General features: G+C 67.2%; 44 protein-coding genes, 1 other RNA gene and 2 pseudogenes (1 of these 47 only partly in view). 34 read left to right on the top strand and 13 right to left on the bottom strand.

The genetic code is table 11. The annotated features are described in order from the left end of the window. From ssrA to prfB, 9 genes are all read right to left on the bottom strand, one after another. Positions 1-80: a transfer-messenger RNA gene (gene ssrA, locus A5758_RS05345) on the bottom strand (it extends 288 nt beyond the left edge of the window). A gap of 90 nt (positions 81-170) precedes the next feature. Then, complete coding sequence (locus tag A5758_RS05350; RefSeq protein WP_067737440.1) at positions 171-1016, bottom strand: maleylpyruvate isomerase family mycothiol-dependent enzyme; 846 nt, start codon at positions 1014-1016, stop codon at positions 171-173. A 46-nt stretch (positions 1017-1062) separates the two neighbouring features. After that, positions 1063-1812 (bottom strand): EamA family transporter, encoded by a 750-nt coding sequence (locus A5758_RS05355; protein ID WP_197503767.1) that lies wholly within the window; start codon positions 1810-1812, stop codon positions 1063-1065. A 92-nt stretch (positions 1813-1904) separates the two neighbouring features. After that, the gene (smpB, locus tag A5758_RS05360; RefSeq protein WP_067737442.1) at positions 1905-2414 is read right to left on the bottom strand and encodes an SsrA-binding protein SmpB; all 510 of its coding nucleotides are present in this window, start codon (positions 2412-2414) and stop codon (positions 1905-1907) included. 2 nt (positions 2415-2416) lie between these two features. Next, positions 2417-3310: a permease-like cell division protein FtsX gene (gene ftsX / locus A5758_RS05365; protein ID WP_067208163.1), complete on the bottom strand. Its 894-nt coding sequence runs from the start codon at positions 3308-3310 to the stop codon at positions 2417-2419. Further along, positions 3311-4000 carry a cell division ATP-binding protein FtsE gene (gene ftsE, locus A5758_RS05370; protein ID WP_067208167.1) on the bottom strand — a complete coding sequence of 230 codons (690 nt, stop codon included), beginning with the start codon at positions 3998-4000 and terminating at the stop codon, positions 3311-3313. 43 nt (positions 4001-4043) lie between these two features. After that, entirely contained in the window at positions 4044-4529 is a 486-nt protein-coding gene (locus A5758_RS05375; protein ID WP_067208170.1) for a hypothetical protein, read from the bottom strand. Further along, positions 4526-5521, bottom strand: a complete 996-nt coding sequence (locus A5758_RS05380; RefSeq protein ID WP_067208173.1) for a mechanosensitive ion channel family protein — start codon at positions 5519-5521, stop codon at positions 4526-4528. Before A5758_RS05380 ends, A5758_RS05375 begins: the two co-directional genes overlap by 4 nt. Continuing rightward, the gene (gene prfB / locus A5758_RS05385; protein WP_067737445.1) at positions 5511-6617 is read right to left on the bottom strand and encodes a peptide chain release factor 2; all 1107 of its coding nucleotides are present in this window, start codon (positions 6615-6617) and stop codon (positions 5511-5513) included. The genes A5758_RS05380 and prfB overlap by 11 nt, the downstream gene beginning before the upstream one ends. A 163-nt stretch (positions 6618-6780) precedes the next feature. Between prfB and A5758_RS05390 the strand changes: the two genes are divergently transcribed. After that, positions 6781-8148 (top strand): FAD-dependent oxidoreductase, encoded by a 1368-nt coding sequence (locus A5758_RS05390; protein WP_067737448.1) that lies wholly within the window; start codon positions 6781-6783, stop codon positions 8146-8148. Here A5758_RS05390 and A5758_RS05395 read toward each other — a convergent pair whose 3' ends face one another. Continuing rightward, positions 8149-8565 carry a group III truncated hemoglobin gene (locus A5758_RS05395; RefSeq protein WP_067737451.1) on the bottom strand — a complete coding sequence of 139 codons (417 nt, stop codon included), beginning with the start codon at positions 8563-8565 and terminating at the stop codon, positions 8149-8151. 18 nt (positions 8566-8583) lie between these two features. After that, a complete protein-coding gene (locus A5758_RS05400) occupies positions 8584-9381 on the bottom strand; it encodes a universal stress protein (RefSeq protein ID WP_067737454.1) in 798 nt (265 codons plus the stop codon). Between the two features lie 195 nt (positions 9382-9576). Here A5758_RS05400 and A5758_RS05405 point away from each other — a divergent pair, with 195 nt between their 5' ends. The 4 genes from A5758_RS05405 (at position 9577) to A5758_RS25630 (ending at position 13602) form a co-directional block, all read left to right on the top strand. After that, positions 9577-11901, top strand: coding sequence for a nitric-oxide reductase large subunit (locus A5758_RS05405; protein WP_067737457.1), 2325 nt, complete (start codon positions 9577-9579; stop codon positions 11899-11901). A gap of 3 nt (positions 11902-11904) precedes the next feature. Next, a complete protein-coding gene (locus tag A5758_RS05410; RefSeq protein WP_067208194.1) occupies positions 11905-12531 on the top strand; it encodes a hypothetical protein in 627 nt (208 codons plus the stop codon). Beyond that, on the top strand, positions 12528-13322 hold the full coding sequence (locus A5758_RS05415) for a slipin family protein (protein WP_067208197.1): 795 nt from the start codon (positions 12528-12530) through the stop codon (positions 13320-13322). The genes A5758_RS05410 and A5758_RS05415 overlap by 4 nt, the downstream gene beginning before the upstream one ends. A gap of 127 nt (positions 13323-13449) precedes the next feature. After that, a complete protein-coding gene (locus tag A5758_RS25630; protein ID WP_197503779.1) occupies positions 13450-13602 on the top strand; it encodes a hypothetical protein in 153 nt (50 codons plus the stop codon). A gap of 5 nt (positions 13603-13607) precedes the next feature. Here A5758_RS25630 and A5758_RS05420 read toward each other — a convergent pair whose 3' ends face one another. Beyond that, positions 13608-13937 carry a hypothetical protein gene (locus A5758_RS05420; protein WP_067737460.1) on the bottom strand — a complete coding sequence of 110 codons (330 nt, stop codon included), beginning with the start codon at positions 13935-13937 and terminating at the stop codon, positions 13608-13610. Positions 13938-13970: 33 nt separating this feature from the next. On the opposite strand from A5758_RS05420, the gene hisN reads away from it, so the two are divergent. From hisN to A5758_RS05435, 3 genes are all read left to right on the top strand, one after another. Beyond that, positions 13971-14759 (top strand): histidinol-phosphatase, encoded by a 789-nt coding sequence (gene hisN, locus A5758_RS05425; RefSeq protein WP_067737463.1) that lies wholly within the window; start codon positions 13971-13973, stop codon positions 14757-14759. 84 nt (positions 14760-14843) lie between these two features. Further along, complete coding sequence (locus A5758_RS05430) at positions 14844-16253, top strand: acyl-CoA dehydrogenase family protein (protein WP_067208207.1); 1410 nt, start codon at positions 14844-14846, stop codon at positions 16251-16253. 33 nt (positions 16254-16286) lie between these two features. After that, the gene (locus tag A5758_RS05435) at positions 16287-17492 is read left to right on the top strand and encodes an acyl-CoA dehydrogenase family protein (RefSeq protein ID WP_067737467.1); all 1206 of its coding nucleotides are present in this window, start codon (positions 16287-16289) and stop codon (positions 17490-17492) included. On the opposite strand, the gene A5758_RS05440 is transcribed toward A5758_RS05435, so the two are convergent. After that, positions 17485-18342 carry an oxidoreductase gene (locus A5758_RS05440; protein ID WP_067737469.1) on the bottom strand — a complete coding sequence of 286 codons (858 nt, stop codon included), beginning with the start codon at positions 18340-18342 and terminating at the stop codon, positions 17485-17487. The genes A5758_RS05435 and A5758_RS05440 overlap by 8 nt on opposite strands. A gap of 22 nt (positions 18343-18364) precedes the next feature. Here A5758_RS05440 and A5758_RS05445 point away from each other — a divergent pair, with 22 nt between their 5' ends. The 26 genes and pseudogenes from A5758_RS05445 to A5758_RS05570 all read left to right on the top strand — a co-directional run. Then, positions 18365-19363, top strand: coding sequence for an acryloyl-CoA reductase (locus tag A5758_RS05445; protein ID WP_067737472.1), 999 nt, complete (start codon positions 18365-18367; stop codon positions 19361-19363). Positions 19364-19385: 22 nt separating this feature from the next. Continuing rightward, complete coding sequence (locus A5758_RS05450) at positions 19386-20357, top strand: NADPH:quinone oxidoreductase family protein (protein WP_067737475.1); 972 nt, start codon at positions 19386-19388, stop codon at positions 20355-20357. Between the two features lie 163 nt (positions 20358-20520). After that, positions 20521-21624 (top strand): homogentisate 1,2-dioxygenase, encoded by a 1104-nt coding sequence (locus tag A5758_RS05455; protein ID WP_067737477.1) that lies wholly within the window; start codon positions 20521-20523, stop codon positions 21622-21624. Between the two features lie 2 nt (positions 21625-21626). Continuing rightward, on the top strand, positions 21627-22808 hold the full coding sequence (locus A5758_RS05460; protein ID WP_067737479.1) for a S9 family peptidase: 1182 nt from the start codon (positions 21627-21629) through the stop codon (positions 22806-22808). Next, positions 22805-24016, top strand: a complete 1212-nt coding sequence (locus A5758_RS05465; RefSeq protein ID WP_067737482.1) for a CaiB/BaiF CoA-transferase family protein — start codon at positions 22805-22807, stop codon at positions 24014-24016. The genes A5758_RS05460 and A5758_RS05465 overlap by 4 nt, the downstream gene beginning before the upstream one ends. Positions 24017-24087: 71 nt before the next feature. Next, positions 24088-24984, top strand: a complete 897-nt coding sequence (locus tag A5758_RS05470) for a hydroxymethylglutaryl-CoA lyase (RefSeq protein ID WP_067737485.1) — start codon at positions 24088-24090, stop codon at positions 24982-24984. Next, positions 24984-25598, top strand: coding sequence for a TetR/AcrR family transcriptional regulator (locus A5758_RS05475; RefSeq protein ID WP_082939383.1), 615 nt, complete (start codon positions 24984-24986; stop codon positions 25596-25598). The genes A5758_RS05470 and A5758_RS05475 overlap by 1 nt, the downstream gene beginning before the upstream one ends. Before the next feature lie 21 nt (positions 25599-25619). Beyond that, positions 25620-26855, top strand: coding sequence for an acyl-CoA dehydrogenase family protein (locus A5758_RS05480; protein WP_067737488.1), 1236 nt, complete (start codon positions 25620-25622; stop codon positions 26853-26855). Then, positions 26852-27841: a phosphotransferase family protein gene (locus tag A5758_RS05485; protein WP_067737492.1), complete on the top strand. Its 990-nt coding sequence runs from the start codon at positions 26852-26854 to the stop codon at positions 27839-27841. Before A5758_RS05480 ends, A5758_RS05485 begins: the two co-directional genes overlap by 4 nt. Then, positions 27838-28176: a DUF6285 domain-containing protein gene (locus A5758_RS05490; protein WP_067737495.1), complete on the top strand. Its 339-nt coding sequence runs from the start codon at positions 27838-27840 to the stop codon at positions 28174-28176. The genes A5758_RS05485 and A5758_RS05490 overlap by 4 nt, the downstream gene beginning before the upstream one ends. Positions 28177-28186: 10 nt before the next feature. Next, positions 28187-28576, top strand: a complete 390-nt coding sequence (locus A5758_RS05495) for a nuclear transport factor 2 family protein (RefSeq protein ID WP_067208244.1) — start codon at positions 28187-28189, stop codon at positions 28574-28576. Positions 28577-28609: 33 nt separating this feature from the next. After that, complete coding sequence (locus tag A5758_RS05500) at positions 28610-29146, top strand: YceI family protein (RefSeq protein WP_067208390.1); 537 nt, start codon at positions 28610-28612, stop codon at positions 29144-29146. A 30-nt stretch (positions 29147-29176) separates the two neighbouring features. Beyond that, positions 29177-29590, top strand: a complete 414-nt coding sequence (locus tag A5758_RS05505; RefSeq protein ID WP_046185372.1) for a response regulator transcription factor — start codon at positions 29177-29179, stop codon at positions 29588-29590. A gap of 271 nt (positions 29591-29861) precedes the next feature. Further along, a complete protein-coding gene (locus tag A5758_RS05510) occupies positions 29862-30239 on the top strand; it encodes an NADH-quinone oxidoreductase subunit A (protein WP_067208247.1) in 378 nt (125 codons plus the stop codon). Positions 30240-30246: 7 nt separating this feature from the next. Next, positions 30247-30801, top strand: a complete 555-nt coding sequence (locus tag A5758_RS05515) for an NADH-quinone oxidoreductase subunit B family protein (protein ID WP_066946610.1) — start codon at positions 30247-30249, stop codon at positions 30799-30801. Next, positions 30798-31505, top strand: a complete 708-nt coding sequence (locus A5758_RS05520; RefSeq protein ID WP_067737498.1) for an NADH-quinone oxidoreductase subunit C — start codon at positions 30798-30800, stop codon at positions 31503-31505. Before A5758_RS05515 ends, A5758_RS05520 begins: the two co-directional genes overlap by 4 nt. After that, positions 31505-32842, top strand: coding sequence for an NADH dehydrogenase (quinone) subunit D (gene nuoD / locus A5758_RS05525; protein ID WP_067737501.1), 1338 nt, complete (start codon positions 31505-31507; stop codon positions 32840-32842). Before A5758_RS05520 ends, nuoD begins: the two co-directional genes overlap by 1 nt. Then, a complete protein-coding gene (gene nuoE / locus A5758_RS05530; protein WP_067208257.1) occupies positions 32839-33597 on the top strand; it encodes an NADH-quinone oxidoreductase subunit NuoE in 759 nt (252 codons plus the stop codon). The genes nuoD and nuoE overlap by 4 nt, the downstream gene beginning before the upstream one ends. Continuing rightward, the gene (nuoF, locus tag A5758_RS05535; RefSeq protein WP_067737504.1) at positions 33594-34916 is read left to right on the top strand and encodes an NADH-quinone oxidoreductase subunit NuoF; all 1323 of its coding nucleotides are present in this window, start codon (positions 33594-33596) and stop codon (positions 34914-34916) included. Before nuoE ends, nuoF begins: the two co-directional genes overlap by 4 nt. A 7-nt stretch (positions 34917-34923) precedes the next feature. After that, the gene (locus A5758_RS05540) at positions 34924-37338 is read left to right on the top strand and encodes an NADH-quinone oxidoreductase subunit G (protein WP_067737507.1); all 2415 of its coding nucleotides are present in this window, start codon (positions 34924-34926) and stop codon (positions 37336-37338) included. An 11-nt stretch (positions 37339-37349) separates the two neighbouring features. After that, positions 37350-38612 (top strand): NADH-quinone oxidoreductase subunit NuoH, encoded by a 1263-nt coding sequence (nuoH, locus tag A5758_RS05545; protein WP_067737556.1) that lies wholly within the window; start codon positions 37350-37352, stop codon positions 38610-38612. Then, positions 38584-39150, top strand: a pseudogene (gene nuoI, locus A5758_RS05550) (NADH-quinone oxidoreductase subunit NuoI); the annotation flags it as partial. The gene nuoH and the pseudogene nuoI, both read left to right, overlap by 29 nt. Before the next feature lie 20 nt (positions 39151-39170). Further along, a complete protein-coding gene (locus A5758_RS05555) occupies positions 39171-39947 on the top strand; it encodes an NADH-quinone oxidoreductase subunit J (RefSeq protein WP_067208393.1) in 777 nt (258 codons plus the stop codon). Continuing rightward, the gene (gene nuoK / locus A5758_RS05560; protein ID WP_007168303.1) at positions 39944-40243 is read left to right on the top strand and encodes an NADH-quinone oxidoreductase subunit NuoK; all 300 of its coding nucleotides are present in this window, start codon (positions 39944-39946) and stop codon (positions 40241-40243) included. Before A5758_RS05555 ends, nuoK begins: the two co-directional genes overlap by 4 nt. A 10-nt stretch (positions 40244-40253) precedes the next feature. Continuing rightward, on the top strand, positions 40254-42140 hold the full coding sequence (gene nuoL, locus A5758_RS05565) for an NADH-quinone oxidoreductase subunit L (RefSeq protein ID WP_067737510.1): 1887 nt from the start codon (positions 40254-40256) through the stop codon (positions 42138-42140). Next, positions 42134-42540, top strand: a pseudogene (locus tag A5758_RS05570) (NADH-quinone oxidoreductase subunit M); the annotation flags it as partial. The gene nuoL and the pseudogene A5758_RS05570, both read left to right, overlap by 7 nt.

Below are 42540 nucleotides of genomic sequence, written 5' to 3' on the forward strand. Positions count from 1 at the left end.
AACGACGCTTACGGTGGTCTCTTGCCTGCACCGGCACGCTTCCCTTGATTCGATGCGCGAAGTCGAAACCGTTCAGCCCCTCGCATCCCCGCCGATTTTCGGCAGGACAATCTATGGTACGCCGCTATCAACGCGCGGCAACTGAGTTGTGTTCCGGTCCGCCGCTGCGATCAGATCACGAAGTTCAGCCGCTCGACGACCTGGGCGGCCACATCCTTGTCACCGCCGAGGTCGATGTCCTGCGACCGGGACGGGCACATCGGCCGCCCGCCGGCGAGCCGGGTGAACTGCAGCCCGTCCAGCCGGATCGTCACCGTCGGCTCCTGTCCGCCGAAGTCGTCGACCAGCTGGGCGCGGCCATCGACGCTGACACGGATGCTGCGGGAAAGCGGGCCGGTCAGCTCGAACAGGACCCGCGAACCCTCTGGCGCTTTGGCCCGCTTGCCCACCACGTAGCCCATCGTGCCGGCGATCTCGTCGAGGGAGAGCTGCGACGCGGCCCCGACAAGCTGGTCGTCCGACGGCGGCCGCCGCAGCGCCTCGCGGATGTCCTGCTCGTGCATCCAGCAGTCGAACACCCGGACCCGCATGAACCGCCCGTAGCTCTCCGGACCCACCGGCGTCAGCGTCACGGCGTCCCACTCCTCGCCGGACATGCCCGTCAGCGCCTTGCGCCGGTCGTCGGTGATGTCCTTGAGCCGTTTGAGCACGTCCGCACCGGATTCGGCGGCCAGGTGACGCACCCAGCACTCGTTCATCACGCCGATGTCGTTGCGGACATGCTCGAGCGCCGAGACGTCGATGTCGGGGTGGGGCGCGGGCACGCCGGCGAGGAACGACTCGGTACCGATCATGTGCGCCACCAGCGCCTTGACGTCCCAACCCGGCAGCGGGCTGGCCGCCTGCCATTCCGCTTCCGGCAACGCGTCGAGCAGTGCGGTGATGTCATCCCACACCGCGAACAGACCGGCGAGCACTTCGGACTTGTCGAGCTTGGTGACGGGGCGATCGGCCATGGTCGGATAGTAAGCCGATGGGTTACCTCATCGACAGGCGCGGCCGTCAGCTGGCGGCGATCATGGCCACGGATCCCATGGCCATCACCATGCCGAACCCCTGCCAGCGGGTCAGTCGCTCGCGCAACACGACCATCGCCAGCACGACCGTGGCCGCCGGGTAGAGCGAGATCATGATGCTGGCCAGCGACAGCAACCACGTGTGCAGGGCCAGCAGCATGGTCACGTTGGCACAGATGTCGAGCACCGCGACGGCCCAGGCCAGCTTCAGCGGCTTCCCCCGCGGTGCCCGCAGGTTCTTGCTGGCCGCGGCCATCACGAAGATCACGACGGTGGCCGAGAGCCGGGCGAATACCAGCGGCCAAAGTTTGCAGGCGTGCGGCGCCTGATGGAGAAAGACCAGGTTCAGCCCCATCGCCGAGCCGGCCAGCAGCGTGAGCCACGCCACCTTCGGGGTGAACCGATACGGCGTGACACCTTGGGCGGTGGCCTCTCGGCTCACCAGCATGACCGCGATGAGAGCCAGCACGACGCCCACCGAGGCCCCCGGGCCCGGCCGCTCCCCCAGCGCCACACCGACCGCCACCGGCACGGCGGCGTTGAGGACCGCCGCCAACGGTGAGACGACCGAGATGGGGCCGGCGCCCAGCGCGGCGAAGAACGCCCACATGCCGACGGCCATCCCGACGCCGTAGAGGCAGCCCCAGAAGACGGCGCCGCCCGAAATCGGCCCGCCCACGGCGAGCGCCAGCGCGCCCAGCAAGAATGTCTCGATCGGATAGACCACCAGCATCACGCGCAGCGCGGCTACCCGTCGAGCGGCTACACCGCCCACAAAGTCGCTGACGCCGTACGTAACGGCCGACAGCTGGGCGTAAGCGGCCCCGATCAGTTCATGCCCTTGGCTCGGCGACCCAATTCACGGACCACTTCGCGCTGGGCATCGCGGCGGGCCATGTCCTGACGTTTGTCGTGAGCCCGCTTGCCGCGCGCTAACGCGAGCTCGACCTTGACCTTTCCTTCGGAGAAATACAGAGACATCGGCACGAGGGCGAGGTTACCATCTCGTATCTTTCCGACCAGGCGGTCAATTTGTGCCCTATGTAACAACAACTTTCGATTGCGACGGGGCTCATGGTTGGTCCAGCTACCGTGCTGATACTCCGGAATGTACAAGTTGCGCAGCCACACTTCGCCGTCGTCGACGGTTGCGAAGGCGTCGGCCAGCGAAGCATGGCCCTCGCGCAGGCTTTTCACCTCTGTACCCTGCAAAGCCACTCCGGCCTCGAATTCCTCGAGGATCGAATAGTTATGCCGCGCTTTGCGATTGGTGGCAATGATCTGTTTGCTGCCGCGCTTGCCGCCCGTCGCCTTGGCCCGGCCGGGATCTTTGGCCACAGCTACCGCCGGATGTAAAGGCGCAGCGTCGCGTAGGAGGTCAGGCCGGCCATCGACACGCCGAGCAGGAACAACCACGGCGAGATGTAGAGGATGTCGGCATAGTCGACCTTCGCGATCAAATGAGCTTGGTAGAACTGGCTTAGCGCGTTGTCCAGGAACCACGCCCGCACCAGGACCAGGCCGACGACCGCGATGGCCACACCGAGCGCCGCGGCCAGCATCGCCTCCACCAAGAAGGGCAGCTGGGTGTACCAGCGGCTGGCGCCGACCAGCCGCATGATCCCGATTTCGGTGCGTCGCGTGTACGCGGCGACTTGGACCATGTTGGCAATCAGCAGGATTGCCCCGACGGCCTGCACCAGGGCGACGGCGAACGCGGCGTTCCGCAAACCGTTTAGAACGGCGAACAGCCGATCGATCAAATCCTTTTCGTTGAGGATGCTGCGCACGCCGGGCTGACCCTGCATCGCGGCATCGAACTCCGAATGTTGTTCGGGGTTGTTCAGCTTGACGATGAACGACGCGGGAAACGATTCCTTGCCGGCCACGTCCTTGAACTCCGGGAACTTCTTGATCGCGTCGTTGTAGGCGTCCGGCCGGTTGACAAAGCGCACCGATTTGACGTCTTGCCGAGCATCGATCTTGTCCCGCAGCGCTTTACACGGGCCGGACGCGCACGTCGCATCGTTGGCGGAGATGTCGTCGGTGAGAAACACCTGTGTCTCAACCCGGTCGAGATAGATCTCCCGCGAGTTGTCGGCCAACCGGACCACCAGCAGACCGCCGCCGAACAGGCCGATGGAGATGGCCGTCGTGAGGATCATGGCGGCCGTCATCGTGACGTTGCGACGCAGCCCTGTCAGGACCTCGTTGAATAGAAACCCAAAGCGCACTTAGCGGTCCATCCCGTAGATGCCGCGCTGCTCGTCACGGACCAGGCGTCCCAGAGACAGCTCCACGACGCGCTGACGCATCGAGTCGACGATGTGGTGGTCGTGGGTCGCCATCAGCACCGTCGTCCCCGTGCGGTTGATCCGCTCCAACAAATCCATGATGTCCTTACTGGTATCCGGGTCGAGATTGCCGGTCGGCTCGTCGGCCAGCAGCACAAGGGGCCGGTTGACGTAGGCGCGCGCGATCGCCACGCGTTGCTGCTCGCCACCGGACAACTCGTGTGGCAATCGGTTGGCTTTGCCGGACAGGCCGACGGTTTCGAGCACCTCGGGCACCACGCGGTTGATCGCGTCGGTCCGTCTGCCGATCACTTCCAGCGCGAAGGCGACGTTCTCGTAGACGGTCTTCTGCTGCAACAGGCGAAAGTCCTGGAAGACGGTTCCGATCACCTGACGCAGCTTCGGCACGTGACGACCGCGCAGCTTGTTGACGTGGAACTTCGACACCCGGATGTCGCCGGTGGTCGGGTTCTCCTCGCCGAGCAGCAGCCGCATGAACGTCGACTTGCCGGAGCCCGACGGGCCGATCAGGAAGACGAATTCACCCTTGTCGATTTTGACGTTGACGTCCTCCAACGCCGGACGCGCCGACGCTTTGTACTTCTTACTGACATGGTCCAGGGTGATCATCACGGCACGCCAGTGTAGCCGTGAATTTCGCTGGCGAGCCAAGTCAACTGGCTGGCGGCGGTGAACTAGGCGCCGGCCCGGGCCCCGGCTGCGGTAGCTGAGGCGGCGGTGCGGTGGCGCTCGTGCTGGGTGGGCAGAAGGGCGGTGGCAGCAGGCAAGGCAGCTGCGGCAGCTGCACCGGCGGCGTCGAGGTGGTCGTCGTCACCGGCGGCGGGGGCGGTGGTGGCGGCGGTGTGCTCGTCGGGGTCGACGGGTACGTCGCGGTGGGCGGCGGCTGCTGCACGCGGCTGCGCGGCACCCAGGTGTAGTTGGGGTCGGGCACGAAACCCGGCGGCACCACTTGCTGCGCCGGCGGCTTGGGCGCCGGTTCCGGACGGTAGGTGTCATAGACCCACCACACGACGAAAAAAGCGACGATCAACACCAAGGTCGACGTGCGAACTCGCCCGCCGAACATGTATTGCGGCCAGCGACGGTCCGCATCGGAGTCCTCGCTGCGCTTCTCGAAGATGCTCAGGGTGAACTTCAACGCTTCTGCACCGCACCTTGCACGTCATTGTCGATTCGCTCTTCGGCGGCCTGGGCGGCCGGGACCGACGGGTCTTCCACCAGGCCCACCGTCGCGTCCGCCGCGGTCACGATGCCGACGCGGGCCAGCGCCCGAATGACCAGGACACGCAGTTGCCGGCCCGCCTCGAACTGCTTGCCGGGCAGGGTCCGGGCCACCAGTCGCAGGGTGACGGTGTCGACTTCGATGCTCTCCACGCCCATCACGGTGGGAGCGTCCAACAGCAGGTCCCCCAACAGCGGGTTGTCCATGGCGCGATCGCATTCCTGGTGCAACACCTCGTTGACCCGATTCAGGTCGGCGTTCGTGGACACCGGGATGTCCACCACCGCACGCGCCCAGTCCTTGGACAGGTTGACCACCTTGACGATCTGCCCGTTCGGGATGGTCAACACCTCGCCGTCCGGCGAGCGCAGCCGGGTCACCCGCAGCGTCACGTTCTCGACGGTGCCGCTGGCTTCCGTCGCGGAAACGACGGTAAGGGTGACCAGGTCTCCGAAGCCGTACTGCCTCTCGGCCAGGATGAAGAAACCCGACAGCAGGTCTCTCACCAGCTGCTGCGCGCCGAAACCCAGCGCGGCGCCGACCACGGTGGCCGGCGCGACCAGTCCCCCCACCGAGAACTGCAGCACGTCGGCGATCTGCATCATGACCCAGATGCCGATGAGCACCACCGACACCCAGGAGATCACCGACGCCATTGCCTGGCGGTGCTTCGAGGCTTCGGAGCGAACCAGCGCGTCGCTCTCGGCGAAGCCCAGGTTGAGCTGACGGGTCACCTGCTGCGCGACCCAGTTGACGAACCGGGCGGCCAACACCGCCACGATCAGCACCATCACGATCCGCAGACCGCGGGTGATGATCCATTGCCCGATGTCACCGCGCCAGAAGTCGTGCCAGCCCAGCGCCTTTATCGACGCGGTCGAGGCGAGAAGAGTTGTGTTAGTCGTCATCTTTTCGGTTGCGCCACCGGATTCCCGCTTCCAGGAACCCGTCGATGTCTCCGTCCAGGACGGCTGCCGGATTGCCGACCTCGTACTCGGTCCGCAGATCCTTGACCATCTGATACGGGTGCAGGACGTAGGAGCGCATCTGATTGCCCCACGAACTGCCGCCTTCGCCTTTCAATGCGTCCAGCTCCGCGCGTTCTTCGGAACGCTTGCGCTCCAACAACTTTGCTTGCAGCACGCGCATCGCCGAGATCTTGTTCTGCAGTTGCGATTTTTCGTTCTGGCAAGTCACGACGATACCCGTTGGGATGTGGGTTAAACGAACCGCCGAGTCGGTGGTGTTCACGGATTGGCCGCCGGGACCGCTGGAGCGGTAAACATCCACGCGCACATCGCCTTCCGGAATGTCGATGTGGTCGGTGGTATCCACCACCGGAAGAACCTCGACTTCGGCGAACGACGTCTGACGTCGACTTTGGTTGTCAAACGGGCTGATCCGCACCAACCGGTGGGTGCCCTGCTCGACGGACAACGTCCCGTAGGCAAACGGAGCGTGCACCGCGAAGGTCGCGCTCTTGATGCCCGCCTCCTCGGCATAAGAGGTGTCGAACACTTCGACGGGGTACTTGTGCTGCTCTGCCCAGCGGATATACATCCGCATCAGCATCTCGGCCCAGTCGGCGGCGTCCACCCCGCCGGCGCCCGACCGGATGGTGACCAAGGCCTCGCGCTCGTCGTACTCCCCCGAGAGCAGGGTGCGCACCTCGGTGGCCTCTATATCGGCGCGCAGCGCCTTCCGCTCGGCGTCCGCCTCGGCGAGCGCGTCCGCCGCACCCTCCTCGGTCGCCAGCTCGTAGAGCACCGGCAGGTCGTCGAGGCGTCCCCGTAACTCCTCGATCCGCCGCAGCTCCCCTTGGGCGTGTGACAACTCACTGGTCACCCGCTGCGCACGGGCCTGGTCATCCCACAATTGCGGATCGGACGCCTCGTGTTCGAGCTTCTCGATGCGGCTGCGCAGACCGTCCACATCGAGCACCCGCTCCACCGTGGTCAGGGTGGAGTCAAGGGCGGCGATATCGGCTTGACGGTCGGGTTCCACAGCGGACAACGTTACCGGGACCCGCCAAGCGCATCGTCTCCCGGCGAGTGCTCAGGCCACGACCAGCGGTCATGCGTTTAGCATCGAGTCACGATCATGTGCACCCCGCGCTGCGCGCCGACAGTCCCCCGCGCGCTAACCGGGCACGAATAGAAGGTCGAGTATGCGCCCATACCACGTTGCAATCGTCGGCTCCGGACCGTCGGGATTCTTCGCCGCATCGTCCTTGCTGAAGGCGGCCGATGCGTCCGAGGACATCGATGTAGCCGTCGACATGCTGGAAATGCTGCCCACCCCGTGGGGGCTGGTGCGCTCCGGCGTGGCTCCCGACCACCCGAAGATCAAGTCGATCAGCAAGCAGTTCGAGAAGACCGCCGAAGATCCCCGCTTCCGGTTCTTCGGCAACGTGGTGGTCGGTGACCACGTGCAGTCCACTGAGCTGGCCGAACGCTACGACGCCGTCGTCTATGCCGTCGGGGCGCAGTCCGACCGCGCGCTCAACATCCCCGGTGAGGACCTGCCGGGCAGTGTCGCCGCCGTCGACTTCGTCGGTTGGTACAACGCGCATCCCAACTTCGAGGAGGCGACGCCCGACCTCTCGGGCGCCCGCGCCGTGGTCGTCGGCAACGGCAATGTGGCGCTCGACGTGGCGCGCATCCTGGTCACCGATCCCGACGTGCTGGGCGTCACCGACATCGCCGATCATGCGCTTGAGTCGCTGCGGCCGTGCGGCGTCGAGGAAGTGGTGGTCCTCGGCCGGCGCGGCCCCCTGCAGACCGCCTTCACCACGCTCGAGCTGCGTGAGCTGGGAGACCTCGAAGGGGTTGACGTGATCGTCGACCCCGCCCAGCTGGAGGGCATCACCGACGAGGACGCCGCCGCGGTCGGCAAAACGGCCAAGCAGAACATCAACGTGCTCCGTGGCTATGCACAGCGCGACCCGCGCCCCGGGCACCGCCGGATCGTGCTGCGATTCATGACCTCGCCGATCGAGATCAGGGGCGAGGACAGGGTGGAACGCATCGTGCTGGGCCGCAACGAATTGGTGACCGACGAGAACGGGCGGGTGTCTGCCAAGGACACCGGCGAGCGCGAGGAGCTGCCGGTTCAGCTGGTGGTGCGGTCGGTCGGCTACCGCGGTGTGCCGACCCCGGGGCTGCCGTTCGACGAGAAGAGCGCGACGATCCCCAATACCGCGGGCCGGGTGGAGGGCAGCCGCAACGAATATGTCGTCGGTTGGATCAAGCGCGGGCCGACCGGTGTCATCGGCACGAATAAAAAGGATTCCCAGGACACCGTCGACACCCTGCTCGCCGATCTGGACCGCGCGAAAGAAGGAGGTCTGGCCGAGTTCCCCGAGGACCACGCCGGCAAGCTGGCCGAGTGGCTCGCCTCACGCCAGCCCAAGCTGGTGACCTCGGCGCACTGGGAGATCATCGACCGCCATGAGCGTTCGGCCGGCGAGCCGCATGGGCGCCCCCGCGTCAAGCTGCCCAACCTGGCCGAGATGCTGCGGATCAGCCACGGTTGATCAGGAGGCGACGGTGGCGAGCAGCTCCGGCACATCGAGTCCGGTCAGCCGGCGGTGCATGGCCCAGGCAATCCTGGCGGCCTGAACCTTCGCCCGGTCCGCGGCCGGTCCGCCGTACATGTCGTCGACTGTGTCGTGCCAGATGGTGAGCCACCGCAGGAAGTGGCGGTTGGACAGCGGGGTCCGCCGGTGAATGTCCCGGTGCGCCTGCAGCGCACTACCGCGGTAGCGTCCCGCGCGAAAGAGCACCGTCTCCCAGAACTCACACATTGTCGGAATGTGTGAGTCCAACCCGACGGCGCGCAATTCGGCTAACGGCTCCGCCAAAACCTCGTCGTTCAGCGCCCTTCCATAAAAGCGGCGCAGCAACGCCTCCACGTCGGCGCGGTCGATCAGATCCGCCCTCATTTCAGCCATCGCCACACCCTGGGTTCGTCACAGGTTGCTGCACCGGATCGCCAGCACGGAATGCGCCGCGTTGCAGGCCTGCTCAGCGGTATGACAGTCGGTGACCAGCAACTGGCCCGCTTCGGGGTGGGCGCGGATGTACTGCTCCACACAGCCGCGCACGATCGCGGACTCCACCCGGACGTCGGGATACAGCCGCGTCCATCGCGCGAGCCGTCGACTCAATTGCGCTTGCGCCGAACGCGTTCCGTCGCCGGAATCGTGCGCTTCCTCACCCTGGCATACCCAGAGCGCGCGCAGTGTGGCCCCGCGCAGCCTCGCCTCTTCGAACGCGTGCGGCAGCACCATGCCGTTGCCGGCATCGACAACGACGCTGCCGACCTTCGGGGTTGCCGAAGGCCTCGCCGGCTGATGGATCACGGCCACCGGGCACTGGGCCGAGCGGGCCAAGGAGGTTGCGACGGAGGTTTCGCCATGACAGGCATGGTTGAGTCCAATCGAGCCGATACACATCATGGCCGCCGACCTCGACTCCTCGGCCAGCTTGGTCAGCGGCCTCCCGCAAACAATCTCGGTTTCGACTTTGACGGGAACGCCGGTGGCGTCGACGGACCGATGGGCGTCGGCCAAAGCCGTCCGCGCGGCGGCGAGGCGCTTCTCGCAGGCCTGTGCGGTGGTGGCCTCCTGCGGATCGACGACAAAGACCAACCGCATCGGGATGTCCCGACTGGCCGCCTCATCGACCGCCCACAGAGCCGCCTGCCTCGCCGCCCTCGACCCGTCCACCCCTACGACGATTGCCGGACCCGGATAGCTATTGCTCATCGCGGTCTCCTCTGCTGAGCTGTACGCGGGGAACCTTCACGTTGCTCAGCCATGACGGTATGACCGGGAATGCCTCTGTCCCAGGGGCATTGGTCCCGAAATCGAGGCCATTGGCCCCTAGGGACCGGCGAAGGCGATGTTGGCTTTCCCACAGCACGACAACCGAATACAAGCTTGACGACGGGAGACTCGCAGATGGCCGCTCAACAGACCGCTCGACAAGCATCCTCGCAGCCCCTGGTAGGCAAAGGCTGGATTCAGGGCGTCGCCCTGGTGATGATCTTCGGCTTCCTGGTCATGGGCATCCTGGCCTACCGCACGTACTCGGCGTCGATGCCAATGCCGGACAAGGTCGTCAACGAGTCGGGCCAGCTGCTGTTCACCGGCGACGACATCACTCGCGGGCAGGAGCTCTACCAGACGCGCGGCCTCATGGAATACGGCTCGGTGCTGGGGCATGGCGCGTACCTGGGACCCGACTACACCGCGGAATACCTGCGGATGGCGACGCAGGACGTCGGCGATCAGCTGCGGGCGCAGGGGGTGGCCGATCCGCGTGACCGGGTGGTCACCGAATTCCGCACCAACCGCTACAACGGCACCACCAAGACGTTGGTGTTCACCGACCGGCAGGCCGCGGCGTTCGACCACATTCAGCGTCACTACGCCGCCTTCTTCGGCGAGAACTCGACCAGATACGGGCTGCTGCCCCAGATGATCACCGACAAGGCGCAGATCCACGACCTGACCGCGTTCTTCGCGTGGACGGCCTGGGCGGGCGCGGCCGAGCGCCCCGGCCACAAGTACAGCTACACCAACAACTGGCCGGCCGAATCACGCGTCGACAACGGGCCCACCGCGCCGGTGATCGTGTGGTCGGCGCTGTCGCTGATTGCGTTGCTGGGCGGCATCGGCGTCATGTTCGCGGTCTACGGGCGCTGGAGCCAGAAGGTCGGCTGGCACGGTGCGGAGTCGTCCACGCTTTCCTTCCACCAGCCTGGCGAGGTGAGCCTGACGCCCGCGCAGCGGGCCACGATCTGGTTCTTCGCGGTCGTGTCGGTGTTGTTCCTGGCGCAGACGCTGCTGGGCGCGGCGGCCGAGCATTACCGGGCCGACTTGTCGAACTTTTTCGGGCTGGATCTGGCCCGGGTGCTGCCGTACAACCTGGCCCGCACCTGGCATGTGCAACTGTCGCTGTTCTGGACCGCGGCGGCTTTCCTGGCCGGTGGCATCTTCCTGGTGCCGTTCATCGCCCGCCGCGAGCCGCGCCGTCAGGGCTTGCTGGCCTACGTGTTGCTGGGCGCGGTCGCGGTGGTGGTGTTCGGATCGCTAATCTGCGAGGCACTCTCCATCTACGGAGTGATCCCGCATGGGCTGCTGTCCCAGCAGTGGGAGTATCTCGACCTGCCGCGGCTGTTTCAGATCTTGCTGATCATCGGCCTGTTCGTGTGGATTGCGATCATCTTCCGGGGCATGCGTGCCCGGCTCAAAGGCGAATCGAAGATGAACATGCCGTGGTTGTTCTTCTTCTCCGGGCTGGCGATCCCGGCGTTCTACACCGTCGGGCTGTTGGCCAGCAGCGGCACGCATTACACCGTCGCCGAGTTCTGGCGGTTCTGGGTGGTGCACCTGTGGGTCGAGGACTTCCTCGAGCTGTTCACCACGGTGATGGTGGCCTACATGTTCGTGTTGCTCGGCGTGGTGCGCGAGCGGATCGCGCTGGGCGTGATCTTCCTTGACGTCATCCTGTACTCCGCCGGCGGGGTCATCGGCACCATGCACCACCTGTACTTCTCGGGCACCCCGGTGGAACACATGGCGCTGGGCGCGTTCTTCTCGGCGGCCGAGGTCATTCCGTTGACCTTCCTTACCGTCGAGGCGTGGGCATTCCTGCAGCTGGGTTCGCGGCAGCAGTCCGGCGACGCCAAGCCCTTCCCGCATCGCTGGGCGGTCATGTTTCTGGTCGCCGTCGGATTCTGGAACTTCCTGGGGGCCGGCATCTTTGGCTTCCTGATCAACCTGCCGATCGTGTCCTACTACCAGATCGGCACCGCACTGACCGCCAACCATGCCCACGGCGCGATGATGGGGGTCTACGGCATGCTCGCCGTCGGCCTGGCCATGTTCGCGTTCCGCTACGTGATCCCGGCCGACAAGTGGCCGGAGAAGCTGGCGCGAACCTCGTTCTGGTGCATGAACATTGGTCTCGCGTGGATGGTGTTCGTGACTCTGCTGCCGCTGGGCGTCCTGCAGCTCTACCACTCGGTCAACGACGGCTACTTCGAGGCACGCTCCCTCGGCTACATCACCAGGCCCGGCAACGCCGTCCTGGAATGGCTCCGGCTGCCCGGCGACGTCATCCTGATCGTCGGCGGCGTGCTGCCGTTCGTCTGGATCGCATGGACCGCCTTGCGGAATTTCCGGACGGGTTCAACGGTGCAGGAGTTGCCCGAACATCCGCTGTATGTCGAAGTCCCGACCCAGCCGGAGACCGGTGCCGCGGTGTCGGCGAAGGACTGACCGGTGACTCAGCCGGCTGCCTCCGTATGGCTGATCGCCGGGTATTCCCTTGCCCTACTGGCCATCGGGTGGAGTTTCGACTCGATGGCCCGACGGGCGTCGGCGCGCGCGGCCCGTTGGCGCACAGGCCAATTCACCTACCGGCCCGACCATGACGCCTGGGTGTGTCCACAGGACCACTGGCTGTGGCCGACTTCGTTCGATCCGCGGCACCGGGTCATGCGATATCGCGCCCAACCGGTGGTGTGCAACAGCTGTCCCGTCAAATCCAGCTGTACGACGTCCGATCACGGCCGGGAGATCAGCCGCGAGGTGGACCCGTGGCCGCACTCGGATGCTGGGCGGTTCCACCGCGGGATCGCCTGCTGCGTGGCCGCCTTCGGAATCGTGTTGCCGCTGGCCATGTTGGTCGCCAACCACTCGGGTGCCGACGTGTTGGTCTTGACCGGCACCATCGGGGTTGTCGCACTGCTCGGCCTGCCGCTGGTCCGCCACTTGTGGAACACCCCGTCCAATGCGCCGGAGCACCTTCCGCACCGCACCGCGTTCGAGGACCAGGCGGCCGCCGCGATAGACAGGTATTCCACTCGCTGGGGCGGCTGGGAAAGCAAGGAGGGCAAGCCAACATGACCACCGTTGTGATCGTCGTTGTCGCCGGGATTGTCGCGCTTGCCGTGCTCGCGAGGTGGTCGCTGGCCGTGCTGCGCGAGTACGAACGCGGAGTCGTCTTCCGGATGGGGCATGTGCGCCCGCTCTACGGTGCCGGGCTTCGTCTCCTTATCCCCTTTCTGGACAAGATGATCCGCGTCGACCAGCGGTTGGTGACGCTGACCATTCCCCCTCAGGAGGTGATCACCCGCGACAACGTGCCGGCCCGAGTCAACGCCGTCGTCATGTTCCAGGTGATGGAGCCGCTGAAAGCGATTCTGGCGGTGGAGAACTACGCGGTGGCCACCTCCCAGATCGCCCAGACCACGCTGCGGTCGCTGCTCGGCCGCGCCGACTTGGACACCCTGCTGGCACACCGGGAGGACCTCAACAGCGATCTGCGCACGATCATCGAAAAGCAGACCGAGCCCTGGGGTGTGCAGGTCCGCGTCGTGGAGATCAAAGACGTCGAGATTCCCGAGTCGATGCAGCGGGCGATGGCCCGCGAGGCCGAGGCCGAACGGGAACGCCGCGCGAAAGTCATCAACGCCCGCGGGGAACTGCAGGCCTCCGAGGAGTTGCGTGAAGCGGCGGAGACACTCTCGAAGAGCCCCGCCTCGCTGCAATTGCGTTATCTGCAAACGCTGTTGGAATTGGGCGCGGACCAGAATTCGACCGTCGTCTTCCCGCTGCCGGTGGACATCATCACGCCGTTCTTGCGGCATCCGGAGGCACTGCAGGGCATCGTCGACAACTTCAACAATCGGCGGTGAATCCCGCCGCCGCGGCGATTCCCTGAAGCGCGCCCCGGAAATCAGCGCGAACGCTATACCCGGGGCATGCGCATCGCCGGTTTCAGCAGGCACCCCGACCAGCGGCCATCTCACACGCACCGCGCACATGCTCCGCCCGGGCGACGAGTTGACCGGATCGCGAACCGGCGTGCCCGGCATGCCCGGCCTCCCAGCGGGCACCGTGTGGCGGGCCTCGGGAGTCGTCCCGCGCTACGGGGTCCGCATCACGGTGATGGCGCGGCCGCCCGCCGCCGGCTGACGCCGCTACACCGGGGGCGGCTCGGGCGGGGCCAACCTCCAGTTGTCCGGATTCTTCGGCGAGTACACCACCGGAAGCAACTGGCCCATGGTCGGCCATTGGTCGACGTCGACGGCCATGCGCTGATACACCGCGTGCTCGCTGACGGTGGGCCCGTTGATTACACCGGCGATGGTGACGAACTGTTCACCGGTGGCCTGCGGGCGCGGACTCACGCCGGTGACCAGCAACGTACCGTTCAGCACCTCGCCGCGGGGGCCGCGTGGCAGGAAGCGCTGGGCAAGAGCAACCGCCAAGACGGCGACCAACAGGAACAGCACACCGAATTCCCACACGTCGCCATGGTAGGGCCGTGATAGGACTGCGTCATGAGCCGGGACGATCTGACGTTGGCGCTGACGCTGGCCGACCGCGCCGACGCGCTGACGTCGGCGCGGTTCGGGGCACTCGACCTGCGCGTTGACACCAAGCCGGACCTGACCCCGGTCACCGACGCCGATCGCGCGGTGGAGACCGAGCTGCGCGAGGCGCTGGGCCGCGAGCGGCCGCACGACAGCATCGTCGGCGAGGAGTTCGGCGGAACGACCACTTTCACCGGACGCCAGTGGATCATCGACCCCATCGACGGCACCAAGAACTTCGTGCGCGGCGTGCCGGTCTGGGCCAGTCTCATCGCGCTGCTCGAAGACGGTGTGCCCACGGTCGGCGTCGTCAGCGCCCCCGCTCTGCAGCGTCGGTGGTGGGCGGCGGGCGGCGAGGGCGCCTTCGTCGCGGTCGACGGCGCCTCGCCGCGCCGGCTCTCGGTTTCCTCTGTGACACAACTCGATTCGGCCAGCCTGTCGTTTTCCAGCCTGTCCGGCTGGGCGCAGCGCGGCCTACGAGAACGCTTCATCTCGCTGACCGACGCCGTGTGGCGGGTGCGCGCCTTCGGCGACTTTCTCTCCTATTGCCTGGTGGCCGAGGGGGCGATCGACATCGCCACCGAACCCGAGGTGTCCGTTTGGGACCTCGCGGCCCTCGACATCCTGGTGCGCGAGGCGGGCGGGACGTTCACCGGCCTGGACGGCGTCGCGGGACCGCACCGCGGCAGCGCGGTGGCGACCAACGGGCCGCTGCACGCACTCGTGCTTCGCGGCCTCGATGCCGGCGGTCTGTGAATTAGTTAACAACTGTTCTCTGTGATCTTACTCCGGAGTAAGATAGGCTTATTCGCACTGCCCCAACTACTACAGGCTGCCGACATGACCGACACTGGTTCCGGTTCAACACAGAGTTCGAAATCCGCCCGCTCGCGTCGCAAACGAAATGACCAGCAGAGCGGGATCGGGCTGCAACCCCACAAGCGCACCGGCGTCGACATCGCCATCGCGCTGCTTACTCCGCTGATGGGCCAGGAATTCCTGGACAAGTACCGCCTGCGCGATCCGGTCAACCGGGGGCTGCAGTACGGCACCAAGACCGTCTTCTCCACCGCCGCCGCCGCCTCCCGCCAGTTCAAGCGGCTGCAGAATCTGCGCGGCGGACCGACCCGACTGAAGTCGAGCGGCAAGGACTACTTCGACCTGACGCCCGACGACGACCAGAAGATGATCGTCGAGACCCTCAGCGAATTCGCCGAGGAGGTGCTGCGGCCCGCTGCGCACGACGCCGACGAGGCGGCGACCTACCCGCCCGACCTGATCGCCAGAGCCGCCGAGTTGGGCATCACCGCGATCAACATCCCCGAGGACTTCGACGGCATCGCCGCCCACCGCTCGAGCGTGACCAACGTGCTGGTGGCCGAGGCGCTCGCCTACGGCGACATGGGTCTCGCGTTGCCGATCCTGGCCCCCGGGGGCGTGGCCGCCGCGCTGACCCACTGGGGCAGCGCGGACCAGCAGGCCACCTATCTGCACGAGTTCGCCGGCGAGAACGTTCCCCAGGCCTGCGTCGCGATCGCCGAGCCGCAACCGCTGTTCGACCCCACCCGTCTGAAGACCACCGCGGTGCGTACACCGAGCGGCTACCGCCTCGATGGCGTGAAGTCGTTGGTCCCGGCGGCGGCCGACGCCGAGTTGTTCATCGTCGGAGCGCAGCTCGACGGCAGGCCCGCCCTGTTCATCGTCGAGTCGTCGACGAAAGGCCTTACCGTCAAGGCGGATCCGAGCATGGGTATCCGCGCGGCGGCCCTGGGCCACGTCGAGCTGTCCGGCGTCACGGTCCCGCTGAGCGCGCGGCTGGGCGAGGACGAGGCGACCGACGACGACTACTCGGAGGCCATCGCGCTGTCCCGCCTGGGCTGGGCGGCGCTGGCGGTGGGCACCTCGCACGCGGTGCTCGACTACGTCGTGCCCTACGTGAAGGAGCGCGAGGCCTTCGGCGAGCCGATCGCGCATCGTCAGGCCGTCGCGTTCATGTGCGCCAACATCGCGATCGAACTGGACGGACTGCGGTTGATCACCTGGCGCGGCGCGGCCCGTGCCGAACAGGGCCTGCCCTTCATTCGCGAGGCGGCGCTGGCCAAGCGGCTGGGCGCCGACAAGGGTATGCAGATCGGCCTGGACGGCGTGCAGCTGCTCGGCGGCCACGGCTTTACGAAGGAACACCCGGTCGAGCGTTGGTATCGCGACCTGCGGGCCATCGGCGTGGCCGAGGGCGTCGTCGTCATCTAACTCGTCATCCAACTCAAAGCTGAAAGACCAATCATGGCAATCAATCTGGAACTGCCCCGCAAGCTGCAAGCGGTGGCCGTCAAGACCCATCAGGGCGCCGCGGAGCTGATGCGGCCGATCGCGCGCAAGTACGACCTCAAGGAACACGCCTACCCGGTCGAACTCGACACGTTGTACAACCTGTTCGCGGGCGCGTCGGAATCGATCGAATTCGCCGGGGCCGACAACCTGGGCGACGAGAACCAGGACCGGGACCAGAACCACAACGGCGCCAACATGGCGGCGCTGCTACAGACCCTAGAGGCCTGCTGGGGCGACGTCGCGATGATGCTGTCGGTCCCCTATCAGGGCTTGGGCAACGCGGCCATCTCCGCCGTGGCCACCGAAGAACAGCTGGAACGCCTGGGCAAGGTGTGGGCGGCGATGGCCATCACCGAACCGGGCTTCGGCTCGGACTCGGCGGCGGTGTCGACCACCGCGAAGCTGGACGGCGACGAGTACGTGATCAACGGCGAGAAGATTTATGTCACAGCCGGTTCGCGCGCCACCCACATCGTGGTGTGGGCCACGCTGGACAAGTCGCAGGGGCGTGCGGCGATCAAGTCGTTCATCGTCCCGCGCGAGCACCCCGGCGTCACGGTCGAACGGCTCGAACGCAAGCTCGGCATCAAGGGCTCCGACACCGCGGCGATCCGGTTCGACAACGTCCGCATCCCCAAGGAAAACCTGCTGGGGAATCCGGAAATCGAAGTCGGCAAAGGCTTTTCCGGCGTGATGGAGACTTTCGACAACACCCGGCCGATCGTGGCCGCCATGGCCATCGGGGTCGGTCGCGCCGCCCTGGAGGAGATCCGCAAGATCCTCACCGAGGCCGGGGTGGAGATCTCCTATGACAAGCCGTCGCACGCTCAGAGCGCCGCGGCCGCAGAGTTCCTGCGGATGGAGGCCGACTGGGAGGCCGCCTACCTGCTGGCGCTGCGGGCGGCGTGGCAGGCCGACAACAGGATCCCCAACTCCAAAGAGGCGTCGATGAGCAAGGCCAAGGCCGGCCGGATGGCCAGCGACGTCACCCTCAAGACCGTCGAATTGGCGGGCACCGCAGGCTATTCCGAGCAATCGATGCTGGAGAAGTGGGCGCGCGACTCCAAGATCCTCGACATCTTCGAGGGCACCCAGCAGATCCAGCAGTTGGTGGTCGCCCGCCGCCTGCTGGGGCTGTCGTCGGCCGAGCTCAAATAGCGACCGCGTTCAGCTGCTCGCGCACGTCACCGTCGAGGTCGATGGACGCGACGTCCAGGTTCTCCTCGAGGTGCCGCACCGACGACGTTCCCGGGATCAGCAGCACGTTGGGCGCCAGGCTCAGCGTCCACGCCAACGCGACCTGCGCCGGCGTGCGCCCCAGCCGCTCGGCGGCGTCGACCACGAGTTGGTGGGTGAGCACCGGGTTTGGCCGCATGAAGGCGGCCCCCAGGGGGAAGAACGGAACGAACGCGATCCCGCGCGCCGCGCACTCGGCGAGCACCGGCGCCGACTCGCGCTGAACCAGATTGAACGCGTTTTGCACACAGGCGATTTCGGTGCGCTCGCACGCATGCAGTAGGTGTTCGCGGTTGACGTTGCTCAGCCCGATGCCGCCGATCAGCCCCTCGTCCCGGGCCTCGATCATGACCGACAGCTGGTCGTCGAACAGCTGATCCGGCCCGTCGCTTTCGAACACGCGCAGGTTGACCGCGGCCAGCTGGTCGACACCGAGGGCACGCAGGTTGGTCTCGATGTCGCGCCGCAAGTCGGACGGCGCGTCGACCGGCAGCCAGCCGCCGCTGCCGTCGCGACGCCCGCCCACCTTGCTCACCAGCGCCAGGTTCTCCGGATAGGGGTGCAACGCCTCGCGGATGAGCTCGTTCGCCACATCGGGACCGTAGAACTGGGCGGTGTCGATGTGGTCGACGCCGAGTTCGACCGCCCGCCGCAGCACGGCCAGCGCCTCGTCGCGGTCCCGGGGCGGCCCGAACGCGTTCGGACCCGGCAACTGCATGGCGCCGAAGCCCACCCGGGAGACCGAAAAACGACCGAGTGGAAAGGAATCCATACCGTGAGGTTAGCGTCGAGGCATGGACACGTTTCAAGCGCTCGTTGCTCGCGAAGATGGCGACCGGATAACCGCGTCGGTCGAGACTTTGAGCCAGTCGGACCTGCCGCCCGGCGAGGTGACGATCCGGGTGCTCTATTCAAGCGTCAACTACAAGGACGCGCTGGCGCTGACCCCTGGCGGCGGCGTGGTGCGCAGCTACCCCGTGGTGCCGGGTATCGACCTGACCGGCGAGGTCGTCGAGTCGCAGTCACCCGAGTTCGGTGTCGGCGAGAAGGTGCTGGCCCACGGGTACCAGATCGGCACCGGCCACCACGGCGGCTACGCCGAATACGCGAGGCTGCCGGCCGACCAGGTCGTCGCCCTCGGCGCGTTGAGCCCGCACGAGGGCGCCGCGATCGGCACCGCCGGCTTCACCGCCGCGATGAGCGTGCAGGCGCTGATCGACTGGGGCATCGAACCCGGCGCCGGGTCGGTGGTCGTCACCGGCGCCTCCGGCGGTGTCGGCTCGGTCAGCGTGGACCTGTTGGCCGCCAAGGGCTATCGGGTGGTCGCGTCGACCGGCAAGGAGGGGGCGGCCGGGCTGCTGAAAGAGCTTGGCGCCGCAGAGGTTATCGGGCGGCTGCCGGAAGACCCCGACGCCAAACCTCGGCCGTTGGCCAAGGCACGCTGGGCGGCCGCGGTGGACTGCGTCGGCGGTGCGACCCTGGCCGACGTGCTCAGCACCGTCGACTACGGCGGTGCGGTGGCCTGTAGCGGCCTCACCGGTGGCCCGGGATTGAAGACCACGGTGATGCCGTTCATCCTGCGCGGCATCGCGCTGCTCGGGATGGATTCGGTGCAGATGCCGATCGGCCCGCGCCGCAAACTGTGGGCGCTGCTGGGCGATTCGTTGCGGCCGCGCCATCTCGACGCACTCACCAGCGACGTCGACATCAAAGATGTGCTCGATGTGCTGGATCAGGTGCGTGCCGGCAAGTTCACCGGGCGGGCGGTGGTGCGGGTCGCGGGCGGATTCTGAGTCGGCAGTAGGCTGACCGACCATGCGAGCAGCACGGGTGATTCGGCTGGACGGTCCGGACGCGATAGAGGTGGCGGAGGTCGACGAACCCTCGGGTGACGGCGTGGTCGTCGATGTGCACGCCGCCGGTGCCGCATTCCCCGACGCCCTACTGACCCGGGGCCTGTACCAGTACCGCCCCGAACCGCCGTTCGTGCTGGGAGCCGAGATCGCCGGTGTGGTGCGTTCGGCGCCGGATGGCGCACACGTGCAGGCCGGCGACCGGGTCGTCGGACTGACGATGCTGTCCGGCGGGATGGCCGAGGTCGCGATCCTGCAGCCCGACCGGGTGTTCAAGCTCCCCGACAACGTGAGTTTCGAGGCGGGCGCCGGCCTGCTGTTCAACGACCTGACGGTGTACTTCGCCCTGACGGTGCGCGGCCGGCTGGCCCAGGGCGAGACGGTGCTGGTGCACGGCGCCGCCGGCGGGATCGGGACATCGACGCTGCGGCTGGCATCGTTGCTCGGGGCGTCGCGCACCATCGCGGTCGTCAGTACCGAAAAGAAGGCGGACGTCGCGACCGCCGCCGGGGCCACCGATGTGGTGCTGGCCGACGGGTTCAAGGACGCGGTCAAGGAGCTCACCGGCGGCCGCGGCGTCGACGTCGTCCTCGACCCGGTGGGCGGTGACCGGTTCACCGACTCGCTACGCTCGCTCGCGCCGGGCGGGCGGCTGCTGGTCGTCGGCTTCACCGGCGGCGACATTCCCACCGTCAAGGTGAACCGGTTGCTGCTCAACAACATTGACGTGGTCGGCGTGGGCTGGGGCGCCTGGACGGCGACGCATCCGAACGCACTGGCCGAGCAGTGGGCCGGACTGGAGAAGTTGCTCGCCTCGGGTCAGTTGGCTCCGCCCAATCCGGAGGTCTATCCCCTGGACGACGCCGCCGCAGCGGTCGCGTCCCTGGAGAACCGCACCGCCAAAGGCAAGGTCGTGGTGCGCGTCCGCGACTGACGCGATGGGCAGTTGATCGGCGACACATAAAACGTCAGCGAAGACACGCCGCATGGGGTCGCGGTGGATTATGTCTCGCGGACGGGCGTCTACCCTTGTGCGGCCCGGAAACAAAAAGTAATGTCACTTTCAGTTTTATCCGCGTCCGAGCCGGAGGTCAGCCATGGAATCCTTCGTCCACTTGCGAAAAGGGAAGACACCGCGCCGCCTGCACGCCGACCTCGACGGGCTCAAGGACGACGAGCTGGGCCGGGGCGGATTCACCGGCCGAACGGCGAACCTCTACCGCCGCCACGACCCCACCGCCTACCGGTCGGTCGGCCCGCTGCGGCCCGTCGACGTGCTGGCCGGTGAGCTCAAGCCCAGCGACGCCACCGAAGCCGGCGGCGGTCCCCTGCTGATGTTCAGCAACGCCGACTGCCGAATCCTGTTGAGCCGCCGCCACGAGCCGATGCCGTTCTACACCCGCCACGTCGACGGCGACCTGCTGTGCTTCGTCCACCAGGGCGCCGGTCTGGTCGAAACGGAGTTCGGGCCACTGCGCTACTCCGGCGGCGACTGGGTCTACATCCCGAAGGCGTGCACCTGGCGCCAGGTGCCCGACAGCGAAACCACCCTGCTGATGGTCGAGGCGACCGACGAATTCCGGGTGCCGCCGGCCGGGCCGCTGGGCCGCCACTTCCCGTTTGACCCGTCGCAGATGACCATCCCCGACCCGGCACCCATCGACCCGGATCCTTTCCAAGACGGCAGGGACGAGTACGAGGTCCGGCTCATCCATGAAGGCGGCCCCACAACGCTCTTCTACCAACACAATCCGCTCGACGTCGAAGGCTGGCGCGGCGACAACTTCCCGTTCACGTTCAACATCGCCGACTACAACGTGGTCACCTCCGACAGCGTCCACCTGCCGCCGACGGTCCATCTGTTCATGCAGGCCACCGGCGTCTACGTGATGAATTTCCTGCCGAAGCCCGCCGAAGGCGTCGCCGGCACCGAGCGCACACCGTGGTATCACCGCAATGTCGACTATGACGAGATCGCCTTCTTCCATGGCGGCTCGCTCTACGGCATCCCGATGCCGCCCGGCCTGATTTCCCATGCGCCGCAAGGCGTTCACCACGGCGCGCCGGAGAAGGCGCGGGAACGGGCGCGCCGCAAATTCGACGATTACTCCCGCGTCGATTGGCAAGTGATCGCCGTCGATACCCGCCGACGCCTGACCCCCTCGCCCGAGGTGCTGGCCCACGACCTAGGACAACACTGACCATGACGACCCGCCACGAATACGAGCGAATCCCCTATCTCGTTGCCTTCCATAACAATTCCACCGTCCGCGACGTCTACGGCGGCCTCGCCGAGATCACGGTGCTGGAGAGCTACCTGCTCAGGCCGGTGGACAAGCCGTCGGACACCGTGCTGGTGTTCATGCACCCGATCGGCGGCGGGGCCTACCTGCCGATGATCAACGCGCTGGCCCGGGCAGGCCATCACGTCATCTACTGCAACAGCCGGTTCCGCGGCACCGACTCGGCGCTGCTGATGGAGAAGGTGGTAGAGGATCTCGGCGAGTGCATCAAGGACGCTAAAAAACGGCTGGGTTACGAGAAGGTGGTGCTGGCAGGCTGGAGCGGCGGCGGCTCACTGTCGGTGTTCTACCAGCAGCAGGCCCAGCACCCCACCATCACCTCGAGCCCGTCCGGCGACGGCCCCGACCTGACCGGCCTGGACCTGATCCCCGCCGACGGCATCATGCTGCTGGCGGCGCACATCAGTCGGCACGGCACGCTGACCGAATGGCTCGACGCGTCGATCCTCGACGAATCCGATCCCACCAAGCGCGATCCCGAGCTGGATCTGTACAACCCGGACAACCCGAACCAGCCGCCCTACAGCCAGGAATTCCTGGCCCGCTACCGCAACGCACAGATCGAACGCAACCGGCGCATCACCGCGTGGGTCAAGGGCAAGCTCGCCGAACTGAAGGCGGCCGGACGCCCGGACGACGAATTCTGTTTCGTGGTGCACGGCACCATGGCCGACCCGCGTTGGCTGGACCCGACCGTCGATCCCAACGAACGCACCCCGAGAACCTGTTACCTGGGGGATCCTCAGGTGGTGAACATGAGCCCGGTCGGGCTGGCCCGCTTCTCCACGTTGCGCGGCTGGCTGTCGCAATGGAGTTACGACGACGCCCGCGGCGACGGGGTGGCCTGCGGCGCCGACATCGCCGTCCCTGCGCTGGTCATCGGCAACCTGGCCGACGACGCCTGCACGCCCAGCCACACCCGGCGGCTCTTCAACGCGATCGGGCATCGTGACAAGGAGATGCACGAAATCCCGGGCGCCACCCACTATTACGCGGGCCCCGATCAGCGCGACAAGCTGCGCGCGGCCGTCGACATCGTGACCGACTGGCTGGTCCGCCACGACTTCGCGGACAAAGAATGAGCGCACCGGCGACGGGACCGCTGGACGGGGTCCGGGTGCTCGAGCTGGGCACGCTGATCGCCGGCCCCTTCGCCGGACGGCTGCTGGGCGACATGGGCGCCGACGTCATCAAGGTGGAACCCCCCGGCGCCCCGGACCCGTTGCGCACCTGGGGCCAGGCCGAGCTCGACGGGCAGCACGTCTTCTGGACGGTGCACGCGCGCAACAAGAGAGCGATCACCCTCGACCTGCGCCGGCCACGTGGCCGCGAACTGTTCTGCGACCTCGTCGAGAAGTCCGACATCATCGTGGAGAACTTCCGCCCGGGGACGTTGGAGAAATGGGACCTGGGTTACGACGTGCTGAGCGCCCGCAACCCGGGCATCATCCTGGTTCGGGTGTCGGGCTACGGCCAGACCGGCCCCGACGCGCACAAGGCCGGGTATGCCTCGGTGGCCGAGGCGGCCAGCGGGCTGCGCTATCTCAACGGTTTCCCCGGCGGCCCGCCGCCCAGGCTGGCGCTCTCGCTCGGCGACACCCTGGCCGGGATGTTCGGCGCCCAGGGTGCCATGGCCGCGCTGTACCGCCGCAGCATCACCGGGCGGGGCCAGGTGGTGGACGTCGCGCTGACCGAATCCTGTTTGGCGGTCCAGGAATCCACCATCCCCGACTACGACGTCGGCGGCGTGGTGCGCGGGCCGTCGGGCACCCGGCTGGAGGGCATCGCGCCATCCAACATCTACCGCAGCGCCGACGGCTCGTGGGTGGTGATCGCCGCTAACCAGGACACCGTCTTCGCCCGGCTGTGCAAGGCGATGGGCCGCCCGGAGCTGGCCATCGACGACCGGTTCGCCACGCACGTCGCCCGAGGCCGCAATCAGGACGAACTCGACGAGATCATCGGCGCGTGGGCCGCGGAACGCCAGCCGGGCGACATCATCGAAACCCTCAGCGCCGCAGGGGTGATCGCCGGGCCGATCAACACGGTCGCGGAGGTGGTCGACGACCCGCAGCTGCGGGCCCGCGGCATGCTGGTCGAACACTTCGATGAAAGGCTCGGGCGGGACGTTCTCGGGCCGGGCGTCGTGCCGGTGCTGTCGGAATCGCCGGGCCGCGTGCGCAACGCCGGGCCCGCCCGTCCGGGCCAGCACAACGACGACGTCTACATCGGGCTGCTGGGGAAGACCGCGGCTGAGCTCGAGGAGCTACGGGCCGAGGAGGTGCTGTGACGCACCGGCGACGATGCAGTGGGGGCACCTCCCGCTTGCGGGGGACGAAGCGATGAGGAGGAGCGGTGCCGATGACTAGGCACGTGGTCATTCGCGAGGTGGCGCTGCGCGACGGCCTGCAGATCGAAACGCCGATTCCGTTGTCGGCCAAGCTCGAATTGCTGGCCGCGGTCGCCGCGACCGGGGTCCGCGAGGTGGAGGCCACGGCGTTCGTCTCGCCGTCGAAAGTGCCGTCGATGGCCGACGCCGCCGAGCTCGCCGCCCACCTGCACGACTACCCCGACATCGAGTTCTCCGCCCTGGTGGCGAGCCCGAACGGAGCTAAGCGGGCCGTCGCGGCGGGGCTGCGCTCGATCGAGTACGTGGTCGCCGCCGACGACACGTTCAGTCAGGCGAACGTCGGGCGGACCAGCGCCGAGGCCACCAAGGCGATCGACGAGATCGTTGCGATCGCGCACGACGACAACATCACCGTCGAAGTGGTGATCGCGACCGCGTGGGACTCACCGTTCGAAGGCCCCACCCCGCCCCAGCGAGTGCTCGACATCGCCGCGGCCGCCCGCGAGCGCGGCGCCGACCGCCTCTCCATCGCCGACACGATCGGCACCACCACCCCGGGGCGCGTAAGTTCGCTTATCGCGCAACTGCGTCCGGTGATCGGCGACCTACCTCTGGGCGGGCATTTCCACAACACCCGCGGCTCCGGGCTGGCCAGCGCCTACGCCGCGGTCAGCTCCGGGGTGACCCGGCTGGATTCCTCGGTCGGCGGGCTGGGCGGCTGCCCGTTCGCGCCGGGTGCCACCGGCAACATCGCCACCGAGGATCTGGTGTACCTGCTGCGCGACAGCGGCATCGATGTCGACGTCGACCTGCACGCCGCCATCGCCGCGGCGGACGTCGCCAAATCCGTTGTCGGCCACGATCTGCCGAGCGCCCTGCTGCGGGCCGGCGACCGGATGCGGACCTGATGCCCGCACCGGAGGCGCGCACCGCCAAGGGCCGCCAGACCAGGCAGGCCATCGAGCTGGCCGCCCGAAAGCTGTTCGCCGAGCGCGGCTTTCATGGGACCACGCTGGCCGACATCACGTCGGCGGCCGGCAAGTCGCCCGCGGTGTTCTACCGCTATTTCGCCGACAAGGAAGACCTGCTCGCCGCCCTCGCGGAGTCCTTCCTGCACGATGTCGTGACACCGTCGGGGTTGAGTCTCGAGTTACCGGACTCTCCGGAGGACGACGCCTTCTTCACCTCGGTGGTCACCGGGTACTGGAACATGTTCAAGCAGAACATCGGCATCATGATCGCCGTGGCCCAGCTGGCCGCCACCCAGCGACGCTTCGCGGCCGTCCAGAACGAATTCCGCCGCTTCGGCATGGACATCGTCGCCGCCTCGGTCCGCCGCGCCCAGGAGCAGGGCTACGGAACCGAGCTCGACCCGCAACACACCGCGGCGGCCATCGCCCTGCTGTTCGAGAACTTCACCACCGTCTTCGTCGGTCCCTCCAACCTGGGCATCAAGATCAGCGACAAGGACGCCATCGCCACCCTGTCGACGATCTGGAAGAAAACCCTGTACGGCGCTTGAGCCCCTTCAAAGGAGACAACTGTGGATTTCACACTCCCCGAACACCTTCCAGGCCTGCTCGCTCAGATGGACGAGTTCATCGAGGCGGAGATCAAACCGCTGGAGCGCGACCACATCCAGTACTTCGACAAGCGCCGCGAACATGCCCGCACCGACTGGGACAACGACGGCATCCCGACGCGCGAATGGGAGGATCTGCTCGCGGAGATGCGCAGGCGGGCCGACAAGGCGGGCTGGCTGCGGTACGGGCTGCCGGCGTCGCTGGGCGGCCGGGACGGCACCAACGTCGACATGGCCGTCATCCGGGAGCACCTGGCGCACAAGGGCCTCGGCCTGCACAACGACCTGCAGAACGAGTCCTCGATCGTCGGCAACTTCCCGCAGGTGATCATGATGGAGCGCTTCGGCACCGATGAGCAGCGACGGCTCTGGTCCGAAGCGCTGATCACCGGGGAACGTTCGATGGCGTTCGGACTGACCGAGCCCCAGCACGGCTCGGACGCGACATGGCTTCAGACGCGCGCGCAGGCCGACGGCGATGGGTGGGTGATCAACGGCGCCAAGCGGTTCAACACCGGGGTCCACCGCGCGACCCACGACCTGGTGTTCGCGCGCACCTCCGGAGAGCCCGGCCAGGCGCGGGGCATCACGGCGTTTTTGGTGCCGACGGATGCGCCCGGGTTCACCGTCCCCTACTACTGGTGGACGTTCAACATGCCGACCGACCATGGCGAAGTCCAGTTGACCGACGTCCGGGTCCTCGCCGACGCGGTGCTCGGTGAGGTGGACCGCGGCCTGGAGGTCGCGCAGACGTTCCTGCACGAGAACAGGATTCGGCAGGCGGCCAGCAGCCTGGGCGCGGCCCAGTACTGCATCGACCGCGCCGCCGAATACGCCGGGAAGCGGACCGTCTTCGGCAAGCCGCTGTCAGTCAACCAGGCCGTGCAGTGGCCGCTGGCCGAATTGCAAACCGAAGCCCAGATGGTGCGGCTGCTGGTGGCCTATGCCGCCTGGCATCTGGACCGGGACCACCACATGGAGGTCTCGGACAAGGTGTCGATGGCCAACTACCGCGCCAACCGACTCGTCTGCGACGCCGCCGACCGGGCCATGCAGATCTTCGGTGGCCTCGGCTACAGCCGGCACGAGCCGTTCGAGCACATCTATCGCCACCACCGTCGCTACCGGATCACCGAGGGAGCGGAGGAGATCCAGATTCGCCGGGTGGCGCAGCGGCTGTTTAAGTTTGGCAAGTGACATCGACCGAGGAGTTGGCCCCCCAGATCGCCGCGGTGCTGGCGCCGGTCCTCGGTGCCGATGTCGCGATTGAGAACCTGCGCGTGCTGACCGGGGGCGCCAGTCGCTCCACGTGGGCGTTCAACGCGGTCGCCGGCGAGCGACGCCACGTGCTGATCCTGCGCACCGGCGCGCCCGACGACGTGCACGCCGGCATGGAGCTGGAGGCACGCGCTCAGGCCGCCGCCGCGGCGGCAGGCGCACCGGTCCCCCACGTGCTCATCGCCGACGATTCGCCTGCCGCACTGGGCAATCCGTTTCTGATCTGCGACGAGATCGCGGGCGAGACCATCGTCCGGCGCATTCAGCGTCAGCTCGACGCCGCGGGCGGGCAAGCGGCCCGCGGGGAGCTGCTGCGGCAATGTGCGCAGGCCCTGGCCGCCATCCACCGCGCCGACACGAGCATTCCCGGCCTAACCCGCGAGGACCCGCTCACGCAGTGGCGCGAGCGGCTCGACGCCATGGGTGACACCACGGCCACCTTCGAATGGGCTTTTCGCTGGCTGGGCGCCAACCGGCCCGAGCCGTCGGCGGACGTCCTCGTGCACGGGGACTACCGGATGGGCAACCTCATCGTCGACGGGTCCCGCCTCGCCGCGGTCCTCGACTGGGAGCTGGTACACCGCGGCGACGCGTACGACGACCTGGCCTGGTTCTGCATCCGCGCCTGGCGCTTCGGCGCCCCGGCCAGCCTCGGCGCCGGCGGCCTCGGCAGCATCGAAAGCTTCCTGCACGCCTACGAGCAGGCCGGCGGCACTAGCGTCGACCGGGTGGCGTTTCACTGGTGGCTGGTGCTGGCCACGCTGCGCTGGGGCGTCATCTGCCGCTACCAGGCCGAGCGGCATTTGACCGGTCAGTTCCGATCGGTGGAGCTGGCCGCGATCGGCCGCCGCGTGTGCGAGACGGAATGGGACCTGCTCGACCTGCTCGAAGAGGTGCCGGAGTGATCGGCGCGTACGGGCGCCCGCTCGCCGCCGAACTGGTGGCCGCGGTGGCCGAATTTCTGGAGACCGACGTGCGGGCGGCGACCAGCGGGCAGGTCAACTTCCACGCCCGGGTGGCCGCCAACGCGCTGCGCATCGTCGAGCGCGAACTGCTCGACGAGAGCGAGGCCGAATCGCGCGAAGCGCTGGCCGACCTGGGATTCGCCGACGAGGAAGAGCTGGGCGCCGCGATACGCGCGGGCGAGCTGGACGGGCGGGCCCGGGAGGTCACCGCGTGCCTGCGCACACTGGTGCGGCGCCGGGTGGCCGCCGCCCACCCCGGATACGACAGCGATTAGGAGCGAGATCATGGCCGGTGCGAGCGCGGAAATCGTTGCCGACGCGGCAGACCGCCTGTTCACGGCGATCGAAAAGGGTGACTTTGCGGCGGTTGACCGGATGTGGAGCGACGACATCGCGGTGTGGCGAGTCGGCGCGCGCCGCGATGACGGCAAGGCCCGCGCGCTGCGGGTCATCGACTGGTTCATTACCGCGACCACCGAGCGCCATTACGAAATCCTGGACCGGCGATTCTTCGAGGGCGGCTTCGTCCAGCAGCACATCCTGCACGCCACCGGCCATGCCGGCCAATCGATCTCGATGCGGGTCTGCATCGTGATCAGGGTGGCCAGCGACGGCCGGCTCGACCGGATCGACGAGTATTTCGACCCCGCCGAGATCGCGCCGTTGATGGACTAGGCGTTAGATTCGCCACGAGAGATGGGGGTGACGATGACGACTTTGGAAACACTTCTGAACGATCCCGACCTGGCCGGCGTGTGGAACCTCGTCCCCGACCGCTCGGAGATCACCTTCAAGGTCGCAAACATGTGGGGCCTGCTGAAGGTCAAGGGCCGCTTCACCGAGTTCAGCGGCGACGGCCAACTGACGGCGAAGGGTGCGGTTTTCGGCCGCCTCGACATCCGCACCGCCTCCCTGGACACGGGGATAGGCCGTCGCGACAAGCACCTGCGCTCGCCCGACTTCTTCGACGTCGAGCGCTTCGGTGAGATCAGCGTCGTCGTCACCGCGGTGCACCCGACCAAAGGCAAGGCCGCAGACCTCCGCGCCGCGTTGACCATCAAGGGCATCACCGCGCCGCTGCCCCTGTCCGCCACGATCACCGAACTCGACGACGGCTCGATCCGGATCGCCGGGGAAACAAAGGTGGATCGCGCCCAGTTCGACCTGGGCTGGAACCGGCTCGGCATGATCGGCTCGACGGCGAAGGCGGCGGCCGAGGCCGTCTTCGTGCGGGCTGCCCAGTGAAGCCGGTGCGACACCAGTAGCATCTGCACCGTGTCCGATTCCAGCCCCGAATCCAGCGTTGCCCTGCGGATCCTGGTCTACAGCGATAACGCCAAAACCCGTGAACAAGTCATCCGGGCACTGGGCAAGCATCTGCATCCGGACCTGCCCGAGCTGACCTACCTCGAGGTGGCGACCGCCCCGATGGTGGTGCGCCAGATGGACGAGGGCGGCATCGACTTGGCCATTCTCGACGGGGAAGCCACGCCCACCGGCGGCATGGGAATCGCCAAACAACTCAAAGACGAACTCGCCACGTGCCCACCGATCCTGGTGCTCACCGGCCGCCCGGACGACGCCTGGCTGGCGAACTGGTCGCGGGCCGAGGCCGCGGTGCCGCATCCCCTCGATCCCATCGTGCTGGGCCGCACGGTGCTCGGACTGCTCCGCACCCCCACGCGCTAGCCCTTTCACCTGCGGTGATACCGCGCTCAACACCCCGTCGGCGGGCGCGAAACCGCCGTTGAAACGCCGCCGGCCGACCGTGGCGGCGAGCCAACCGGTTGCGCCGACACAAAAACGAGGCGAATACCCCCACCCCGACAAAACACAGCCGTCTTCGCGACGCTATGTTGTGGAGGTCACTGTGGTGGCCCGCAGTCCGGGTACGTCACAGCAGCCCGGCCCCCGCCCGGCCGCCGCACCGGCGGCCCGTACGAGGAGATCTTGGAGCGAGTTGAACGTCTACATACCCATCTTGGTGCTCGGGGCGATAGGCGCGGCCTTCGCCGTGGGATCGGTGGTGATCGCGAGCCTGGCCGGCCCGACGCGTTACAACAAGTCGAAGATGGCGCCTTACGAGTGCGGCATCGAACCCACCGACAGTCCGGTCAGCGGCCCGCACGCGGCGGCCGGCCAGCGGTTCCCGGTGAAGTATTACCTGACCGCAATGCTTTTTATCGTCTTCGACATCGAAATCGTGTTCTTGTATCCATGGGCGGTCAGTTACGACGCGCTGGGAACGTTCGCGTTGGTCGAGATGGTGGTGTTCATGCTCACGGTCTTCGTGGCGTACGCCTATGTGTGGCGTCGCGGCGGCCTGACGTGGGATTGAGGTAGACGTGGGTCTCGAAGAACAGCTGCCCGGTGGGATTCTGCTGTCAACGGTCGAGAAGGTGGCCGGCTATGTGCGCAAGAACTCCTTGTGGCCGGCGACGTTCGGTTTGGCGTGCTGTGCCATCGAGATGATGGCAACCGCCGGGCCAAGATTCGACATCGCGCGGTTCGGCATGGAGCGATTCTCGGCGACGCCGCGGCAGGCCGACCTGATGATCGTCGCGGGCCGCGTGAGCCAGAAGATGGCGCCGGTGCTGCGCCAGATCTACGACCAGATGGGCGAGCCGAAGTGGGTGCTGGCCATGGGTGTGTGCGCGTCGTCCGGCGGGATGTTCAATAACTACGCGATCGTGCAGGGCGTGGACCACGTGGTGCCGGTGGACATCTACCTGCCCGGTTGCCCACCGCGGCCGGAGATGCTGTTGCACGCAATCCTGAAGCTGCACGAGAAGATTCAGGAGATGCCGCTGGGCGTCAACCGCGAAGAAGCCATCGCCGAGGCCGAGCAGGCGGCGCTGGCGGCCCGGCCCACGATCGAGATGCGCGGGCTGCTGCGATGAGCTCGCCCGACCAAGATCCCCAAGAGGCGATCAGCCAGGCCGACGAAGAAGTGATCGACGTGCGCCGCGGCATGTTCGGCGCCGAGGGTTCGGGTGACACGTCCGGCTACGGGCGCCTGGTGCGCGAGGTCATGCTTCCCGGCAGCAGCCCCCGACCCTACGGCCGCTACTTCGACGACGTGGTCGACACACTGGCCCAGGCGCTGAAAAGCGCGGACGTCGAATTCTCTGACGCGATAGAGAAAGTCGTGGTGTACCGCGACGAGCTGACCCTGCACGTGCGCCGCGAGGCGCTGCCCCGAGTCACCCAGCATCTTCGCGATGAGCCGGGGCTGCGCTTCGAGATGTGTCTGGGTGTCAGCGGGGTGCACTACCCCCACGAGACCGGTCGCGAACTGCACGCGGTGTACCCGTTGCAGTCGATCACGCACAATCGCCGCGTCCGCCTGGAAGTGGCTGCGCCGGACAGCGATCCGCACATCCCTTCGCTGTACGGGGTCTACCCGACCACCGACTGGCACGAGCGCGAAACCTACGACTTCTTCGGCATCATCTTCGACGGACACCCGTCGCTGACCCGCATCGAGATGCCCGACGACTGGCATGGCCATCCGCAACGCAAGGACTATCCCCTCGGCGGCATCCCGGTGGAATACAAGGGAGCCCAGATTCCCCCGCCCGACGAGCGGAGAGCGTACAACTGATGAGCACAATCACCGACTCGACGCGCGATGGCGGCGCCCCAGAAGGCCCGGAGACCGTCTTAGTCGCCGGCGGACAGGACTGGGACCAGATCGTCGACGCCGCCCGCAAGGCGGACCCCGGCGAACGGATCGTCGTCAACATGGGTCCCCAGCACCCGTCCACCCACGGGGTGCTGCGCCTGATCCTGGAGATCGAGGGCGAGACGGTCACCGAGGTTCGCTGCGGAATCGGCTACCTACACACCGGGATCGAGAAGAACCTCGAATATCGGTACTGGACCCAGGGCGTCACTTTCGTGACCCGAATGGATTACCTATCACCGTTTTTCAACGAGACGGCGTACTGCCTGGGCGTCGAGAAGCTGCTCGGGATCACCGATCAGATACCGGAGCGAGTCAACGTCATCCGAGTGATGATGATGGAGCTCAACCGGATCTCCTCGCACTTGGTCGCGCTCGCCACCGGCGGCATGGAACTGGGCGCCATGACCCCGATGTTCGTCGGGTTCCGCGGCCGCGAGATCGTGCTGAACCTGTTCGAGAAGATCTCCGGGTTGCGGATGAACAGCGCCTACATCCGGCCGGGCGGCGTGGCGCAGGACCTGCCGCCCAACGCGGAGTCCGACATCGCCGAAGCCCTCAAGCCGCTGCGCCAGGTGCTGCGCGAAATGAGCGGTCTGCTCAACGAGAACGCCATCTGGAAGGCCCGCACCCAGGACGTCGGCTACCTGGACCTGACCGGCTGCATGGCGCTCGGGATCACCGGACCGATCCTGCGCGCCACCGGGTTGCCCCACGATCTGCGCAAGAGCGAACCGTACTGCGGATATGAAAACTACGAATTCGACGTGATGACCGCCGACACATGTGATGCTTACGGGCGCTACATGATTCGCGTCAACGAGATGTGGGAGTCGATCAAGATCGTCGAGCAGTGTCTGGACAAGTTGAAGCCGGGCCCGACCATGATCGAGGACCGCAAGATCGCCTGGCCGGCCGACCTCAAGGTGGGCCCGGACGGGATGGGTAACTCACAGGAGCACATCGCCAAGATCATGGGCGGCTCGATGGAGGCCTTGATCCACCACTTCAAGCTGGTCACCGAGGGCATCCGGGTTCCGGCGGGCCAGGTCTACACCGCGGTGGAGTCACCGCGCGGGGAGCTTGGCGTGCACATGGTGAGCGACGGCGGCACCCGCCCCTACCGCGTGCACTACCGGGACCCGTCCTTCACCAACCTGCAGTCGGTCGCCGCGATGTCCGAGGGCGGGATGGTGGCCGACCTGATCACCGCGGTCGCCAGCATCGACCCGGTCATGGGCGGGGTGGATCGGTGACCGGCCCGCAAGGACAGCCGGTGTTCATCCGGCTCGGACCACCGCCCGAGGAACCCAACGCGTTCGTGGTTGAGGGTGCGCCGCAATCGTATTCGGCGGAAGTGCGGGCGCGGCTGGAGGTCGACGCCAAGGAGATCATGGGCCGCTACCCCAATAAGCGCTCGGCGCTGCTGCCGTTGCTGCACCTGGTGCAGGCCGAGGACTCCTACCTGACCCCGGCCGGTTTGGAGTTCTGCGGTGAGCAGCTGGGCCTGACCGGCGCCGAGGTGTCGGCGGTGGCGAGCTTCTACACGATGTACCGCCGCGGACCCACCGGCGATTACCTGGTCGGTGTCTGCACCAACACGCTGTGCGCCATCATGGGCGGCGACGCCGTATTCGACGCTCTGCAGGATCATTTGGGCATCGGCAACGACGAGACCACCGCAGACGGCTCCGTCACCCTGCAACACATCGAGTGCAACGCCGCCTGCGACTACGCGCCGGTGGTGATGGTCAACTGGGAGTTCTTCGACAACCAGACACCGGAGTCGGCCCGCGAGCTCGTCGACTCGTTGCGCTCAGGCACGCCCAAGCCGCCCACCCGCGGTGCCCCGCTGTGCGCCTTCCGCGAGACGTCACGCATCCTGGCCGGCCTGCCCGACGAACGGCCCGACCAGGGCCAGGGCGGCGCGGGCGAGGCCACGCTGGCGGGCCTGAAGGTGGCGAAGGAAAACGGCATGCAGGCGCCCACCCCGCCGGGAGGCCAGTCATGACCAGCTCTCAGGCCACGCCGCTGACCCCGGTCATCAGCCGGTTCTGGGACGATCCCGAGTCGTGGACTCTTGAGACCTACCACCGACACGACGGCTATCAGGGGATGAAGAAGGCGCTGGCCATGGCGCCCGACGACGTGATCGCCACCGTCAAGGACTCCGGGTTGCGCGGGCGCGGCGGCGCCGGCTTCTCGACCGGAACGAAGTGGTCGTTCATCCCGCAGGGCGACACCGGCGCAGCCGCCAAGCCGCACTACCTGGTGGTCAACGCCGACGAGTCGGAACCCGGTACGTGCAAGGACATTCCGTTGATGCTGGCGACGCCGCACGTCCTCATCGAGGGCGTCATCATCGCCGCCTACGCGATCCGGGCCAGCCACGCGTTCATCTACGTGCGCGGGGAAGTGCTGCCGGTGTTGCGCCGCCTGCAGAACGCGGTGGCCGAGGCCTACGCCGCCGGATACCTGGGCCGCGACATCAACGGCTCGGGTTTCGACCTGGAGCTGGTGGTGCACGCCGGCGCCGGCGCCTACATCTGCGGCGAGGAAACCGCGCTGCTCGATTCGCTGGAAGGCCGTCGCGGCCAGCCGCGGCTCCGGCCGCCGTTCCCCGCGGTGGCGGGGCTCTATGGCTGTCCCACGGTGATCAACAACGTCGAGACGATCGCCAGCGTGCCGTCCATCATCCTCAACGGCGTCGAATGGTTCCGGTCGATGGGCACCGAGAAATCGCCTGGCTTCACGCTGTATTCGCTCTCCGGGCATGTCGCCCGGCCCGGCCAGTACGAGGCCCCGCTGGGTATCACGCTGCGCGAGTTGCTCGCCTACGCCGGCGGGGTGCGGGCCGGGCACCGGCTCAAGTTCTGGACACCCGGCGGGTCGTCCACCCCGCTGCTCACCGACGAGCACCTCGACGTGCCGTTGGACTACGAGGGTGTGGGCGCGGTCGGCTCGATGCTGGGCACCAAGGCGCTGGAGATCTTCGACGAGACCACCTGCGTGGTGCGTGCGGTGCAGCGTTGGACGTACTTCTACAAGCACGAATCGTGCGGGAAGTGCACCCCCTGCCGGGAGGGCACCTTCTGGCTGGACCAGATCTACGACCGGCTGGAATCCGGCAAGGGCACCAACGAGGACATCGACAAGCTCTTGGACATCTCCGACTCCATCTTGGGAAAGGCGTTCTGCGCGTTGGGCGATGGTGCCGCGAGCCCGGTGATGTCGTCGATCAAGTACTTCCGCGACGAATACGTGGCGCACGTCGAAGACGGTGGCTGCCCGTTCGACCCCCGAGACTCCATGCTGAACGGAAAGGCTTGACGCTCTTATGACTCAGGCGGCGAAGACGGACACCGGTGACGAGGTGCGCCCGCCGGACATGGTGACGCTGACCATCGACGGCAACGAAATCAGCGTGCCCAAGGGCACACTGGTGATCCGCGCGGCCGAGTTGATGGGCATCCAGATCCCGCGATTCTGCGACCACCCGCTGCTCGAGCCGGTCGGCGCGTGCCGGCAGTGCCTGGTTGAGGTCGAGGGGCAGCGCAAACCGATGGCGTCGTGCACCACTGTCGCCACCGATGACATGGTCGTGCGCACGCAGCTCACGTCGGAGGCCGCGGACAAAGCCCAGCACGGTGTGATGGAGCTGCTGCTCATCAATCACCCGCTGGACTGCCCGATGTGCGACAAGGGTGGCGAGTGCCCGCTGCAGAACCAGGCGATGTCCAACGGCCGCGCCGATTCCCGCTTCACCGACGTCAAGAGGACCTTCGCCAAGCCCATCAACATCTCCGCACAGGTGCTGCTGGATCGTGAGCGCTGCATCCTGTGCGCCCGCTGCACGCGGTTCTCCGAGCAGATCGCCGGGGACATTTTCATCGACATGCAGGAGCGCGGCGCCCTGCAGCAGGTCGGCATCTACGCCAATGAGCCGTTCGACTCGTACTTCTCGGGCAACACGGTGCAGATCTGCCCGGTGGGCGCGCTGACCGGCACCGCCTACCGTTTCCGGGCCCGCCCCTTCGACCTGGTGTCCAGCCCCAGCGTCTGCGAACACTGCGCGTCCGGGTGCGCCCAGCGCACCGACCACCGCCGCGGCAAGGTATTGCGCCGGCTGGCCGGCGACGACCCGGAAGTCAACGAGGAGTGGAACTGCGACAAGGGGCGGTGGGCGTTCAGCTACGCGACCCAGCCGGATGTGATCGGCACTCCCCTGATTCGCGACGCGGACGGCACGCTGGTGCCCGCGTCGTGGTCGCACGCGATGGCGATGGCGATTCGGGGCCTCGACGCGGCCCGCGGGCGCACGGGTGTGTTGGTTGGTGGTCGGGCCACCTTGGAAGACGCCTACGCGTACTCCAAATTCGCCCGAATCGTGTTGGACAGCAACGATATTGACTTCCGCGCCCGCCCGAACTCGGCCGAGGAGGCCGACTTCCTGGCGTCACGCATCGCCGGCCGGCGCGACGTCAGCTACTCCGATCTGGAATCGGCGCCGGTGGTGGTGCTGGTCGGATTCGAGCCCGAAGACGAGTCGCCCATCATGTTCCTGCGGCTGCGCAAGGCCGCCCGCAAGCACCGGCTGCCGGTGTATGCGGTGGCGCCGTTCGCCACCCGGGCGCTGGAGAAGATGTCTGGGCGGCTCATCAAAACCGCCCCGGGGGACGAAGCGGCGGCGCTGGACGGGCTGGCCACCGGCGAGGTGGGCGACCTGCTGTCCACCGCCGGAGCGGTCATCATGGTCGGCGAACGCCTGGCCACGGTGCCCGGCGGATTGTCCGCCGCCGCCCGGCTCGCCGAGTCCACCGGGGCCCGGCTGGCGTGGGTGCCGCGCCGAGCCGGCGAGCGGGGCGCGCTGGAGGCCGGCGCGCTGCCCGCCCTGCTGCCGGGCGGCCGCCCCCTCGACGACGAGACCGCCCGCGCGCAGATCGCGGCGGCATGGCACGTCTCCGAATTGCCTTCCGCCGCAGGGCGTGACGTCGATGGCATCCTGGCCGCCGCCGCCGACGGGACGCTGGGCGCACTGCTTGTCGGCGGTGTCGAACCCGACGACTTCGCCGACCCCGACGCGGTGCTGGCCGCGCTGGACTCCGCCGGATTCGTGGTCAGCCTGGAGCTGCGGCGCAGCGCCGTCACCGACCGCGCCGACGTGGTGTTTCCCGTCGCGCCGACGACGCAGAAGGCCGGGGCCTTCGTCAACTGGGAGGGCCGCTACCGCCCGTTCGAACCGGCGCTGCGCTGGAGCAGCGAGCAAGCCAGCCAGTCCGACCACCAAGTGCTCGACGCGCTGGCCGACGAGATGGGCGTCTACTTGGGGCTGTCGACCGCCGCGGCGGCCCGCGCCGAACTCGCCGCGCTGGGCACCTGGGACGGCAATTGGGCCGCCGGCCCGGCCGTAGCGGCCCCGGAACCGGCCCAGGCCGGGTCCGGCGAGGCGGTGCTGACCGGCTGGCGGATGTTGCTGGACAACGGCCGAATGCAAGACGGCGAACCGCATCTGGCCGGGACCGCGCGCAAGCCCGCGGTGCGGCTGTCGGCCGACACGGCCGCCGAGATCGGCGCCGCCGACGGTGACGCGGTCACCGTCAGCACGCCACGCGGGTCGATCAGCCTGCCGCTGATCATCACCGACATGCCCGACCGGGTGGTGTGGCTTCCGCTGAACTCCCCGGGTTGCGCCGTCCACCGGCAGCTGGGCGTAACCCTGGGCAGCACAGTCAAAATCGGAGTGGGCTCATGACGACGACCTCCTTGACCGCCTTCGGGCACGACACCTGGTGGCTGGTGCTGGGCAAGGCGCTAGCCATCTTCGTTTTCCTCATGCTCAACGTGCTGGTCGCGATCCTGCTCGAGCGCAAGATTCTCGGCTGGATGCAGCTGCGGCCCGGGCCGAACCGCGCGGGACCGTGGGGTGTCCTGCAGAGCCTGGCCGACGGAATCAAGTTGGCGCTCAAGGAAACCATCACGCCGGGGGGCGTCGACAAGTTCGTCTACTTCGCGGCGCCGGTCATCTCCACCATCCCCGCGTTCACCGCCTTCGCGTTCATCCCGTTCGGGCCGGTGGTGTCGGTGTTCGGGCACCGCACACCACTGCAGCTGACCGACGTCCCGGTGGCGGTGCTGTTCATCCTGGGGCTTTCGGCGATCGGCGTGTACGGCATCGTGCTGGGCGGCTGGGCGTCCGGGTCCACCTACCCGCTGCTGGGCGGGGTGCGCTCCACCGCGCAGGTCATCTCCTACGAGGTGGCGATGGGGCTGTCGTTCGCGGCGGTGTTTCTTTACGCCGGCTCCATGTCGACATCACAGATCGTCGCGGCGCAGGACCGGGTCTGGTACGTGTTCCTGCTGCTGCCGTCGTTCGTCATCTACCTGATCTCCATGGTCGGCGAAACCAACCGGGCGCCATTCGATTTGCCCGAGGCCGAGGGTGAGCTGGTCGCCGGATTCCACACCGAGTACTCGTCGCTGAAGTTCGCGATGTTCATGCTGGCCGAATACGTCAACATGATGACGGTTTCGTCGCTGGCCACCGTCCTGTTCTTCGGCGGCTGGCACGCACCATGGCCCATCAACATGTGGGCCGGCGCCAACACCGGGTGGTGGCCGCTGCTCTGGTTCACCGCCAAGATGTGGACATTCCTGTTCGTCTACTTCTGGCTGCGGGCCTCCCTGCCCCGGCTGCGCTACGACCAGTTCATGGGGCTGGGCTGGAAGCTGCTGATCCCGGCCTCGCTGGTCTGGGTGTTGATCGCGGCGGTGATCCGCACCCTGCAGAACCAGGGGTACGCGCACTGGACCCCGGTGCTGGTCGCCTGCAGCATCGTGTTCGCGACGGCGCTGGTGCTGTTGTTGCGAAAACCGTTCGCTACGCCCGGTATTCGCGCGCTGGAGCGACAGCTCCGCCGCGAGGCCAAGCAACTCCCGGCCGGACAGACCCCCACACCGGTATTCCCGACACCGCCGCTGCCGATGAAGTCCCTGGCGGCCGCGAGCAAGGAGAAAGCACGTGGCTAAGTTCTTAGACGCCGTGGCCGGATTCGGCGTGACGTTCGGCTCGATGTTCAAAAGGCACGTCACAGAGGAGTATCCGGAGAAGCCGGGCCCGGTAGCGCCGCGATATCACGGCCGTCACCAGCTCAACCGTTACCCCGACGGCCTGGAGAAATGCATCGGGTGCGAACTGTGCGCCTGGGCGTGCCCGGCCGACGCGATCTACGTCGAGGGCGCGGACAACACCGAGGAGCTCCGGTATTCGCCCGGGGAACGCTACGGCCGGGTCTATCAAATCAACTACCTGCGTTGCATCGGCTGCGGCCTGTGCATCGAGGCCTGCCCGACCCGGGCGCTGACGATGACCAACGACTACGAGATGGCCGACGACAACCGCGCCGACCTGATCTACGAGAAGGACCGGCTGCTCGCGCCGCTGCTGCAAGACATGCTCGCGCCGCCGCACCCCCGGGCGCCCGGCGCCACCGACAAGGATTACTACCAGGGCAACGTCACCGCGAATGGGCTGCGCGAAACCGAGAGCGCCGGGGAATCCCGGTGACTGGGGTAACGGGCCAGCTCCTGGCTTCCAATCTGGCTTCCGACACGATCGTCCGCACCTCCACCGGTGAGGCCGTGGCGTTCTGGGTGCTCGGAGCGCTGGCGCTGATCGGCGCGATCGGGGTGGTGCTGGCGGTGAACGCCGTGTACTCGGCGATGTTCCTGGCAATGACGATGATCATCCTCGCGGTGTTCTACATGATCCAGGACGCGCTGTTTCTGGGCGTCGTCCAGGTCGTGGTCTACACCGGCGCGGTGATGATGCTGTTCTTGTTCGTGCTGATGCTGATCGGCGTGGACTCCGCGGAATCCCTGAAGGAGACGCTGCACGGCCAGCGCATCGCGGCCGTGCTGGCCGGGGTGGGGTTCGGCGTTTTGCTGATCGCCGCGATCGGCGCCTCCGCGACCGGCGGCTTCGCGGGGCTGACCACCGCCAACGCGAACGGCAACGTGGAAGGGCTTGCCGCGCTGATCTTCTCCCGATATGTCTGGGCGTTCGAACTCACCAGCGCGCTGCTGATCACCGCGGCCGTCGGGGCGATGGTGCTGGCACACCGCGAGCGTTTCGAGCGCCGCAAGACGCAGCGGGAGCTCGCGCAGGAGAGATTCCAGCCCGGCGGGCACCCCACCCCGATGCCCAGCCCCGGCGTCTACGCGCGGCACAACGCCGTCGACGTGGCCGCGCTGCTGCCGGACGGTTCGTACTCGGAGCTGTCGGTGTCACCCATCCTGCGCAGCCGCGGCGCCGACGGCAAGGAAACTCCCTCGCGTCAGGCGATCAAAGGCGGCACGTCATGAATCCGGCCAATTACCTCTACCTTTCGGCCCTGCTGTTCACCATCGGGGCCTCGGGTGTGCTGTTGCGACGCAACGCCATCGTGATGTTCATGTGCGTCGAGCTGATGCTGAACGCGGTCAACCTGGCGTTCGTCACGTTCGCGCGGATGCACGGCCACCTGGACGGGCAGATGATCGCGTTCTTCACGATGGTGGTGGCCGCGTGCGAGGTCGTCGTCGGCCTGGCGATCATCATGACGATTTTCCGTGCCCGCAAATCGGCGTCGGTCGACGACGCGAACCTACTCAAAGGCTGACGACGCCAACATGACTCACTACACCTGGCTGCTGGTGGCACTGCCGCTGGCGGGTGCCGCCGTCCTGTTGTTCGGCGGGCGACGCACCGACGCCTGGGGCCACTGGCTGGGCTGCGCCACCGCCCTCGCGGCGTTCGGCGTCGGCCTGAACCTGCTGAACGAGCTGCTCGGCCGCGGCGCGGACGACCGCGTGATCCACCAAACGGTGTTCACCTGGATCCCGGTCGGCCAACTGCAGGTGGACTTCGGCCTGCAGATCGACCAGCTCTCGGTGTGTTTCGTGCTGCTGATCTCGGGCGTCGGGTCGCTGATCCACATCTATTCGGTCGCCTACATGGCCGAGGACCCGGACCGCCGAAGGTTTTTCGGCTACCTCAACCTGTTCCTCGCCTCGATGCTGCTGCTGGTGGTCGCCGACAACTACGTGGTCCTCTACGTCGGCTGGGAAGGCGTGGGCCTGGCGTCCTACCTGCTCATCGGGTTCTGGTACCACAAGCCCACGGCCGCGACCGCCGCCAAGAAGGCGTTCGTGATGAACCGCGTCGGGGACGCCGGGCTGGCCCTGGGAATGTTCTTGATGTTCAGCACCTTCGGCACGCTGTCCTACGCCGGGGTGTTCGGCGGCGCACCGGCCGCCGGCCGCGGCGCGCTGACGGCGATGGGGTTGCTGCTGCTGTTGGGTGCCTGCGCCAAGTCGGCGCAGGTCCCGCTGCAGGCCTGGTTGGGTGACGCCATGGAGGGCCCGACCCCGGTGTCCGCGCTGATCCACGCCGCCACCATGGTGACCGCCGGCGTCTACCTCATCGTGCGGTCCAACCCGCTCTACAACCTGGCGCCCGATGCTCAGACCGCCGTCGTCGTCGTCGGCGCCGTCACGTTGTTGCTCGGGGCGTTCATCGGCTGCGCCAAGGACGACATCAAGCGCGCGCTGGCGGCATCCACGATGAGCCAGATCGGCTACATGGTGCTGGCCGCCGGATTGGGCCCGGCCGGTTACGCGTTCGCGATCATGCATCTGCTCACCCACGGCTTCTTCAAGGCGGGCTTGTTCCTCGGCTCCGGCGCGGTGATCCACGCGATGCACGAGGAACAGGACATGCGCCGCTACGGTGGCCTGCGCGCGGCGCTGCCGATCACCTTCGCCACCTTCGGCCTCGGGTATCTGGCGATCATCGGCGTGCCGCCGTTCGCTGGCTTCTTCTCCAAGGACGCCATCATCGAGGCAGCGCTGGGCGCCGGCGACGTCCGCGGCTATGTGCTGGGCGGGGCGGCGCTGCTGGGCGCGGGCGTCACCGCGTTCTACATGACTCGCGTCATGCTGATGACGTTCTTCGGCAAAAAGCGCTGGGCGCCAAACACCCATCCGCACGAGGCGCCCGGCCTGATGACGTGGCCGATGATTCTGCTCGCCGTCGGCTCGGTGTTCTCCGGTGGGCTGCTGGCGTGGCGGGGCACCCTGCAACGCTGGCTCGAGCCGGTCGTCGGTAAGCACGAAGAGGTGACGCACGCCTTCCCCGCCTGGGTGAGCACCGCCCTGGCGCTGGGCGTGGTCATCGTCGGGATCGCGGTGGCCTACCGGTTGTACGCGAACGCCGAAATTCCCAGGGTGGCACCGCTTGCGGTGTCACCGCTCACGACGGCCGCACGCAGGGACTTCTACGGCGACGCCTTCAACGAGGAGGTGTTCATGCGCCCCGGGGCGGAACTGACCCAAGCGCTCGTCGACGTCGACAACGCGGGGGTGGACGGTTCGGTCAACGCGCTGGCCGCGCTGGTAAGCCGAACTTCGAATCGCCTGCGGGGGCTGCAAACCGGCTTCGCCCGCAACTACGCATTGTCGATGCTCACGGGCGCGGTCCTGGTGGTCGCACTGATCCTGGCGGTGAAACTGTGGTGAGAAATCTGCCCTGGCTGAGCATCCTGTGGCTGGTGCCGCTGGCCGGCTCGGTGCTCGTCATCGTGCTGCCTCCGGGGCTGCGCCGGCTCGCCAAGTGGACCGGCCTGGTCTTCGGTGTCGCGACTCTCGCGATCGCGATCGTCATCACCCTCGGCTTCAAGTCCGGTGGCACCACTTACCAGTTCGTCGAAAGCCATTCCTGGATACCGGCGTTCGGCGCCACCTACTCGCTCGGAGTGGACGGCATCGCCGTGGTGCTGGTGCTGCTCACCGCGGTGCTGATCCCGGTGCTGCAGGTGGCCGGCTGGAACGACGGAGGAGAACGCAGCCCTCGCGGGGTGCACGCATATGTCGCCCTGACGCTGGCCATCGAGTCGATGGCTGTCTCTTATACACATCT

The organism is Mycobacterium sp. 852014-50255_SCH5639931 (genome assembly GCF_001665605.1).
GTDB lineage: Bacteria > Actinomycetota > Actinomycetes > Mycobacteriales > Mycobacteriaceae > Mycobacterium > Mycobacterium paraffinicum.

Bases quoted from the DNA above. Each gene is read 5' to 3' on its own strand.
- A5758_RS05350 (WP_067737440.1), bottom strand. From the start codon at position 1,016: ATGGCCGATCGCCCCGTCACCAAGCTCGACAAGTCCGAAGTGCTCGCC.
- ftsE (WP_067208167.1), bottom strand. From the start codon at position 4,000: ATGATCACCCTGGACCATGTCAGTAAGAAGTACAAAGCGTCGGCGCGT.
- A5758_RS05380 (WP_067208173.1), bottom strand. From the start codon at position 5,521: ATGACGACTAACACAACTCTTCTCGCCTCGACCGCGTCGATAAAGGCG.
- A5758_RS05390 (WP_067737448.1), top strand. From the start codon at position 6,781: ATGCGCCCATACCACGTTGCAATCGTCGGCTCCGGACCGTCGGGATTC.
- A5758_RS05395 (WP_067737451.1), bottom strand. From the start codon at position 8,565: ATGGCTGAAATGAGGGCGGATCTGATCGACCGCGCCGACGTGGAGGCG.
- A5758_RS05400 (WP_067737454.1), bottom strand. From the start codon at position 9,381: ATGAGCAATAGCTATCCGGGTCCGGCAATCGTCGTAGGGGTGGACGGG.
- A5758_RS05405 (WP_067737457.1), top strand. From the start codon at position 9,577: ATGGCCGCTCAACAGACCGCTCGACAAGCATCCTCGCAGCCCCTGGTA.
- A5758_RS05415 (WP_067208197.1), top strand. From the start codon at position 12,528: ATGACCACCGTTGTGATCGTCGTTGTCGCCGGGATTGTCGCGCTTGCC.
- A5758_RS25630 (WP_197503779.1), top strand. From the start codon at position 13,450: ATGCTCCGCCCGGGCGACGAGTTGACCGGATCGCGAACCGGCGTGCCC.
- hisN (WP_067737463.1), top strand. From the start codon at position 13,971: ATGAGCCGGGACGATCTGACGTTGGCGCTGACGCTGGCCGACCGCGCC.
- A5758_RS05430 (WP_067208207.1), top strand. From the start codon at position 14,844: ATGACCGACACTGGTTCCGGTTCAACACAGAGTTCGAAATCCGCCCGC.
- A5758_RS05435 (WP_067737467.1), top strand. From the start codon at position 16,287: ATGGCAATCAATCTGGAACTGCCCCGCAAGCTGCAAGCGGTGGCCGTC.
- A5758_RS05440 (WP_067737469.1), bottom strand. From the start codon at position 18,342: ATGGATTCCTTTCCACTCGGTCGTTTTTCGGTCTCCCGGGTGGGCTTC.
- A5758_RS05445 (WP_067737472.1), top strand. From the start codon at position 18,365: ATGGACACGTTTCAAGCGCTCGTTGCTCGCGAAGATGGCGACCGGATA.
- A5758_RS05450 (WP_067737475.1), top strand. From the start codon at position 19,386: ATGCGAGCAGCACGGGTGATTCGGCTGGACGGTCCGGACGCGATAGAG.
- A5758_RS05455 (WP_067737477.1), top strand. From the start codon at position 20,521: ATGGAATCCTTCGTCCACTTGCGAAAAGGGAAGACACCGCGCCGCCTG.
- A5758_RS05460 (WP_067737479.1), top strand. From the start codon at position 21,627: ATGACGACCCGCCACGAATACGAGCGAATCCCCTATCTCGTTGCCTTC.
- A5758_RS05465 (WP_067737482.1), top strand. From the start codon at position 22,805: ATGAGCGCACCGGCGACGGGACCGCTGGACGGGGTCCGGGTGCTCGAG.
- A5758_RS05470 (WP_067737485.1), top strand. From the start codon at position 24,088: ATGACTAGGCACGTGGTCATTCGCGAGGTGGCGCTGCGCGACGGCCTG.
- A5758_RS05475 (WP_082939383.1), top strand. From the start codon at position 24,984: ATGCCCGCACCGGAGGCGCGCACCGCCAAGGGCCGCCAGACCAGGCAG.
- A5758_RS05495 (WP_067208244.1), top strand. From the start codon at position 28,187: ATGGCCGGTGCGAGCGCGGAAATCGTTGCCGACGCGGCAGACCGCCTG.
- A5758_RS05500 (WP_067208390.1), top strand. From the start codon at position 28,610: ATGACGACTTTGGAAACACTTCTGAACGATCCCGACCTGGCCGGCGTG.
- A5758_RS05520 (WP_067737498.1), top strand. From the start codon at position 30,798: ATGAGCTCGCCCGACCAAGATCCCCAAGAGGCGATCAGCCAGGCCGAC.
- nuoD (WP_067737501.1), top strand. From the start codon at position 31,505: ATGAGCACAATCACCGACTCGACGCGCGATGGCGGCGCCCCAGAAGGC.
- nuoF (WP_067737504.1), top strand. From the start codon at position 33,594: ATGACCAGCTCTCAGGCCACGCCGCTGACCCCGGTCATCAGCCGGTTC.
- A5758_RS05540 (WP_067737507.1), top strand. From the start codon at position 34,924: ATGACTCAGGCGGCGAAGACGGACACCGGTGACGAGGTGCGCCCGCCG.
- nuoK (WP_007168303.1), top strand. From the start codon at position 39,944: ATGAATCCGGCCAATTACCTCTACCTTTCGGCCCTGCTGTTCACCATC.
- nuoL (WP_067737510.1), top strand. From the start codon at position 40,254: ATGACTCACTACACCTGGCTGCTGGTGGCACTGCCGCTGGCGGGTGCC.